The 55,943-nt window shown below is 63.1% G+C and carries 56 protein-coding genes (1 of these 56 running past the window's edge); 17 read left to right on the top strand and 39 right to left on the bottom strand.

The annotated features are described in order from the left end of the window. The 7 genes from B3P22_RS02230 to B3P22_RS02200 form a co-directional block, all read left to right on the top strand. Positions 1-564 carry the final stretch of an L-lactate permease gene (locus B3P22_RS02230; protein WP_197857726.1) on the top strand. It extends 1,137 nt beyond the left edge of the window, so only the last 564 of its 1,701 coding nucleotides appear in the window; the start codon falls outside the window, past its left edge; its stop codon occupies positions 562-564. 134 nt (positions 565-698) lie between these two features. After that, positions 699-866 (top strand): rubredoxin, encoded by a 168-nt coding sequence (locus B3P22_RS02225; RefSeq protein ID WP_003242223.1) that lies wholly within the window; start codon positions 699-701, stop codon positions 864-866. 197 nt (positions 867-1,063) lie between these two features. Beyond that, positions 1,064-1,903, top strand: coding sequence for a lateral flagellin LafA (lafA, locus tag B3P22_RS02220; protein WP_197857725.1), 840 nt, complete (start codon positions 1,064-1,066; stop codon positions 1,901-1,903). Positions 1,904-2,042: 139 nt separating this feature from the next. Beyond that, positions 2,043-2,879: a lateral flagellin LafA gene (lafA, locus tag B3P22_RS02215; RefSeq protein ID WP_197857724.1), complete on the top strand. Its 837-nt coding sequence runs from the start codon at positions 2,043-2,045 to the stop codon at positions 2,877-2,879. A gap of 140 nt (positions 2,880-3,019) precedes the next feature. Then, on the top strand, positions 3,020-3,931 hold the full coding sequence (lafA, locus tag B3P22_RS02210; RefSeq protein WP_197857723.1) for a lateral flagellin LafA: 912 nt from the start codon (positions 3,020-3,022) through the stop codon (positions 3,929-3,931). 340 nt (positions 3,932-4,271) lie between these two features. Then, entirely contained in the window at positions 4,272-5,108 is an 837-nt protein-coding gene (locus B3P22_RS02205) for a winged helix-turn-helix domain-containing protein (protein ID WP_275546586.1), read from the top strand. Then, complete coding sequence (locus tag B3P22_RS02200) at positions 5,105-5,572, top strand: hypothetical protein (RefSeq protein WP_197857721.1); 468 nt, start codon at positions 5,105-5,107, stop codon at positions 5,570-5,572. Before B3P22_RS02205 ends, B3P22_RS02200 begins: the two co-directional genes overlap by 4 nt. A gap of 18 nt (positions 5,573-5,590) precedes the next feature. On the opposite strand, the gene B3P22_RS02195 is transcribed toward B3P22_RS02200, so the two are convergent. The 17 genes from B3P22_RS02195 to B3P22_RS02115 form a co-directional block, all read right to left on the bottom strand. Next, complete coding sequence (locus B3P22_RS02195; protein ID WP_197857720.1) at positions 5,591-6,532, bottom strand: flagellar motor protein MotB; 942 nt, start codon at positions 6,530-6,532, stop codon at positions 5,591-5,593. Then, the gene (motA, locus tag B3P22_RS02190; RefSeq protein WP_197857719.1) at positions 6,529-7,401 is read right to left on the bottom strand and encodes a flagellar motor stator protein MotA; all 873 of its coding nucleotides are present in this window, start codon (positions 7,399-7,401) and stop codon (positions 6,529-6,531) included. Before motA ends, B3P22_RS02195 begins: the two co-directional genes overlap by 4 nt. A gap of 1 nt (position 7,402) precedes the next feature. Further along, the gene (locus B3P22_RS02185; RefSeq protein WP_197857718.1) at positions 7,403-8,137 is read right to left on the bottom strand and encodes a FliA/WhiG family RNA polymerase sigma factor; all 735 of its coding nucleotides are present in this window, start codon (positions 8,135-8,137) and stop codon (positions 7,403-7,405) included. A 40-nt stretch (positions 8,138-8,177) separates the two neighbouring features. Beyond that, positions 8,178-8,654: a flagellar basal body-associated FliL family protein gene (locus B3P22_RS02180; RefSeq protein ID WP_296269683.1), complete on the bottom strand. Its 477-nt coding sequence runs from the start codon at positions 8,652-8,654 to the stop codon at positions 8,178-8,180. 27 nt (positions 8,655-8,681) lie between these two features. Then, a complete protein-coding gene (locus B3P22_RS02175) occupies positions 8,682-9,767 on the bottom strand; it encodes a flagellar hook-length control protein FliK (protein ID WP_296269682.1) in 1,086 nt (361 codons plus the stop codon). A 4-nt stretch (positions 9,768-9,771) separates the two neighbouring features. Further along, positions 9,772-10,089: a hypothetical protein gene (locus B3P22_RS02170; protein ID WP_296269681.1), complete on the bottom strand. Its 318-nt coding sequence runs from the start codon at positions 10,087-10,089 to the stop codon at positions 9,772-9,774. Further along, on the bottom strand, positions 10,073-10,471 hold the full coding sequence (gene fliS, locus B3P22_RS02165) for a flagellar export chaperone FliS (protein ID WP_197857714.1): 399 nt from the start codon (positions 10,469-10,471) through the stop codon (positions 10,073-10,075). Before fliS ends, B3P22_RS02170 begins: the two co-directional genes overlap by 17 nt. Then, on the bottom strand, positions 10,471-11,766 hold the full coding sequence (gene fliD, locus B3P22_RS02160; protein ID WP_296269680.1) for a flagellar filament capping protein FliD: 1,296 nt from the start codon (positions 11,764-11,766) through the stop codon (positions 10,471-10,473). Before fliD ends, fliS begins: the two co-directional genes overlap by 1 nt. A gap of 744 nt (positions 11,767-12,510) precedes the next feature. Beyond that, positions 12,511-13,407: a peptidoglycan DD-metalloendopeptidase family protein gene (locus tag B3P22_RS02155; protein WP_296269679.1), complete on the bottom strand. Its 897-nt coding sequence runs from the start codon at positions 13,405-13,407 to the stop codon at positions 12,511-12,513. A gap of 159 nt (positions 13,408-13,566) precedes the next feature. After that, positions 13,567-14,478 (bottom strand): response regulator, encoded by a 912-nt coding sequence (locus tag B3P22_RS02150; protein ID WP_296269678.1) that lies wholly within the window; start codon positions 14,476-14,478, stop codon positions 13,567-13,569. A 135-nt stretch (positions 14,479-14,613) separates the two neighbouring features. Beyond that, a complete protein-coding gene (gene phoU, locus B3P22_RS02145) occupies positions 14,614-15,342 on the bottom strand; it encodes a phosphate signaling complex protein PhoU (protein ID WP_197857710.1) in 729 nt (242 codons plus the stop codon). 179 nt (positions 15,343-15,521) lie between these two features. Then, positions 15,522-16,355, bottom strand: coding sequence for a phosphate ABC transporter ATP-binding protein PstB (gene pstB / locus B3P22_RS02140; RefSeq protein WP_197857709.1), 834 nt, complete (start codon positions 16,353-16,355; stop codon positions 15,522-15,524). Positions 16,356-16,458: 103 nt separating this feature from the next. Beyond that, entirely contained in the window at positions 16,459-18,135 is a 1,677-nt protein-coding gene (pstA, locus tag B3P22_RS02135) for a phosphate ABC transporter permease PstA (RefSeq protein WP_275546581.1), read from the bottom strand. A 13-nt stretch (positions 18,136-18,148) separates the two neighbouring features. After that, on the bottom strand, positions 18,149-20,434 hold the full coding sequence (locus tag B3P22_RS02130; RefSeq protein WP_296269677.1) for an ABC transporter permease subunit: 2,286 nt from the start codon (positions 20,432-20,434) through the stop codon (positions 18,149-18,151). Positions 20,435-20,601: 167 nt separating this feature from the next. Continuing rightward, positions 20,602-21,570 (bottom strand): PstS family phosphate ABC transporter substrate-binding protein, encoded by a 969-nt coding sequence (locus B3P22_RS02125; RefSeq protein WP_275546579.1) that lies wholly within the window; start codon positions 21,568-21,570, stop codon positions 20,602-20,604. 405 nt (positions 21,571-21,975) lie between these two features. After that, entirely contained in the window at positions 21,976-22,410 is a 435-nt protein-coding gene (locus B3P22_RS02120; RefSeq protein WP_197857705.1) for a ferritin-like domain-containing protein, read from the bottom strand. A 65-nt stretch (positions 22,411-22,475) separates the two neighbouring features. After that, positions 22,476-23,306 (bottom strand): BON domain-containing protein, encoded by an 831-nt coding sequence (locus B3P22_RS02115; protein WP_197857704.1) that lies wholly within the window; start codon positions 23,304-23,306, stop codon positions 22,476-22,478. 211 nt (positions 23,307-23,517) lie between these two features. Between B3P22_RS02115 and algB the strand changes: the two genes are divergently transcribed. Beyond that, positions 23,518-24,870: a sigma-54-dependent response regulator transcription factor AlgB gene (algB, locus tag B3P22_RS02110; protein WP_275546576.1), complete on the top strand. Its 1,353-nt coding sequence runs from the start codon at positions 23,518-23,520 to the stop codon at positions 24,868-24,870. Positions 24,871-24,883: 13 nt separating this feature from the next. After that, complete coding sequence (locus B3P22_RS02105; protein WP_296269676.1) at positions 24,884-26,680, top strand: ATP-binding protein; 1,797 nt, start codon at positions 24,884-24,886, stop codon at positions 26,678-26,680. 91 nt (positions 26,681-26,771) lie between these two features. Here the strand turns inward: B3P22_RS02105 and B3P22_RS02100 are convergent, their stop codons facing one another. The 6 genes from B3P22_RS02100 to B3P22_RS02075 form a co-directional block, all read right to left on the bottom strand. Further along, on the bottom strand, positions 26,772-26,957 hold the full coding sequence (locus B3P22_RS02100) for a PA3371 family protein (protein WP_197857701.1): 186 nt from the start codon (positions 26,955-26,957) through the stop codon (positions 26,772-26,774). Between the two features lie 18 nt (positions 26,958-26,975). Further along, positions 26,976-27,278: a hypothetical protein gene (locus tag B3P22_RS02095; RefSeq protein WP_197857700.1), complete on the bottom strand. Its 303-nt coding sequence runs from the start codon at positions 27,276-27,278 to the stop codon at positions 26,976-26,978. 173 nt (positions 27,279-27,451) lie between these two features. Continuing rightward, on the bottom strand, positions 27,452-28,639 hold the full coding sequence (locus tag B3P22_RS02090) for a hybrid sensor histidine kinase/response regulator (protein ID WP_197857699.1): 1,188 nt from the start codon (positions 28,637-28,639) through the stop codon (positions 27,452-27,454). Beyond that, complete coding sequence (locus B3P22_RS02085; RefSeq protein WP_296269675.1) at positions 28,633-29,244, bottom strand: chemotaxis protein CheB; 612 nt, start codon at positions 29,242-29,244, stop codon at positions 28,633-28,635. The genes B3P22_RS02090 and B3P22_RS02085 overlap by 7 nt, the downstream gene beginning before the upstream one ends. Further along, the gene (locus tag B3P22_RS02080; protein WP_275546569.1) at positions 29,241-30,050 is read right to left on the bottom strand and encodes a CheR family methyltransferase; all 810 of its coding nucleotides are present in this window, start codon (positions 30,048-30,050) and stop codon (positions 29,241-29,243) included. The genes B3P22_RS02085 and B3P22_RS02080 overlap by 4 nt, the downstream gene beginning before the upstream one ends. After that, positions 30,050-33,547: a response regulator gene (locus B3P22_RS02075; RefSeq protein WP_275546568.1), complete on the bottom strand. Its 3,498-nt coding sequence runs from the start codon at positions 33,545-33,547 to the stop codon at positions 30,050-30,052. Before B3P22_RS02075 ends, B3P22_RS02080 begins: the two co-directional genes overlap by 1 nt. Before the next feature lie 131 nt (positions 33,548-33,678). Between B3P22_RS02075 and B3P22_RS02070 the strand changes: the two genes are divergently transcribed. From B3P22_RS02070 to B3P22_RS02060, 3 genes are all read left to right on the top strand, one after another. Further along, the gene (locus B3P22_RS02070) at positions 33,679-34,071 is read left to right on the top strand and encodes a response regulator (protein ID WP_275546567.1); all 393 of its coding nucleotides are present in this window, start codon (positions 33,679-33,681) and stop codon (positions 34,069-34,071) included. 50 nt (positions 34,072-34,121) lie between these two features. Then, complete coding sequence (locus B3P22_RS02065) at positions 34,122-34,790, top strand: DUF3313 domain-containing protein (RefSeq protein ID WP_197857694.1); 669 nt, start codon at positions 34,122-34,124, stop codon at positions 34,788-34,790. Positions 34,791-34,933: 143 nt separating this feature from the next. Beyond that, entirely contained in the window at positions 34,934-35,347 is a 414-nt protein-coding gene (locus tag B3P22_RS02060) for a DUF1330 domain-containing protein (protein WP_197857693.1), read from the top strand. Here B3P22_RS02060 and B3P22_RS02055 read toward each other — a convergent pair. Together B3P22_RS02055 and B3P22_RS02050 are read right to left on the bottom strand one after the other, a co-directional pair. Next, a complete protein-coding gene (locus B3P22_RS02055) occupies positions 35,344-36,126 on the bottom strand; it encodes an N-acetylmuramoyl-L-alanine amidase (protein WP_296269674.1) in 783 nt (260 codons plus the stop codon). The genes B3P22_RS02060 and B3P22_RS02055 overlap by 4 nt on opposite strands. Continuing rightward, the gene (locus B3P22_RS02050; protein ID WP_013713334.1) at positions 36,123-36,713 is read right to left on the bottom strand and encodes a MarC family protein; all 591 of its coding nucleotides are present in this window, start codon (positions 36,711-36,713) and stop codon (positions 36,123-36,125) included. Before B3P22_RS02050 ends, B3P22_RS02055 begins: the two co-directional genes overlap by 4 nt. Positions 36,714-36,940: 227 nt before the next feature. Here B3P22_RS02050 and B3P22_RS02045 point away from each other — a divergent pair, with 227 nt between their 5' ends. Beyond that, the gene (locus B3P22_RS02045; protein WP_296269673.1) at positions 36,941-38,461 is read left to right on the top strand and encodes a nucleobase:cation symporter-2 family protein; all 1,521 of its coding nucleotides are present in this window, start codon (positions 36,941-36,943) and stop codon (positions 38,459-38,461) included. A 54-nt stretch (positions 38,462-38,515) separates the two neighbouring features. Here the strand turns inward: B3P22_RS02045 and B3P22_RS02040 are convergent, their stop codons facing one another. The 5 genes from B3P22_RS02040 to B3P22_RS02020 all read right to left on the bottom strand — a co-directional run bounded on the left by B3P22_RS02040 (position 38,516) and on the right by B3P22_RS02020 (position 43,028). Next, positions 38,516-40,402, bottom strand: coding sequence for a GGDEF domain-containing protein (locus B3P22_RS02040; protein WP_296269672.1), 1,887 nt, complete (start codon positions 40,400-40,402; stop codon positions 38,516-38,518). A gap of 5 nt (positions 40,403-40,407) precedes the next feature. Continuing rightward, complete coding sequence (locus tag B3P22_RS02035; RefSeq protein WP_197857689.1) at positions 40,408-41,280, bottom strand: endonuclease/exonuclease/phosphatase family protein; 873 nt, start codon at positions 41,278-41,280, stop codon at positions 40,408-40,410. Between the two features lie 20 nt (positions 41,281-41,300). Continuing rightward, on the bottom strand, positions 41,301-41,927 hold the full coding sequence (locus tag B3P22_RS02030) for a thiol:disulfide interchange protein DsbA/DsbL (protein WP_275546563.1): 627 nt from the start codon (positions 41,925-41,927) through the stop codon (positions 41,301-41,303). Positions 41,928-42,081: 154 nt separating this feature from the next. Beyond that, complete coding sequence (locus B3P22_RS02025; RefSeq protein WP_197857687.1) at positions 42,082-42,687, bottom strand: c-type cytochrome; 606 nt, start codon at positions 42,685-42,687, stop codon at positions 42,082-42,084. A 50-nt stretch (positions 42,688-42,737) separates the two neighbouring features. After that, complete coding sequence (locus B3P22_RS02020) at positions 42,738-43,028, bottom strand: c-type cytochrome (RefSeq protein WP_296269671.1); 291 nt, start codon at positions 43,026-43,028, stop codon at positions 42,738-42,740. A gap of 383 nt (positions 43,029-43,411) precedes the next feature. On the opposite strand from B3P22_RS02020, the gene yihA reads away from it, so the two are divergent. Then, the gene (gene yihA, locus B3P22_RS02015) at positions 43,412-44,068 is read left to right on the top strand and encodes a ribosome biogenesis GTP-binding protein YihA/YsxC (RefSeq protein ID WP_296269670.1); all 657 of its coding nucleotides are present in this window, start codon (positions 43,412-43,414) and stop codon (positions 44,066-44,068) included. Positions 44,069-44,510: 442 nt separating this feature from the next. On the opposite strand, the gene polA is transcribed toward yihA, so the two are convergent. Further along, positions 44,511-47,306, bottom strand: a complete 2,796-nt coding sequence (polA, locus tag B3P22_RS02010) for a DNA polymerase I (RefSeq protein ID WP_296269669.1) — start codon at positions 47,304-47,306, stop codon at positions 44,511-44,513. A 74-nt stretch (positions 47,307-47,380) separates the two neighbouring features. Here polA and B3P22_RS02005 point away from each other — a divergent pair, with 74 nt between their 5' ends. Together B3P22_RS02005 and B3P22_RS02000 are read left to right on the top strand one after the other, a co-directional pair. Continuing rightward, entirely contained in the window at positions 47,381-47,665 is a 285-nt protein-coding gene (locus B3P22_RS02005) for a DUF2782 domain-containing protein (protein ID WP_296269668.1), read from the top strand. A 16-nt stretch (positions 47,666-47,681) separates the two neighbouring features. Next, a complete protein-coding gene (locus B3P22_RS02000) occupies positions 47,682-48,632 on the top strand; it encodes a homoserine kinase (protein ID WP_296269667.1) in 951 nt (316 codons plus the stop codon). Positions 48,633-48,890: 258 nt separating this feature from the next. Here the strand turns inward: B3P22_RS02000 and B3P22_RS01995 are convergent, their stop codons facing one another. The 5 genes from B3P22_RS01995 to B3P22_RS01975 are packed head-to-tail and all read right to left on the bottom strand — an operon-like array spanning position 48,891 to position 52,850. After that, entirely contained in the window at positions 48,891-49,523 is a 633-nt protein-coding gene (locus tag B3P22_RS01995) for an SCO family protein (protein ID WP_296269666.1), read from the bottom strand. Between the two features lie 8 nt (positions 49,524-49,531). Then, positions 49,532-50,431 (bottom strand): heme o synthase, encoded by a 900-nt coding sequence (gene cyoE, locus B3P22_RS01990; RefSeq protein ID WP_296269665.1) that lies wholly within the window; start codon positions 50,429-50,431, stop codon positions 49,532-49,534. Between the two features lie 23 nt (positions 50,432-50,454). Further along, positions 50,455-51,510 carry a COX15/CtaA family protein gene (locus B3P22_RS01985; RefSeq protein ID WP_296269664.1) on the bottom strand — a complete coding sequence of 352 codons (1,056 nt, stop codon included), beginning with the start codon at positions 51,508-51,510 and terminating at the stop codon, positions 50,455-50,457. Positions 51,511-51,565: 55 nt separating this feature from the next. Further along, positions 51,566-52,144 carry a hypothetical protein gene (locus B3P22_RS01980; RefSeq protein ID WP_296269663.1) on the bottom strand — a complete coding sequence of 193 codons (579 nt, stop codon included), beginning with the start codon at positions 52,142-52,144 and terminating at the stop codon, positions 51,566-51,568. Next, on the bottom strand, positions 52,119-52,850 hold the full coding sequence (locus B3P22_RS01975; RefSeq protein WP_296269662.1) for an SURF1 family protein: 732 nt from the start codon (positions 52,848-52,850) through the stop codon (positions 52,119-52,121). Before B3P22_RS01975 ends, B3P22_RS01980 begins: the two co-directional genes overlap by 26 nt. Before the next feature lie 71 nt (positions 52,851-52,921). Between B3P22_RS01975 and B3P22_RS01970 the strand changes: the two genes are divergently transcribed. Further along, positions 52,922-53,125, top strand: coding sequence for a twin transmembrane helix small protein (locus B3P22_RS01970; RefSeq protein ID WP_013713318.1), 204 nt, complete (start codon positions 52,922-52,924; stop codon positions 53,123-53,125). A 7-nt stretch (positions 53,126-53,132) separates the two neighbouring features. Here B3P22_RS01970 and B3P22_RS01965 read toward each other — a convergent pair whose 3' ends face one another. From B3P22_RS01965 to B3P22_RS01955, 3 genes are all read right to left on the bottom strand, one after another. Next, the gene (locus B3P22_RS01965) at positions 53,133-54,029 is read right to left on the bottom strand and encodes a cytochrome c oxidase subunit 3 (protein WP_275546550.1); all 897 of its coding nucleotides are present in this window, start codon (positions 54,027-54,029) and stop codon (positions 53,133-53,135) included. 11 nt (positions 54,030-54,040) lie between these two features. Further along, positions 54,041-54,607: a cytochrome c oxidase assembly protein gene (locus B3P22_RS01960; protein WP_296269661.1), complete on the bottom strand. Its 567-nt coding sequence runs from the start codon at positions 54,605-54,607 to the stop codon at positions 54,041-54,043. Between the two features lie 10 nt (positions 54,608-54,617). Then, a partial coding sequence (locus B3P22_RS01955; RefSeq protein WP_296269660.1) for a cytochrome c oxidase subunit I occupies positions 54,618-55,943 on the bottom strand: 1,326 nt, incomplete at its 5' end.

Genomic DNA, 55,943 nt, shown 5'->3' with positions numbered 1-55,943 from the left:
GTGGTGCTGGTGACCTTCTTCCTCCATCGCATGCGTTTTTCCGAGCTCAAGGCGGCGGTGGGCGAGTCGAGCAAGACCCTGCTAGGCGCCGGCTTCGTATTGATCTTCACCATCCCCATGGTGCGTATCCTGATCAACTCCGGGGTCAATGGCAGCGACCTGGTGTCGATGCCGGTAGCCATGGCGCAGTTGGTGGCCGATAGCGTCGGCGGCGTGTATCCGTTCTTCGCCCCGGCGGTGGGCGGGCTCGGCGCCTTCATCGCCGGCTCCAATACCGTGTCCAACCTGATGCTGTCGCAGTTCCAGTTCAACGCGGCGCAGCTGCTCGGTGTGTCCGGGGCAATGATGGTGGCACTGCAGTCGGTCGGCGCGGCGGCGGGCAACATGATCGCCATCCATAACGTGGTGGCGGCCTCGGCGACCGTCGGTCTGCTCGGCCGTGAAGGCATCACCCTGCGCAAGACCATTCTGCCGACGCTGTACTACCTCACCATGGCTGGTGTGATCGCGCTGGTGGCGATGTACGGCATGGCGCTGACCGATCCGCTGATGGCCGCGCGCTGACGCCACACGGGTCGTCTATCGCACGACCCGACTGTGCTTGGCCCACCGACTGGCGGCGATTGCCGCCAGCCGGCTTGGCGCATCCCGCCAATTGCGGTAGCTTGCCGGCACCGTGAGATTCACCCGAGGTCGATATGAAGAAGTGGCAATGCGTGGTCTGTGGACTGATTTACGACGAGAGCCAGGGTTGGCCGGATGACGGCATCGCCCCCGGCACCCGCTGGGAAGACGTGCCGGAAGACTGGCTGTGCCCCGACTGCGGCGTCGGCAAGATGGATTTCGAGATGATCGAAATCGGCTGATCGGCCTTGGCAATACGACAACGGCGACCTTCGGGTCGCCGTTTTCATTACAGGCCCAGGCAGGTGCCCGAACCTTTGCGCAGTGCAGGAAAATCTTCGGCGTCATTTAAGCAGCGCCAAAAGCCGGTCGCCCTTCACCTACAGCAGGCAATCACAGCCAGCTTCATTCCGCGCCTACCGCACGAAGGATTACGATCATGGCCTTGTCGATTCACACCAATTACTCCTCGCTGATCACTCAGACCAACCTGGGCAAAACCAACAACGCCCTGGGCACCAACCAGCAGCGCCTGGGCACCGGCCTGCGCATCAACAGCGCCGCCGACGATGCCGCCGGCCTGCAGATCGCCACCCGCCTCAACGCTCAGTCGCGCGGCATGGACGTGGCCATGCGCAACACCGGTGATTCCATCTCCCTGCTGCAGACCGCCGAAGGCGCCTTCAGCGAGATGACCGACATCATGCAACGCATGAAGGACCTTGCCACCCAGGCCGCGAACGACACCAACAGCGACGACGACCGTACCTCGCTGAAGGCCGAGTACGACGAGCTGGGCAACGAGCTGACCAACATCATCAGCAACACCAAGTACGCAGGCGAAGCCCTGTTTGCTGCCGGTGGCAAGCTGACCGCTGCAATGACCTTCCAGATCGGCTCCAGCAGCGCCGAAACCCTGTCGTTCAACGCCAGTGCAAACCTGACCGCCGTTACCGGTGCGATCACCACCATCAAGGCCGAGACCCTCGATGACGCCACCAACGCCGGTAGCGCCATGGACGAGCTGGAAACCGCTCTGGACGCCGTCGGCACTCTGCGTTCGCAGCTTGGCGCCAACATCAACCGCCTGAACCACACCGCCAACAACCTGGCCAACATGAAGGACAACACCGACATGGCCAAGGGTCGCATCATGGACGCCGACTTCGCCAAGGAAAGCGCCAACATGACCAAGAACAGCATGCTGATGCAGTCCGGCATTTCCATGCTCAAGCAGGCCGGCCAGATGCCGGGCATGGTCATGTCCCTGCTGGGCTGATCACGCGCTTAGCCGGCGCAAGGGACTGCGCCACACCCATTTCACCACTGAACGCCAGCGCCCTTAAGGCATTCGAGAAAACGGTCGCCCTGTATCTACAGCACCGCTTCCAGGCGTTCACGCACGAAGGAATACACTCATGGCTCTCTCGATTCATACCAACTACTCCTCGCTGGTTACCCAGACCAACCTGGGCAAGACCAACAACGCCCTGGGCACCAACCAACAGCGCCTGGGCACCGGCCTGCGCATCAACAGCGCCGCCGACGATGCCGCCGGCCTGCAGATCGCCACCCGCCTCAATGCCCAGTCGCGCGGCATGGACGTGGCCATGCGCAACACTGGCGACGCCATCTCCCTGCTGCAAACCGCCGAAGGTGCGTTCAACGAAACCACCGACATCCTGCAGCGTATGAAGGATCTGGCCACCCAAGCGGCGAACGACACCAACTCTGCCGATGACCGCACCTCCCTGCAGTCCGAATTCGACGAGTTGGCCAAAGAGATCACCAACATCTTCAACAACACCAAATACGCGGGCGAAAACCTGTTCACCACCAAGCTCGCCGCCGCCGTCAGCTTCCAGATCGGCTCCAGCTCGGCAGAAACCCTGAGCTTTGACGTCAGCACCGATCTGGGCACCCTGGACACCACGCTCAATACCGACGTGGCCGCCCTGACCCTCGACACTGCGGCCAACGCCGGTGCGGCGATGACCGCGCTGGAAGGCGCGCTGGACGATGTCGGTGCGATGCGTGCCAGTTTCGGTGCCAACATCAACCGCCTGAACCACACCGCCAACAACCTGGCCAACATGAAGGACAACACCGACATGGCCAAGGGTCGCATCATGGATGCCGACTTCGCCAAGGAAAGCGCCAACATGACCAAGAACAGCATGCTGATGCAGTCCGGCATTTCCATGCTCAAGCAAGCCGGCCAGATGCCGGGCATGGTCATGTCCCTGCTGGGCTGATCACGGGCTTTCCAGGCGCAAGGGACTGCGCCACTCCACATGTACGACTAAACGCCGTCCGCCCTTAAGGCATTCGCGAAAACGGTCGCCCTGTTCCTACAGCACCGCTTCCAGGCGTTCACGCACGAAGGAATACTCTTATGGCTCTCTCGATTCATACCAACTACTCCTCGCTGGTCACCCAGACCAACCTGGGCAAGACCAACAACGCCCTGGGCACCAACCAACAGCGCCTGGGCACCGGCCTGCGCATCAACAGCGCCGCCGACGATGCCGCCGGCCTGCAGATCGCCACCCGCCTCAATGCCCAGTCGCGCGGCATGGACGTGGCCATGCGCAACACCGGTGATGCCATCTCCCTGCTGCAGACCGCCGAAGGCGCCTTCAGCGAGATGACCGATATCGTCCAGCGCATGAAGGACCTGGCCACCCAGGCCTCCAACGCCACCAACAGCGGCGCCGACCTGATCGCCCTGCAGAACGAATACGACGAGCTCGGCAAGGAAATGGCCAACATCGTCAAAAACACCAAGTATGCCGGCGAGAACCTGTTCAGCAACGGCACTACCGTCGACGGCTCCAACGGCAAACTGTCCGCTGCAGTCAACTTCCAGATCGGCTCCAGCTCTGCCGAAACCCTGGAGTTGGACGTCAGCACCAAGCTGACCGCTCTGGGCACCTCCCTGGCGGCGATTTCCGATACCTACACCACCGCTGGAACTCCGGGTACCGAACTGGCCACCACCCAGGATCCGGATACTGCGGTCAACACCAACGCCAACGCGATGATCGATACGCTGAGCGACGCACTCGACGACATCGGCGCGCTGCGTGCCCAGTTCGGTGCCAACATCAACCGCCTGAACCACACCGCCAACAACCTGGGCAACATGAAGGACAACACCGACATGGCCAAGGGACGCATCATGGATGCCGACTTCGCCAAGGAAAGCGCCAACATGACCAAGAACAGCATGCTGATGCAGTCCGGCATTTCCATGCTCAAGCAGGCCGGCCAGATGCCGGGCATGGTCATGTCCCTGCTGGGCTGATCCCGCGTCATTTAGGCGCAACGGATTGCGCCACACCCTCCGACGCCCCGCTCTCGCGGGGCGTTCTTCATGGTCCATCGGACCATCGCCATCTGTCGCCGCAATCGATCAACCGTAACAGCATTTCGGAATGATCGAGCCAATTCGCAATTCGCGTTGATCGTGCCCACTTAACTGGCTGCCCGGTCGCTATCAGCCTTGAACGAGTTCAATTGTTGTCCTACAACTGCAATCAAAGCTATGGCACAAGACTTGCCACAGTATTTTCCTGACGCCAGAATGCCGACCCACTTATCGCCCGGACTTTCCAAACGGAAACACCGCTCGCCCCAAGGACCGCATGAATTCCAGCTCCGAAACGCCGCTCGCCGAGCCGGGAAGCAATATCGCCTGTCTGATCATCAGGACCGGACGAAGCGATTGCTATGCACACTTTTACCCGGCGCTGTATCAGCTGACCCTGGTCAAAAGTGGTATCGAGGAGAAGATCGACCTGGGCTACTCCGGTAGCCGCCTGCTCGAACGCCTGTTGCAGGAGCCCGGCGAGGTGGTGTCACGCGACGAGCTGATGAATCATGCCTGGGCCGACCGGGTCGTCGGCCAGGGCAGCCTCAACCAGCAGATCTACACCTTGCGCCAGATATTGGGCGACGAGAAAAGCCGGGAAATCATCCAGACCCTGCCGCGCCGCGGCTATCTGCTCAACCCCAACTATCTGGTCTATCCGCCGAGCATCGATGACATTGGCGAAGTCAGCGAACCACTCGATACCCCGGCCCCATCACCCGCCTTTTTGCGCCGCCATAGCCGGCAGCAAACATCCTGGCTGATTCTGCTGAGTATTTTCGGCCTCATTGGCATCGCCCTGTTCATGGCGCTGTACAACATCAGCCAACCCAAGGATCTGCACAGTAGCGAAATGAACCTGGGCCCGCTGCACGTTCACTACATCGATCAAGACTCGCAGCGTCTGCAACAGTTGATTCTGCAAACCCATGGCCTGACCAGCCGGCTTGCGGTTCTGGCCAGCAAGCCGGCGAGCCTGGTGCTGCGCCTGCATGGAGGCTTCTATGAACTGCTGTGCCTGCAGCCCAACGGTGGCGCGCGCTCGCTGATGCTGCACGAAAGCCAGCTGAATCAGGTGGCCGACGCCCAGTTGAGCAGGTGCCTGCCATGAGCAAGAGCAAGCAGTGCGGCATCAGCGGCGGCTGGTTGCTCACCATGTTCGCCACGGCTCTGACGATGCTGCTGGGCATGCTTGCCCTGTGGCTTAGCTTCACCTCCAGCGCCGAACTCGATGGTCGCTACCTGTCCACCGGCCAGGTGCAGTTGAGCAACGGGCGCGTACTGGACATCAGCCACAGCCTGCAGGTCAACGACGGTCGCTTCTATGCCATGACCCGGCAAGGCGACAGCATTCTGGAAACCTCGGGCGTGGTGGACTATGGCTTCCTCGGCAATTATCGATTGCGTGTCGAGGACGGTCAGGTCACCGGGCTGGCCAGCGAGATCGACGACGAGCTGGTGTTCAACCTGCTCTACGGCCGCCACAAGGGATCGACCATTCGCCTGACCAGCGTCGATGGCTGCCTCTACGCGCTGGAAACCCGGCAGGTCTATTGCCATGGGCGCAATCCCTAGCGCGAGAGGCACCACCGCTCAGGACTCCGGCAGGCTGAGCTGGACGCCTTCGGCGCGTACCTCGGCGCGCACCTGAGCCTCGCCGAACAGCTCGCGATACAGGCCTTCGGCCTGGCTGGTCAGCAACAGCAGCTCGATACGCCTATTGGCGCCGTTCTCCGGATCGTTCGGCAGCAACGGCATGCCGTCTGCCTGGGCCGCGACCTGCAGCACGTTGCCGGTCGGCAGGCCGGCTTCCACCAGCACGTTGCGCGCGCGCAGTGCGCGGTCGCCGGACAGGTTCCAGTTGTTGTAGCCGCCGACCACGCCGCGATAGGGCATGGAGTCGGTGTGGCCGCTGATGATCAGGTGGTTGTCGACTCGCCCGAGGATACCGGCCAGACGCTGCAGCAGGGTTTCGAAATGCGCATTCAGGTGGGAACTGCCGCGATTGAACATGAAACGCTGCTCATCGTCCTTGATCAGAATACGCAGGCCCTGAGGCACCACCTGCACTTCGATGTTGGCCTCGGCGTCGAGCTGCAGGGCCAGCTCCTTCATCAACGTGGCCAGCTCCTGCATCTGCACCGACTCGCTAAAGTGCGGGCGACGCGGCTCGCCGGGCTGGCCCTCGCCAAGGGCCGCACCGGGGTCTTCCTGCGGCGTGCGCGCGCGGTTCTCGGGGTCACGGCGCGGGGCGACCTGCACCGGCACGCCATCGAGTTCCAGCGGTGTGGTGCTGGTGCCGTCGAAAATGCCGGCGCCACCGTCGACCAGCGGATTATTCAGCATGTCGGCGTTGGCGCGGCTGGCGTCCTGGGTCTGCGGCTGGATGATCCACAGCACCATGAACAGCGCCATCATGGCCATGGTGAAGTCGGCGAAGGCCACCTTCCAGGCACCGCCATGCGCGTCGTGGCCGCCCTTCTTGCCACGCCGCTTGACGATGATCTCGTGGCCGTCACCACCGCGCTGTTTCATGCGGCGTCCCTTTCATCTTCATAACGGTTGACCCAGATTTCCAGCTGCTTGAACGCAGGTTTGACGTCCTGCTCGATCAGCTTGCGCCCGGCATCCACTGCCAACAACGTGGGCTTGCCGGCGACATGGGCGACCAGGGTGGTGCGCACGCATTCGAGCGCCGACATCTCGGTCTTGATGCGCTGGCCCATGGCGCTCGACAGCGGGTCCATCACGCAATAGCACATGAAAATGCCGAGGAAGGTGCCGACCAGCGCCGCCGCCACGTGGGCACCGATCTCGGCGACCGAACCGCCGATGTTGCCCATGGTGATGACGATGCCGAGGATCGCCGCGAGGATGCCGAAGCCCGGCATGGCCTCGCCGATCTTGTGCAACGAGCGCGACGGCTGCATCAGCACGTGCTCCATGGCCTCCAGCTCCTGCTCGAGAAAGCCTTCCAGTTCGTGCGCGCTGATCTTGCCCATGGCCATCAGGCGGAAGTTGTCGGCGATGAAGGCCATCAGGTTCTTTTCCTGACGGATCAGCGGGTACTTGCCGAACAGGTCGCTCTGCTCGGGTTCCTCGATATGCGCATCAAGTACCTTGAGGCCGCCGACGTCGACCATCTCCAGCAGCTCGTAGAGCATCATCAGCAACTGGCGCTGGAACTCCTCGCCACGCTTCTTGTAAACGAACACGCCCTTGATCTGGTGCAGCATATCCAGCAGCACGTCCTTGGGGTTGGCCACCACCAGGGCACCAAAACCTGCGCCGACGATGATGATCACCTCGGCCGGCTGCCAGAGCATGGCCAGCTCACCATGAGCCATGACGTAGCCACCCAGCACGCAGGCGACGATGATCAATGCACCTAATAACTTCTGCACCCTAGCCTCTCTCGTTCAGGTAGCGGCTGGCCTTGGCGATCGCCTGCTTGCTCAGCTGGCAGACGCGCGCGTCGCTCAGCTCCAGCACCAGGGCGATTTCCTTGAGGCTCAGCTCGTGTTGGTAGTAAAGGGTCAGCACCAGCCGTTCGCGCTCGCTGAGCTGACTCAGCGCCTGGGTCAGCAGGCGCTCCTTGAGCACCCGTTCCTCGACCGCGCTGCTGCCGCAGGCGAAACCCTCGTGACCGTTCTGCAGCAGTTCATCGAGGCTTTCGATGGCCTCGCAGGCATCGGCCTGGAGAAACTCCTGGTAATCCTTGGCGCTGATCCCGGCCGCCTGGAGGATCTCCTCCTCCTGCGGCACGCGCCCCAGCTGCCGCGCCAGCTGGCGAATGGCATCGCGGATCTTGTGCGTCTGCTGGCGCACCTGACGCGGCCGCCAGTCCTGACGGCGCAGCTCATCGAGAATCGCGCCACGTATGCGCAAGGCGGCGAAACGACCGAACTGCTCGTCCGGCGTGCCGTAGCGGCGCAGGCACTCGAGCAGTCCCATCAGACCGATCTGCTCCATATCCTCGCGGTCGAGCACCTGGTTGGCCTGCAGCGCCAGCTGGCTGACGATGCGCTTGACCAGCGGCAGGTACTGCAACAGCCACTTCTGCTCGGCACCGGGGGCGAACAGCGCGGCACCGCCCTGTTCGGCGGCATAGCGGTAGTCGATGGCGCAGTTGGCATTCATGGATAGTCGGCTCCGTTCCGGCGCAGTCGCTCGCTGCGCCCTACTGGACGATCAGCTTGCTGACCAGCACGCTGGCGAAGGGCTTCGCCAGTTTCTTGCTGGCGAAATCATCGGACAGCACCCGCTCCAGGGTGCCCTGCAGTTCGGGAATGGGCATGCCGCGCAGCTTCTCGAAGCTCATCGAGGACAGATGCGCAACCACAGAATTGCGCACCATGGGATCGATCTGCTCGAGCTTCTTCGGATCGGTTTCCACGTCGGCCTGCAGCACCAGGTCGAGAACGAAATAATGTTCGCGGGTCTCACCCTGCAGGCTGACGATCACTTTCTCGATGGGAAAGAAGCGGTATTCGCTCTTGGCCTCCTCAGCTTCGCTGCCGCCAGCGCCAGCGGAAATGCCGAGCACGGTCTGGCCGGTCTGCATCGACTTGAGCGTGGCGTAGTTGAAGATGCTGCCGCCGATCACCACCAGGGTGTTGAAGATAACCAGCAGCAGGAGGATGCGCGGCATTGTCATGGCTACTCTCGATTCACTAACGGAAAATTAAACGGTGACCAGCACATCGCTGGCCGACTCCGTGGCGCTACGCTCGCCACCGCTCGGCAGCACCGCGGCTGCGGCCACAGCGTCCTCGGCAAGCCAGGCCTGAGCCTGCGCCTGTTGCTGCTGGCGCCCGCCCTGCGCATCGGCGGAAACCTGTACGTTGACCTGCACGAAGTTCTGCCCCACCAGTTCCTGACGCAGACGCTCGCTGGTCTGCTGCAGCAGGCGCGCCACGTCGGCATTGGCCGCGGACAGTTGCACGCTGAGGCGGCCGGACTCGTGGCTGAGGAAGATTTCCAGGCTGCCCAGCTCCGGCGGATCGAGGCGGATGGTGGCGTTCTGAATACGCTGATTGATCTGCAGGTCGACGTGTTCACGCAGGCTGGCCAGCATCTGCTCGCCCCACTGAGCCTGGGGCGCGTGCAGCTTGAGCGGCCGCTCGGTCGCCAGCGGCACGGGAGCGGCCGAGGTAGCGGCAGCGCTGCCTGGTGTCACCTTGTCGCTGTCCGTGCTGCTGCCCGGCAGGCGCTCGATCACCTTCAGCTCGACGACGTCATCCAGCGCCAGCGGCGCGGCAGCCTGGGTCGCGGTCTCGGCCGTCAGCAGCGGCTTGGGCACTGCCACTGGGTCCGCGACTGGCGCTGGCGGCTGGCCGGGTGCGGTAGCGGTAGCAGCGCGCAACGTCTCCGCTGGCAAGCGCTGCTCACGAGACTGCACGTGCGCCTGGTCGAGGAATGCGGCAGGTAACACGGCTGCCGGCTCGGCCTGTTCTTCCTGCACCTGTTCCTGCTCCTCCTGCACCGGCTCCGGCGCCTCGCGCGCCTCGATACGCACGGCCTGCTGCCCCAGCATTCCGGCCAGCCACTGCTCGGCATCCGCTTCGCTGAGATGGATGGCTTCGGGCGTCACGCTCACGCCGGGCACCGCTTGCGCATCGGCAGCAGCGAAGCCCTGCACGGCCATCTGCTGATCGAACGGCCGGGTCGCATCGCCCGCGCTGCCAGCCTGGGCAAAACCCGACGGCAGCGTTTGCTCGGCGGAACCACTCGGGCTGACCCGAGCGTTGGCATTGATCAGTTGCAGCACCCCTTTATCTCCCGGCTTGATACAGATCGACGCGCATGTAAGCACTGCGTCCTTCGGCGTATTCCAGATGCGTCAGCAATTGCCGGCGCACCCGCTCGCATTCCTCCGCGCAGGCGTTGCGCGCCTGCCCGTGTAACTGGCGCAGTTGCTCCCTGGCCTCACGCACCTCGTCGCTCAGGCTCGGCAGAGCGGCCAGCAGTTGCAGACAGGCGCGAATCCGCGAGTCGATCTCGCCGATGCGCGTCCAGTCGCCCTGCTCCAGCGCTTGCGTCAGCTGGGCATGCAACTGCTGCAGCGCGCGCAGTTCACTTGCGCGTTGCATTCACGCTTTCCCAGCCTTCGCGCAGCACGCCGAGCAGGCCGACCACCTCGTCCAGCCCCTCCAGCGACAGGCTGACGCTGACGTCGGAGAGTCGATAGATGCAGTAGTCATAAAGCCGCGCCAGACCCTGCACCAGCTCGCCGCCGTTCTCGTAATCGAGGGCGCCATTGAGGCCATTGAGGATGTTCAGGCACTTCTCCAGGGACTGGCCCTTCTGCTGGTAGCGCTTGGCCTCGATATGGCCACGGGCACGGGCCAACTCGTCGAGCAGGCCGTCGAACAGCACCAGCACCAGTTCGTAAGGCGAGGCGGCGGCAGCGCGCGCCTCGAGATCCACTGTGCGGTAGCTGTCGTAACTTTCGTTGAGGTTGTAGGCACTCATCAGAACATTCCGTAGGTCTGTTCCATCGCCGCCATGGTCTGCATGAGACCGGTGTACTGGCGGAGATAGCGGGCGTAGTAGGAGTCGTACTGCTTCTGGATGGTGTCGAACTGCTGATCGACACGGCGCAGCTGGGTATTGAGGTTGTCCTTGCGGTCGGTCAGTAGGCCGCCGGCGCTGCTGGTGTAAGCCGCCAGGTTCTTGTCCAGGGTGTCGAGCAGGTTGCCCTTGTCGGTGAACAGCTTCTCGAAGCCCTCCGGGTTGGCTGCCACGGCCTTCTCGAAGCGCACGTTGTCGATGGTCAGCTTGCCGTTGCGGTCGGCGGCGATGCCGAACTCGGTGAGGCTCACACCACCGAACGAGGTGCGCACCAACTGATTGAGCATGCCCTCGATGGCACGCACGCTGGCATCACCGGCCAGAACCCCACGACCGCCGCTCTCGCCGCCGCTGGCGGTGAGCGAATCGAAACTGGTCATCAGCGCGTTGAAGGCGTTGACGAAGGTCTGCGCCTTTTCCTTGGTGGCTTTCTGATCCTGGCCGACTTCCATGGTCAGCGGTGCATCACCGCTCTTGTGCGCCTTGCTGAAGGTCAGGCTGACGCCATCGATGAGGTTGTCGAAGGTGTTGCTGGTGCTGGTCAGCTCGATACCCGTCTCACCGCCCAGGCGCACGATGGCGTCCTTGGCCACGGAGAGTTCCTGACGCCCGGCCACGGCCCCTTCGAAAGCAGCATTGCCGCTGGCACTCAGGCTGATAGCCTGGTCGGCACCGGTCTTTTCGCTGGTCAGCACCAGGTTGACCTGGCCGTTGCTGCGCACCAGTGTCGCCTTCACGCCCTCGTTATCGGCGGCGGCGTTGATGGCCTTGGCCAGTTCGTCGAGGGTCGCGACGGTGCCGAGATCGATGTTGAACGAGCCGCTGCCCTGGCCGATGGTCAGGCTGCCGCTGCCGAGGTTGCCGTCCTGCAACCCCTGTAGGGCAACCTGGCTCTTGCTGGCCAGCTGCTGGACGAAGAAATCGTAACTGCCGGCCACCGCCTTGCTGCCTACCGTGGCGCTGGCATAGCCCTCTTGGGTGAAGCTGGCGCTGTTGACCAGCATGCTGCTGCCGGCCAGCTTGAGACCGCTGGCGGCGCTCTTGAAGCTCTTCAGCGCAGTATCCAGCGTGGTCAGAGCATTGAGCTGCGCTTTGTATGACGCCTGGTTGCGATTGGCCTTGGCCAGTTGGCCCTGAACTTCGTACTGGGCCAGCTGGGTCGCCATGCTTTGAACGTAATCTGAATCGATAGCCATAGTCGGACACCCGTTTTCCTGTGAGATAGCAATAGCGGTGCCAACAGCTGAAAGCCTTGATCTAGATGGCTTTCGGCGTTCCGCCAGGTGAAAGATTCTTTCCGCTCGCGCGGCGGCGAGCGACAAGCGGAAGGCTGACTTCCGCCCGCGTCGCGCGGGCCGCGGACGTACCCATTACACAGGCGACCCTGAGGGCATGCCGCTTAAGCGAAAGCGTCATGACACGGATGGTGTGACGGACGTCCTGAAGGGTTTCTGCCCGTCCTGTTCGCGGACAAGTCCGCTCCCACAGAAGAGCCAGTACCTGACAGCGCCCGAACTGTGGGAGCGGTCTTGACCGCGAAGCTTTTCCGGCGTCCCCACTGGGTGGCGCCAGGGGTAGGAATGGATTGCGACGCGGGGCGCGAAGGGTTATTCGCCGCCCATCCTTCTTGTCCGCGGACAAGTCCGCTCCCACAGAAGAAGAAGCAGAACCTGCGGCATCCGAACTGTGGGAGCGGTCTTGACCGCGAAGCTTTTCCGGCATCACCACTGCGTAGCGCCGAGGGCTGGAATGGATTGCGACGCAGGGCGCGAAGGGTTATTCGCCGTCCATCCTCTTGTTCGCGGACAAGTCCGCTCCCACAGAAGAGCCAGTACCTGGCAGCGCCCGAAATGTGGGAGCGGTCTTGACCGCGAAGCTTTTCCGGCGTCCCACAGGGTGGCGCCGGGGCTGGAATGGATTGCGATGCGGGGCGCGAAGGGTTATTCGCCGCCGACGGCGAAATTGGGCAGGCTGTTGACCGGTTGGCGGAAGTTGAAGGGGATGGATTCGACAGCCAGACCGACGTTGCGCTGCACCACGAAGTGCAGGTGCGGGCCGGTGCTGTTGCCGGTGTTGCCGGAGCGCGCCAGCAGGCTGCCGGTCTCCACGCGCTGGCCCTCACGCACGCTGACCGAACCCTTCATCAGGTGCAGGTAAACGCCCATGGTGCCGTCGTCATGCAGGATGCGCACGTAGTTGCCGGCCGGGTTGTTGCCACGACCGCTCTGCTGGTTCTCGGTCTTGACCACCACACCGCCGCGCGCCGCGACGATGGGCGTGCCCTCGGGCATGGCGATGTCCACCGCGTAACGCCCCTTGGGGGTGAAATGGCTGTAGGTGCCGTTGGCGCCCTGGGTCTGGCGGAACGGACCGCCGCGCCAGGGCAGCGGGTAGCGATGAATGCTCGGCTGCAGGCGCGGATCACCGAGGGCGTAGCGCAGCCTGGGCTTGTAGCGCAGCGGTTTGGAGGCGTCCTGCGCAGCGAGAGTGGCCAGGCGGATATTGCTGCGTGGCGGCAGCACCCAGCGAATAGGCTTCTCCGGCGCGCCGATGGCGTTCTGCACCTGCTCGAGCTTCAGCTCGATTTCCACCGGGGCATAGAGGTCGTTGCGCACCAGCAGGGTTTCGCCGGCTTCGTGCTTCTTGGTCTCCAGCTTCACCTGATTGTCCAGGCGCTCGACCATGCGGTCGTTGAACACGAACACCTGCGCGCCAGGCGCGGCCTGATCGCTATAGGTGACTACGCCGTTCTTGTCGACGAACTTGTAAATGGTCAGCGCAGCGGTCTGGCCACAAAAGGCCAGCAGACTGCAGAGAATGATCAGGCGCCCTAGCATAATGACTCGGATCTTATGGCTTTTTGATATCCGGGTTGAAAAGACTAGCAGCGCAGAACAGGGTACGCGAGATACCGACCGTCAGGCTGTGAACCGGCTCACCGCCGCTGGTCGGCATTTGGCATGTTTCTCACAAGATGCACGCAGATAAACCCGTCATCAGGCGCCGGGGCTGAAGTGCTTCTGTGCGGTACCGCGGGCGATCAGCCGCGACAGGTAATCGAGCTTCTGCGGGTCGCGGTCGACGAAACGGAAGGTCAGCTGCAGCCATTCACTTTCAGGCTTGGGCTCGAAGGCCGCCACCGCGTGCAGGTAGCCATTGAGCCGAGCGGTTTCCGCCGCCTCGCCCTGCTCCAGATCGAGCACAGCGCTCTCCAGTACCTGCGGCAGCGGCTCGCCACGCTTGACCACCAGCAGCGCCTCCTTGAGGCTCAGCGCCTTGATCACACAGGCCATGCTGCCGGCCGGCAGGCGCAGCTGGCCCTGGCCACGGCCGGCCGGCGCCTTGCTGGCTGCGGCGGGTGCTGGCGCGGCGCTGGCCGCCGGCGCGGCTGCAGCAGGGGCCGGCGTCGGTGCGCTGGGCTTGACCACGTCAGCCTTGCCGCCGGTGGGTGCGGCCAGCGAGTCATTGGCGAAACCACCGCTACTGAGCATTTTCGGCGGCGCGCTGGCGGCCAGGGCCTGCAGCTTGCCAGCACGGCTCAACGCCTTCTTCACCTTGGTCACCAACTGCTCGTCGGAAAACGGCTTGCCGATGTAATCGGAGACACCGGCCTGGATCGCCTGCACCACGTTCTCCTTGTCGCCACGGCTGGTGACCATGATGAAGGGCGTGGTTTTCAGGTTGTCCTGCTCGCGGCACCAGGTCAGCAGCTCGAGGCCGGACATCTCCGGCATTTCCCAGTCGCAGAGAATCAGGTCGACCACCTGACGGCTCAACATCTGCTGGGCCTTGCGGCCATTGATCGCTTCCTCGATCTGTACGCCGGGGAAGTTATCGCGCAGCCCTTTCTTGACCAGATCACGGATAAAGGTCGCGTCATCCACCACCAGCACACTGACTTTGCTCATCGGTTACTCCTGTACGAATGGCAGTAAGCATAGTCATGGCCAGTGGCCTAAGGCCAACGGAAAACGCCGGACGCACAACAAATCGCGCAAAAGAAACGGCCCGGGAAGTCCCGGGCCGTCGGCATGAAGCGGGCCTCATTCCTTGGGCTTGCCCTCTACCTCTTCGCGCATACGGGTCAGGCCGATGTGGCGAACATCGGTGCCGCGCACCAGGTAGATCACCAGTTCGGCGATGTTGCGCGCATGATCGCCGATGCGCTCCAACGAACGCAGCGCCCAGATCACGTTGAGCACGCGGGAGATCGAACGCGGATCTTCCATCATGAAGGTGACCAACTCGCGCAGCGCGGTCTTGTACTCGCGGTCGACGGTCTTGTCGTACTGCGCCACGGACAGCGCCAGGTCGGCATCGAAACGAGCGAAGGCGTCCAGCGCCTCCTGCACCATCCTGCGCACCTGATCACCGATATGACGCACCTCGACGTAGCCACGCGGCGACTCACCCTCCTCGCACAGCTGGATGGCGCGCTTGGCGATCTTGGTCGACTCGTCGCCGATGCGCTCCAGGTCGATCACCGACTTGGAGATGCTGATGATCAGACGCAGGTCGGAGGCCGCCGGCTGGCGACGGGCGAGGATGCGTACGCACTCCTCGTCGATGTTGCGCTCCATCTGGTTGATCTGGTCATCGATCTCGCGCACCTGCTGGGCCAGGCCGGAGTCGGCCTCGATCAGCGCGGTGACGGCGTCGTTGACCTGCTTTTCCACCAGGCCGCCCATGGCCAGCAGGTGGCTACGCACTTCTTCCAGCTCGGCGTTGAATTGCTGGGAGATGTGCTGGGTAAGGTTGTCTTTATTGATCATTGGGTTCGCTCCGCGAAAGCTGCCGGCTTGGGTGACCATGGTGCGCACGGCGCACCCTACACGTTGAGTTTCAGCACTAAGGCCCTTGGAAAATGCTCTCTGGCGCGAAGGGCGCGCGCTGACAGTACGAGTAGTACGGCAAGCGCGCCCGACAAAGCCAGGGAGTATTTGCCATGGCCTTAGCCGTAACGACCGGTGATGTAGTCTTCTGTCTGCTTCTTGGCCGGGTTGGTGAACAGGGTATCGGTGTCACCGAACTCGATCAGCTTGCCCATGTACATGAATGCCGTGTAGTCGGAAACCCGCGCGGCCTGCTGCATGTTGTGGGTAACGATGACGATGGTGTACTTGCTCTTGAGCTCGTAAATCAGCTCTTCGACCTTCAGCGTGGAGATCGGGTCGAGTGCCGAGCAGGGCTCGTCGAGCAGCAGCACTTCCGGCTGCACCGCCACCGTACGGGCGATCACCAGACGCTGCTGCTGGCCGCCGGACAGGCCCAGCGCCGAGTCGTGCAGACGGTCCTTTACCTCATCCCACAGCGCCGCGCTCTTCAGCGCCCACTCCACCGCTTCGTCGAGCACGCGCTTGCTGTTGATGCCCTGGATACGCAGGCCATACACCACGTTCTCGTAGATGCTCTTGGGGAAGGGGTTGGGCTTCTGGAACACCATGCCGACGCGGCGGCGCAGCTCGGCCACGTCCTCGCCCTTGCGGTAGATGTTGCGCCCGTCGATGTTGATCTCACCTTCCACACGGCAACCGTCGACCAGGTCGTTCATGCGGTTGAAGGTACGCAGCAGGGTCGACTTGCCGCAGCCGGACGGGCCGATGAAGGCGGTCACGCGCTGCTTGGGGATATCCATCTTGACGTCGAACAGCGCCTGCTTCTCACCGTAGTAGAGATTCAGGCCCGGCACCTGGATGGCCACGGTCTCGGATGCCAGGTTGAGGCTTTGCTTGTCTCGGCCCAGGGCCGCGAGGTCGATACCGTGGGTAGCGTTTTCGTGTTGCATAAGTGCTCACTCCGTTCGCAGCGGCAAGCTGCAAGCTACAAGCTGCAAGCCCGGTCGCCGCACTTCTGCTCGAAGCTGGCGGCTTGGGGCTTGCGGCTCGGATTTAGTGGTCCAGGGCCTTGTACTTCTCGCGCAGGCGGTTGCGCAGGTAGATGGCCGTCAGGTTGAGAACCGCGATCACCAGCACCAGCAGCAGCGCGGTGGCATATACCAGCGGCCGCGCGGCCTCGACGTTGGGGCTCTGGAAGCCGACGTCGTAGATGTGGAAGCCCAGGTGCATGATCTTCTGGTCCAGGTGCAGGTAAGGATAGTTGCCGTCGAGCGGCAGGCTCGGCGCCAGCTTGACCACACCCACCAGCATCAGCGGCGCCACTTCGCCGGCGGCGCGGGCCACGGCGAGAATCAGGCCGGTCATCATCGCCGGGCTAGCCATCGGCAGCACCACGCGCCACAGGGTTTCCACCTTGGTCGCGCCCAGGGCCAGGGAGCCTTCACGCAGCGCTCGCGGAATGCGCGACAGGCCTTCCTCGGTGGCGACGATCACCACCGGTACCGCGAGCAGCGCCAGGGTCAGCGAGGCCCACAGCAGGCCTGGCGTACCGAAGGTCGGCGCCGGCGCGGCTTCCGGGAAGAACAGGCGGTCGATCGAGCCACCCAGCACGTAGACGAAGAAACCCAGGCCGAATACGCCATAGACGATCGCCGGGACGCCAGCCAGGTTGTTCACCGCGATGCGGATCACCCGGGTCAGCGGGCCCTGCTTGGCATACTCGCGCAGGTAGATGGCTGCGATCACGCCGAACGGGGTAACGATCACCGCCATGATCAGGGTCATCATGATGGTGCCGAAGATCGCCGGGAAGATGCCGCCTTCGGTGTTGGCTTCACGCGGGTCGTCGCTGACGAACTCCCAGACCTTGCTGCCATAGTGGCTCAGCTTGTCCAGCGTCGACATGGCGTTCGGGCGGAAGGCGCGTACCACCTTGCCGAGGCTGATTTCCTGTTCGCGGCCGTCAGCCGAACGCACGGTCATGCTGTCGCGGTTGAACTGCTCGTAGCGCGCGCTCAGCTCGGCCTCCAGCACCTTGTACTCGGCGTCCCACTGGGCGCGCTCGGCAGCTAGGTCGGCCTGGGCGGCATCGGTGAGCTGGTTGGTGAGCTCCAGCTTGCGGGTCTGCAGGCGCACGCGCTCCAGGCCGGCGTTGATGCGGCCGATGTCGCGCTTCTCCAGTTTGACGATTTCGCCATGCAGGTCTTCGACGCGCTGCAGACGCTTCTGCAGCTCCGCCCAGGCAGCGTCGCCTTCAGCGACCAGTTGGCCATTTTCCTTGACGTTGACCAGGTAGCCGTAGAAGTTGCCCCACTCGCGACGCTCGAAGGCGGTGATGTCCACCGGCTTGCGCTGGTCGCTCAGCCACTCGCCGACAACCCAGGTGAAGTCCGCACCGTACAGGTCGCGGTTACCCACCTTGATCAGCTCGCGGGTCATGAACTCGCCACCCTCGACATCCACCGGCAGGCCGGAGGCGGCCAAGCGGGCACGCGGGATTTCCTCGATCTGCACCACGGCGCCAGCCATCACCCTGGCTTCCTGGCCGGGCACCTGATAGTTGGCTTCGATGATGTCGGCCGGCCAGAAGTGCGCCAGACCGCGCACCGCGATCACCGACAGCAGGCCGATGACCATGATGATGGCGATGGACACCGCGCCGGCGTTCATCCAGATCCAGGGCGAACCGCTCTTGAACCAGGATTTCATGTTGTTCTGTTTCACGGACATAGTCTTGCAGTCCTCAGAGCGATGCGTACTTGACGCGCAGGCGCTGACGCACCAGCTCGGCCAGAGTGTTCATGACGAAGGTGAAGGTCAGCAGCACCAGCGCGGAAAGGAACAGGACGCGGTAATGGGTACCGCCCACTTCCGACTCCGGCATCTCCACCGCCACGTTGGCGGCCAGGGTGCGCAGGCCTTCGAAGATGTTCATGTCCATGATCGGCGTGTTGCCGGTGGCCATCAGCACGATCATGGTTTCGCCGACGGCGCGGCCCATGCCGATCATCAGCGCCGAGAAGATGCCCGGGCTGGCAGTCAGGATCACCACGCGGGTCAGGGTCTGCCACGGCGTGGCACCGAGAGCCAGGGAGCCGAAGGTCAGGCTTTTGGGCACGCTGAACACGGCGTCTTCGGCGATCGAGTAGATGTTCGGAATCACCGCGAAGCCCATGGCCAGACCGACCACCAGGGCGTTGCGCTGGTCGAACGGAATGCCCAGGTCATTGCTCAGCCACTGGCGCATGTTGCCGTCGAACAGCCAGTTTTCCAGGTGACCGCTCATGCTCAGGGAGAAGAACGCGACGGCCAGGATGACCGGGATCAGCAGCGCAGCTTCCCAGCCGTCCGGTACGCGCAGGCGCACGGACTCCGGCAGGCGGCTCCAGATGAAGCCTGCCAGCACGATGCCGATCGGCGTGAAGATCAACAGGCTGAAGATCCCGGGCAGGTGTCCCTCGACATAGGGCGCGAGGAACAGGCCGGCGAAGAAGCCGAGAATCACCGTCGGCAGCGCTTCCATCAGCTCGATCACCGGTTTGACCTTGCCACGCATCGCCGGCGCCATGAAGTAGGCCGTGTAGATCGCCGCGGCGATCGCCAGGGGAGCGGCCAACAGCATGGCGTAGAAAGCCGCCTTGAGGGTACCGAAGGCCAGCGGCGCCAGGCTCAGCTTGGGTTCGGCATCGGTGTTGGCCGAGGTGGACTGCCAGACGTGGGCCGGCTTGTCGTAGTTCTCGTACCAGACCTTGCCCCACAGCGCGCTGAAGGAAATTTCCGGGTGCGGGTTGTCGAGCAGCAGGCGCTCGAGGCTGCCGTCGTGCTCCAGCAGGATGCGGTTGGCGCGTGGCGACATGGCCGCCATGGTGTGGCCATCGGCGACCTGCTCGACCAGCAGGGTACGGTGCGCGGTGCTGTGGAACACGCCCAGGTTACCGGCGCTATCCATGGCGATGAAGCCCTTGCGGCGCTGCTCGGAGATGATCTGGGCAATCGGGCTGCCCGCCATCTTGAAGTCACGCACCAATTTCAGCGAAGAATTGCCGTCTTCGTCACGGACCATGAACCACTGGGCGATACCACCCTTGCTGTCACCGACCAGCAGCGAGATGCCGCCGAGCAGCGAAGTGGCGTAGGTCACTTCGCTGGAGCCGTCGTTGAGCAGCTTGTAACGGCCGTTGAGAGTGTTGCGGCGCAGGTCGAAGACATCGGCGGTGGCGCTGCCATTGATCACGTACAGCCACTGCTGGCGCGGATCGATGATCAGGCTCTTGATCGGATCGGCGATCTGCGGCAGCGCCAGGCGATCTTCGCTGGTACTGACCTCGCCGGTCATCATGTTCTCTTCGCGACTGATGCTGACCGCGTGCAGCTCGCTGCCCACCGAGGCGGCGATGACCAAGGTGCCGCTGCTCAGGCTGATGCCCATGTGCTCGAGCGGGCGGCCTTGCGGGTCGAGGGTCAGCGGTTCCTCACCGAAGGGGTAGGAAACGACCGGCGTGATGGTCTTCACGTCGTTGGGGTAGCTGACCCGATAGTTGTGTTCGAACACCAGCGCCTGGCCATTGGAGAGGCCCAGCACGACGCGGTTGCTGCCCGGCTGATCCTCGCCGACGGAAGTCACTTCGCTGCCCGCCGGCAGCGGCAGCGTGACCGCGTTCAGCGCGGCCATGCTCTTGGCATCGAAGAACTGCACGCTGCCGGAATTGGCAAGGCGCATGCCGACCTGGTTCTGCTCCTCGACAGCCATCAGCAGCGGCTTGCCGGCCTCGGCCAGCCAGGCCGGCTGTACCGGCTCGCGCTGTTGCAGGTCGGCGCCCTGGAACATGGGCAGTACCACATAGGCCAGGTAGAAGAAAATCAGGGTGATGGCGCCGAGCACGGCGAGGCCACCGACGGAAACGCCCCAGCGAGCCAGGCGATCCTTGAGAGCGCGCAGGCGGCGCTTGCGTTGCAGGGCAGGAGTGTTGAAGTCCAGCCCCAAAGAATTGGTGGAGGCGGTCATGGTTTCACTAGCCAGGTCATTCATGATTGAGAGCTTCTCTGCGCGGCCATGAGCGCGCCGTATTTTTCGTCTGTTTCACGAGCCCGGCCAATCTAGCGGTTTCGTATGACAGAAAAGTTACAGCACGGTGACGTAGCAAAGCCCACCTCTACGAATAGAGGCGGGCTTCGGATTGCAGCCTTACGCGGTCGTTACAGACCCAGTTCTTTCATGGTCTTGTCGACGACTTTCTTCGGCAGCGGGATGTAGCCGTCCTTGACGACGACTTCCTGACCCTGCTTGGACAGGACGAGCTTCAGGAACTCGGCATCCAGCGGGCTCAGCGGCTTGTTCGGAGCCTTGTTGACGTAGACGTAGAAGAAGCGAGCCAGCGGGAACTTGCCAGCCAGGGCGTTGGCTTCGTTGGCGTCAAAGGCTTCGCCGCCTTTCTTGGACAGGGGAACGGTCTTCACGCTGGAAGTCTTGTAGCCGATGCCCGAGTAACCGATGGCGTTCAGGGTGCTGGAGATCGACTGCACCACGGAAGCCGAACCCGGCTGCTCGTTGACGTTGGACTTGTAGTCGCCTTTGCACAGGGCTTCTTCCTTGAAGTAGCCGTAGGTGCCGGAGACCGAGTTGCGGCCGAACAGCTGGATCGGCTTGGACGCCCACTCGCCGGTCAGGCCCAGGTCACCCCAGGTCTTGATGTCCTTCTCGCCACCGCACAGGCGGGTGCTGGAGAAGATGGCGTCGACCTGAGCCATGTCCAGGCTCTTGATCGGGTTGTCCTTGTGCACGAACACCGCCAGGGCGTCGATGGCGACCGGTACTTCGACCGGCTTGTAGCCATACTTCTCTTCGAAGGCCTGGATTTCGCTGTCTTTCATCGGACGGCTCATCGGACCGATGTTGGCAGTGCCCTCGGTCAGAGCGGGCGGGGCAGTGGAAGAACCGGCAGCCTGAATCTGAATGTTCACGTTCGGATAGCTCTTCTTGAACTCTTCAGCCCAGAGAGTCATCAGGTTGGCCAGCGAGTCGGAACCAACGCTGGACAGGTTGCCCGACACACCGGAAGTCTTTTCATAGGTCGGCAGAGCCGGGTCGACGGCGGCTACAGCAGATACGGCGCTTACGCCAGTGGCGGCGAAAGTCAGGGCCGCCATCAAACGCTTCAGTTTCATGCCTTGCTCCTAGCAGATTGTGTTGTGTTGGATGGAACGGGCCCAAGTATCTGCAGGCCACGTGAACACTGTATGAAACGAATGTGACAGTTAAATGAACGTCGATGGCGTTTCGCTTGCGGCAGGGAAAGGCAATGGGATGACACTGGACTGGCAAGTTTGTGTGGGGTATTGCTCGCGGGCTTAGGACTATTCATTACCGAGTTCACTGAGCGTTTGGGTTGCGCCCCTTACGGGCGCCACACCTTGATTCGCCCGTAAGGGGCGAAACCCATCAGCCCAGGCGGCGCGCTAATGGATAGTGCCGAGTCATCGACAGCTAACACTTAATTGCCAGTCCGATCTGCCCAACAAAAAAGCCCCCGCACGCCTTGCGTGCAGGGGCTCGTAACAGCGCAGCAGCGATTACTGCATGTTCTGCTTCAACGCACGCATGCGCTCATGGCAGGCACGTACCTTGGGCATTTCCACGGCCAGCAGCACGCGGACGTCCTGATCGGCACTCTCCAGCGCATCCTCGAAGGCATGCAGGATGCGGTCTTCCGCGTCCTCAAGCTGCGCCACGTAGGTGGCGTCTTCATCCTTGGCCAGGGTCGCGCGGGTGTCGGCATAGAACTGGCGCAGCTTGCCCAGCATGGTGCCTCCGGCTGCCGGCTCGCTCTGATTGGCCGCGACCTTGACGCTCAGCGCATCGATCACCTGGGTCTTGGCGCGCACCATGTCACGGAACAGCGCCTGCAGGCGGACATCCTTGACCTCCTCGTGGGCATGCTCGTAGAAGCGCTTGCCGTCACGGGTGATTTCGATCAGTTCATTGAGTTGTGCGGTCTTGCTGCTCATGGATTCTCTCCTTGGCGATGGGACTTTCGGGTTGCCGGTCGCTGCGGCGGCCGACGGGTCGTGAATCAGCTGCTGATGCGCAGGGCGTCGGCATCGACGCCGCGAACACCGCGGATATTGCGGGCAATCTCGACCGCCAGACGTTTCTCGGCGCTGCTCAGCACACTGCCGCGCAGGCTGACCAAGCCGTCGCTGGTGTCCACCGAGATGTTCATCGCATCCAGGTTGCGGCTGTAGAGAAAGCTGGCCTCGACCTTGCTGGTGATCCAGCCGTCGCTGATGTTCTCGCGTGCTTCGTCGAGGGTCGTCTGCACCTCACTGCTACTGCTGTCGGCCGTGCTGATGCTGAGGTGATTGAACACCTCGTTCACGCCATCGGTATTGGCCGCCAACTGGCCGGCCAGTTCCTTGGCCGCCGGGGTCTGCGCATGGCCGCTCAAGGTGATGTTGCCGGTCTCGCTTTTGACCTGGATGTCCAAGCCGCGAGTGTTGCTGTTCCAGAGCAACTTGGACTTCACGGTTGCGGCGAGGCTGGCATCTTCCAGACGTTGAACCATGCCGGGCGGATTGCCCTCGACGGCATCGCTGCCGACCTCGATGCGATTGTCCACCGAGTCGATGCCCTCTATGCTCAGCGCCACCTGCTCGGCGAGCTCTTTCTGCACGCCGTTCTCGACCTTACCGTCGAGCGTGGCTACGCCATCCTCCACGTCGATATCGAGCTTGTACGGATTGAGATGGCGATTGAGTGCAAAGGCTGTCCAGATGGAACCTTCCTGGCGGGCAGCGTCCAACTGGGGAGCCAGCGCGCCCTCGGTGGCCTGGCTGACCAGTGGGGTAAGGCCGAGCAGTAGCGCTGTGCTGGCAGCCAGTATCAAGGGTTTGAACGGGGGCATAAGTTCACTCCTGTTCGTGAGACGATACAAGCAATATCGCAAGCCTCATGCCAGCCCAAAAAGACAGATAAATCCCTTTAAAAACAAATAGTTAACAATAATAAAGGCACCCTGCCTGCATGCAGGGTGCAGTATCGGCGCAGTCAGGCCGTGCAACTTGCACGGTTTTTACCTGACTAAGCTGCATTGACCAGCGAGACGGAGCATATAAATGGCAGTAGCAGAGCAAACTAGCGGGCGCATTTTGCTGGTGGATGACGAAGCGGCAATCCTGCGTACTTTCCGCTACTGCCTCGAAGATGAAGGCTACGATGTCGCGGGTGCCAGTAGCGCAGCGCAGGCCGAAGCCCTGCTGCATCGTCAGGTGTTCGACCTGTGCTTCCTCGACCTGCGCCTGGGCGAAGACAGCGGCCTCGATCTGCTGGCGCAAATGCGCATCCAGGCGCCGTGGATGCGCGTGGTGATCGTCACCGCCCACTCGGCGGTGGATACCGCAGTCGACGCCATCCAGGCCGGCGCTGCCGATTACCTGGTCAAGCCCTGCACCCCCGATCAACTGCGCCTGGCGGCTGCCAAGCAGCTGGAAGTGCGCACCCTGGCCGCGCGCCTGGAGGCACTGGAGGGCGAAGTACGCAAGGTCAAGGACGGACTCGATTCGCACAGCCCGGCGATGATGTCGATCCTGGAAACCGCGCGGCAGGTCGCCACCACCGATGCCAATATCCTCATTCTCGGCGAGTCCGGTACCGGCAAGGGCGAGTTGGCACGCGCCATTCACGGTTGGAGCCGCCGTGCCAAACGCACCTGCGTGACCATCAACTGCCCGTCGCTGACCGCCGAGCTGATGGAAAGCGAACTATTCGGCCACGCCCGCGGCTCATTCACCGGCGCCAGCGAAAGCACCCAGGGCCGGGTCAGCCAGGCCGACGGCGGCACCCTGTTCCTCGATGAGATCGGCGATTTCCCGCTGGCGCTGCAACCCAAGCTGCTGCGCTTCATCCAGGACAAGGAATACGAGCGCGTCGGCGATCCGGTCACGCGCCGCGCCGATGTGCGCATCGTCGCCGCCACCAACCTGGATCTCGACGAAATGGTGCGCGAAGGGCGCTTCCGTGAAGACCTGCTCTACCGCCTCAATGTCATCACCCTCAAGCTGCCGCCGCTGCGTGAGCGACATGAGGATGTGATGTCCCTGGCCGAACGCTTTCTCGCCCGCTTCGTCAGCGACTACGGCCGTCCGGCCTGTGCCTTCACGCCCGAGGCGGCAGCCGCCCTGCAGGCCTATCACTGGCCGGGCAATATTCGCGAACTGCGCAACGTCATCGAACGGGCCAGCATCATCTGCCAGCAGGAAGCGGTGGAGATCGCCCACCTCGGCCTCGGCGGCAGCAGCGAAGCACCAAGCAGCACCGTACGGGTCGGCGCGCCGATGAGCCTCGAGGAGCTGGAAAAGGCCCATATCGCTGCGGTGCTGGCCAGCAGCAGCACCCTCGACCTGGCGGCCAGGACCCTGGGTATCGACACCTCGACCCTCTACCGCAAACGCAAGCAGTACAACCTCTGACCATGGGATCACCATGAAGCTGTCGATGAAGCTTCGCACTCGCCTGTTCCTCAGTATTTCCGCGCTGATCACCGTGGCACTGCTCGGCCTGCTGCTCGGCCTGTTCAGCGTCACTCAGATGGCGCGCAGCCAGAGTGATCTGATCCAGCGCGGTTTCACCGCCGTGCAGGTCGGGCAGAAGCTGCGCCAGCACTTGGGCGACGAACTGATCTTGTTGCTCGACCCCAAGCCGGCGCCGGAAAGACTGGCGCAGGCACGCGAGTCTTTCCGCGCCACCCTTGCCGAAGGCCTGGAGGCGAACCTCGGTACGCGCTACAAACAAGGCCTCGAGCAAGCTGCCGCGCTCTACGAACAGCAGGTAGAGGCCGCCGCCAGCGGTACTCCTGCAGGGCAGACTCCGCACAATCTGGGTGCTCACAAACCCTTCACCGAAGCTTTCCAGCGCCTGCGCAACCACCTGCTCAACGAACAGGATCAGGTCGTCGAGCGGGTCGTCGCCGCCGAGAAAAAGGCCGGCGAGCGCTCTCAGCTGATCGCCGGGCTCCTGGTGCTGACCGGCCTCGCCGTATTGGCGATCGGTGTGCTCACCGCCCATGGCATCGCCCGGCGCTTCGGCGCCCCCATCGACATGTTGGCGCGTGCCGCCGACCAGATCGGCCAGGGCCAATACGATGTGGTGCTGCCGGTGTCGCCGGTGGTGGAGCTGGCGGTACTAAGCCGCCGCTTCGGCCTGATGACCGAGGCGCTGCGCGAATACCACTCGAGCAACCTCAATCAGTTGCTCAGCAGCGAGGGCCGGCTGAAAGCCGTGCTCGACAGCATCGACGATGGTCTGGTCATCCTCGACGAGCAGGGCCGTATCGAACATGCCAACCCGGTAGCGCTGCGCCAGCTGTCCTGGCACGCCGACATTCTCGGCCAACCGATCGGCCCACTGCTGCCGGACCACGCCGTCGACGAGGCGCTGCGTCAGGTGCTGGCCGGCGAACCACTGCACGAGCCACCGGCCGACCTGCACATCGAACGCGACGGTGAAACCCGCCTGCTGGCCTGGGCCCTGACCCCGGTGCAAGTGGGCGCGGGAGGTAGCGTAGGGGCGGTGATGGTGCTGCGTGACGTCACCAAGCAGCGCGCCTTCGAACGTGTGCGCAGCGAATTCATCCTGCGTGCCTCCCATGAGCTGCGTACGCCGATCACCGGCATGCACATGGCCTTCAGCCTGCTACGCGAGCGCCTGTCGCTGCCTGCGAGCGGCCGCGAACAGGAATTGATGCGTACCGTTGACGAGGAAATGCACCGCCTGGTGCAGTTGATCGACGACCTGCTTAACTTCTCGCGCTACCAGAACGGCGTACAAACCCTGCAACGCCGCCCCTGCAACCTGGCCGAGATGCTCCTGCAAACCCCGCAACGCTTTGCCGAAAAAGCCGCGGAGCGCGAGGTGGAACTGGTCTGCGAGGTCCATGAACCGCTGCCGCACCTCAACGTCGATGCCACACAGCTGGAACGGTTGGTCGACAACCTGACCGACAACGCTCTGCGCTACAGTAACCCGGGCGACAAGGTGCGCCTGCAGGTGCGTCGCCATGGTGAGCAGGTGATCGTCAGCGTACAGGATGAAGGCGAAGGCATCCCCTTCGAACAACAGACACGGATCTTCGAACCCTTCGTCCAGGTCGGCAGGCGCAAAGGCGGCGTTGGCCTGGGTCTGGCGCTGGCGCGGGAGATCGTGCAGTTGCACGGTGGCCAGCTCAGCGTTCACTCGCGCCCAGGCGAAGGTTCCAACTTCTACTTCAGCCTGCCGGTCTGAGCTCGATGCCTGGCAACGCCAGGCTGTTCGCCCGCACAAAAAACGCCGCGATCATCGCGGCGTTTTCTTGGGGGACCGGAACCGGTCGGGCTCAGCGCAGGACCGGGTCGAACTTGATGCGGCGCCCCGCCATAAGCGCCACCAGAAATCCCAGGCCGAAAACGACGCTGGCACCCTTCAGCAACAGAGCGAAGCCTTCTTCCAACCCTGGGCTCAGCCACAGCGCGGCCAGGCTCGACAGGGTCATGATCAACAACAGGACGGCACTTCTGGACATGGCAGGACTCCTTGTCGGTCAGAACACCCAGCGCGGGGTGCTGTTGGCAGGGCGTGGCTCGCGATTGGCGGTGCCGGTGTCGCCATCGTCGGAGATGCGCAGCCAATTAGCATCGTCACCGACGCTATGGGCACTTTGCTTGCGCAGCTCGGCAGCAGCGCCCTGCTGCGTACCGACACGAGATTCCCACACGGGCGAGTTGGAGATGGTGAATTCGGCCGTCTTGGCGATCGCGCCAGCCGAGCCGGTGAAATCCTTGGCGTAAGCCCCGTTGACCAGCAATGCAGCGACGCAAAACAGGCTCAGTCGGAAGATGTTCATGGCGCTTCTCCATCAGCAGGTCAGTCGGGACTTACATGACTGATTTTGCAGCGCTCATGCCAATCTAAAAATATAAAAAATTCCTTATAAATCAATGATTTAAACAATCAAAAATGCGTCACCCCAATGCACTTTGCAAGATGTATGAATCGCGACACGTGCAATTTGCACGATCAGTTGCGCCGCGGCAGCACGATGCTGAAGCACGAGCCCTCACCGAGGCGGCTGCAGAGCTCGATGCGGCCACCATGGGCCTGGACGATCTGCTCGCTGATGAACAGGCCGAGGCCAAGCCCCTGAGCAGTACTGGTATCGGATACACGCTCGAACTGCTCGAATACCCGCCGCTGATCCGCCTCGGAGATGCCCACCCCCTGATCACGCACCTCGGCACGAACCTGCTCACCCTCGACCCTGACCCGCACCGATACCGGCTTGCCGCCACCGTATCGCAAGGCGTTGGTCAGCAGGTTGGCCAGGACCTGCTCGATACGGAACTCATCGATCATCACCGGCGCCGGCCCCTCCACCTGCAGTTCGATATGACTGCCGGTACTGGTGAACTGCGCGGCCAGGCTCTCCACCACGCTGCCGGCCAAAACGCCAAGGTCGCCCGGCTCCGGACGCACGGACAGCTTGCCGGTGCGAATGCGCGAAACATCCAGCATGTCGTCGATCAGGCGGCTCAGGCTGCGGATCTGCCGCTCGTCGCGGGTAATCATCTCCTGCAGCTTGTCGGGGGCGAAGGCATCCATGCGCCCCTGCTCCAGGCGTAGCCGGCGCAGTTGCACATCGAGGATCAGGCCATTGAGCGGCGTGCGCAGCTCGTGCGAGGCAATGGACATGAACACGTCGCGCATCTGCACCGCTTTCTGCAGCTCAGCCTGGGTCTCGCGCAGCTCGGTGAGCAGCGCCTCCTGTTCACGGCGCGCCGCCTCGACCACTTCCAGCTGCATGCTCAGCGCTTTGCGGTGACGATACAGCTCGACGAACATGGCCACCTTGCTGCGTACCTCGAAGGGCGACAGCGGCTTGTGCAGGAAATCCACAGCGCCGCTCTCGTAACCGCGGAAGGCGTAGTCCATGTCGCGTCCGACCGCGCTGACGAAGATGATCGGGATGTGCTTGGTCTTCTCCGTGCCGCGCATCAGCTCGGCCAGCTCGAAGCCGTTCATGCCCGGCATCTTCACGTCCAGGATGGCCAGGGCAAATTCGTTTTCGAGCAGTAGTGACAACGCCTCATCGGCGCTGCTGGCCTGGAACACGGTGCGATCTTCGCTCTGGATCAGCGAACGCAGTGCCAGGAGGTTCTCCGGCAGGTCGTCGACGATCAGCACCTTGGCTTCGGTCTTCCTCAGCATGGCAGGGTATCCAGTTCGGCCAGCAGCAGGCGCATGGCGTTGAGAGACAGGAGAAAATCCGGTTTGAGCAGCGCCAGCGCGGCATTCGGCATGGTCGGCACCAGCGCGTCGGCCGGCTCCTGTACCAGCGTAAGACCACCGGCCTGCTGAACGGCCAGCAGGCCGGCGGCGCCGTCCTCGTTGGCGCCAGTGAGCAGCGCGGCAGCCAGCTGCTCGCCGTAGGCATCGGCAGCGGACTCGAAAAGGATGTCGATCGAGGGCCGGGAGAAATGCCGCGGCTCCTCACGGCTGAGGGAAAAGCTGCGCTCGGTTTCGATGGACAGGTGGTAACCCGCGGGAGCCACGTAAACCGTGCCGCCTTGCAGGTATTCCTTGTCCTCGGCTTCCTTGGCCGGCAACTTCAGGCGCCGCGCGAGCAGATCAGCGAGCAGGCTGTCATTGCGATCCGGCTGATGCAGCAGGCACACCACCGGCAGCCGATAGTCCGGCGGCAGGTCTTCGAGCAGACTCAGCAGCGCTTCCACCCCACCGGCCGAAGCGCCGATCAGCAGCGCCTGCAGCGGCGCACGAACCTGGCCGCGGAGGTTGATCCGTTGGCCGCTCATCGCTTGCGGAAAATCCGCTCGGGGCGCGACACCGCTTCGAACTGTCGGGCATAGGCGGAGAAATCCAGGCTTTCCTTGCTACCAAGGCCGAGAAAGCCGCGGTGACAGAGCGAATCGTGGAACAGGCCGAGCGCACGATCCTGCAAGTCGCGGTTGAAGTAGATCAGCACATTGCGGCACGACACCAGGTGGGTTTCGGCGAACACGCTATCGGTGGCCAGGCTGTGGTCGGCGAAGGTCACGTTGGCGCGCAGCGACTTGTCGAACAGCACGCGATCGTAGGCCGCCGAGTAATAGTCGGAAAATGCCCGCTTGCCGCCGGACAGCTGGTAGTTCTGCGTGTAGGTGCGCAGGTTGTCGAGGGCGAAAATGCCCTGTTCGGCCTTTTCCAGCGAATGCGGGTTGATGTCTGTGGCGTAGATCATGGTGCGTTCCAGCAGACCTTCCTCGTGCAGCAGGATGGCCAGCGAATACACCTCCTCCCCGGTGCTGCAGCCGGCCACCCAGACCTTCAGCGACGGATAGGTGTGCAACAGCGGCACCACCTGCTCGCGCAGGGCAAGAAAGTAGTCAGGGTCGCGGAACATCTCGCTGACCGGAATGGTGAGGTACTGCAACAGCTGCATGAAGGCCCGCGGCTCGTGCAGGATGCGCTCCTGCAAGGCCGAAATGGTCGGGCAATCGAGCTGCGCCTGCGCCTGACGTACACGGCGCTTGAGCGAGGCCTTCGAATAATCGCGAAAGTCATAGCTGTAACGCAGATAGATCGCCTCAATCAGCAGGCGCAGCTCGATTTCGTCAGGCATCAGAGACGCTCCAGCTTGGGCATCCACACGCGGATCAGGGAGAACAGGCGATCCAGGTCGATGGGTTTGGCCAGGTAATCGTTGGCGCCGACTTCGCGGCAGCGCTCCTGATCATCCTTCATCGCCTTGGCCGTCACCGCAATGATCGGCAGGTTCTTCCAGCGGTCTTGCAAACGAATCTGCCGGGTGGCTTCGTAGCCGTCCATTTCCGGCATCATAACGTCCATCAGCACCAGGTCGATGTCGTCGTGTTCATGCAGTTTGGCCAACGCCTCGTGGCCGTTGCGGGCGATTTCGACGGTGGCGCCCTTCTGCTCCAGCGCACTGGACAGGGCGAAGATGTTGCGTACGTCGTCGTCCACCAGCAGCAGGCGCCGCCCCTCGAACAGCTTGTCGCGGCTGCGCGCGGTCTTGAGCATGCGCTGGTGCTCGCTGGACAGTTCGGCTTCGACCTTGTGCAGGAACAGGGTGACTTCGTCCAGCAGGCGCTCCGGCGAGCGCGCGCCCTTGATGATGATCGAGCGCGAGTACTTGAGCAGTTCGGCTTCCTCGTCGCGGGTCAGGTTGCGCCCTGTGTAGACGATCACCGGTGGGAAGGAGCAGATGTCCTCTTCAGCCATACGCTGCAGCAGCTCATTGCCGAGCATGTCGGGTAGCTTGAGGTCGATGATCATGCAATCGAAGACCGTGCTGCGCAATTTCTCCAACGCCTCACCGGCCAGGGCGACAGCGGTGATCTCGATGTCTTCGTCGCCGATCAGGCGGGCAACGCTGTCACGCTGCAGGGGGTCGTCCTCCACCAGCAGCACGCGCTTGACCTGCTGGTTGAGCTTGGCCTCCAGCTTGCCGAAAACTTCCTTGAGCTGGTCGCGGCTGGTTGGCTTGAGCGCATAGCCGACTGCTCCCAGGTGCAGGGCCGCCTCGCTTTGGTCTTCGACCGAGACCACATGCACCGGGATGTGACGAGTCTGTGCGTCATCCTTGAGGCGCTGCAGCACGCTGAGGCCGGAGCCATCGGGCAGGCGCATGTCGAGCAGGATGGCATCGGGACGATACCGCCGCGCCAGCTCCAGGCCTTCGTCAGCGCTGGTGGCGACCAGGCAGGCGTAGCCCAGTTCGTGGGCCAGGTCGAAGAGGATGCGGGCGAAGCGCACTTCATCCTCCACCACCAGCACACGGCGGCCGCCGTGCGCGTCGAGCTGCTCGCGATCATCGGCGAACGGCGCCGGGGGACGCGGCATCGCCGCCGCAGCGGCAGGAATAACCGGCGTGGCCGGCATCGCTAGCGGCGCCATTACCAGCGGCGCCGCCGGCTTGCTCTGGGCTGCGCCTTCGACCATCTGCTCGGGCAGCAGCAGGGTGAAGGTGCTGCCCTCGCCGGGCACGCTGCTGACGGAAATGGACCCGCCGAGCAGCCCCGCCAGGTCACGCGAGATGGACAGCCCCAGGCCGGTGCCGCCGTAACGGCGATTGGTGGTGCCATCGGCCTGGCGGAAGGCATCGAAGATCGCCTGCTGTTGGTCGGCCGCGATACCGATGCCGGTGTCATGCACGGCGAAGGCCAGGTAATGACCCTCCTGACGCGAGACGCTGAGGGTCACGCCGCCACGGTCGGTGAACTTGAAGGCGTTGGACAGCAGGTTGCGCAGGATCTGTTCGGCGCGCTGGCGGTCGGTGAACAGCACCTGTGGAAGCTCGCCCTGCTGCTCGATCTGGAAACCCAGGCCACGCTCGCCAGCCAGTGGCGCGAACACATCGCGCAGGCTTTCCAGCATGCTCGCCAGCGGCGTGCGCTCGGGGCGCACCTCGAGCTTGCCGGCCTCGACCTTGGCGATGTCGAGGATGTCGTTGATCAGGTTGAGCAGATCGTTACCGGCCGAATAGATCGACTCGGCGAACTTGACCTGTTCATCGTCGAGGTTGCCGGCGGAGTTCTCCGCCAGCAGCTTGGCCAGGATGAGCGAGCTGTTCAGCGGCGTGCGCAGCTCATGGCTCATGTTGGCGAGGAATTCGGACTTGTAGCGGCTGGCACGCTGCAACTCCTCGGCGCGCTCTTCGAGCTGGGCCTGGATGCGGCCGAGCGTGGTGTTGCGCTGGTCCAGCTCGTCGCGCTGGTCGGCTAGCGTCTGCGCCTGTTCGGAAAGCTTCTCGTTGGTCTGCTCCAGCTCGGCCTGCTGGGTTTCCAGATGGGCCTGGGACTCCTTGAGCACGCGCGCCTGCTGCTCCAGCTCTTCGTTGGCGGCGCGCAGTTCCTCCTGCTGGGTCTGCAACTCCTCGTTGAGCTGCTGGGTCTGACCGAGCACCTCTTGCAAGCGCTGGCGATAGCGCGCGGCCTCCAAAGCCATACCGACGCTGCCGGCAATGGCTTCGAGGAACTCCCGCTCACGCGCCTCGAGCGGGCGCATGAAGGCCAGCTCGATCACGCCGTTGACACTGTCTTCGGACTGCAGCGGTACCAGGGCAACGCTGACTGGCTGCCCCTCGCCGAGACTTGAAGCGACCTTGATGTAATCCGCCGGCAAATCATCCAGGCAAACCAGGCGGCGGCCACGGGCAGCCTGACCAACCAGCCCCTCTCCTTTATAGAACTGCTCCTTGAGGCTGGCATCCTTGCTGAAGCCGTAGCCGGCAACGCGCTTCAGGTCGCCGGTTTTGCCGTCACGCAGATACAGGGCGGCGACCACGCAATTGAGATATTCGGCGAGGAATTCGAGCGAGCGGTCGGCCAGCTCCTGCACCTGCGGCTGACCGAGCAGACGCTCCGACAGCAGCGTCTGGCCACCGCCAAGCCAGGCACGACGCCCCTGCTCATCGGCATAATCGGCCTGCTTGGCCATGGCCTGGGAATAAGTCTGCGAGAGACTCATCAGCTCGCGGCGGCCGAAAAAGGCCAGCAAGGCGCTGAACAGAATGCTCACCACCAGGTAGATGCCGGCGCCCCAGAGCGTGGTACTGCTGACATCGGCATTGCGCTGCTGACGCAGCTCACGCTCACTGTTGATGAAGGTATCGAGCTCGCGGCGCATGCCATCGGTGAGGTTCTTGCCGCGCCCCCGTCCTATTTCGACCAGGTAATTGCCGCCGTCGCGACGGCGGCCGATGACTTCCTGGGCGAACAGATCCCACTGTTCTTGCAGCGCCAGCAGACGCTCGAGCCGCTGCATCTGTGGCGGGTTGTCCGCGACCATGCCGATCAGTTGCTCGGTCAACGGGCGAAACTTGCCGCGCGCCTGTTCATAGGGCGCCAGATAATCTTCCTCGCCACTGAGCAGGAAGCCGCGCATGCCGGTCTCCAGATCCAGGGTCAGCTTGTACACTTCGCTGGCCCGATTGAGGACCTGGTCGGTATGCTCGACCCAGCGGATCACATCGAGCAGAAAGCCGATCAGCAGTGCAAAGAACAGGGCGCCCACCACGCCCAGGCCGAGCGGCAGCCCGACATTACGATTGAGAATGCGGCGAAAACCTCTTTCGTCCATTGCGGATTCATTCGACATAGGGACGTCCATTCGGTGATTGTCTCGCTTCTTCTTATCTATCGGGGGAAGGCGTGTGGCACACTGACCGCGTGCAGACTCCGAAGTTTGCCAAACATTTGCGCATTCTGCGCGCTGAAACAGAGAAGTTCATGACCGAAACCGATTGCGCCCGCGTCAAGACCATTGTCCTGGTCGAGGACGACGATGTCGTGCGCGAACTAACCGCGGAGGTGCTCGGTGAGTTCGGCTACCGCGTACACGCCCTGTGCGACGGCCCCAGCGCGCTCGACCTGTTGCGCAGCGACCAACAGGTCGATTTGCTGATGAGCGATATCGGCTTGCCCGGCATGGACGGGCGCGAGCTGGTGGCAGCCGCTCGCCAGCTGCGGCCGACCCTGCCGGTGCTGTTCGCCAGCGGCTACGACGAGCGTCAACTGCTCGAAGAAGTGCGCGCTCGCGATAGCGGGGCAGCTACCGAAAGTATCGTCAAACCCTACGATTTCAGGCTGCTGGCACAACGGCTGGGCGAACTGGCGGACTGACGGAGCGGCATCTAGTCTGATTCCAGACCAATGGACAGGAGAGTCCGCCGATGCGCTACGCCACTTCGCTTCGCCTGGGTCTTCTCGCTGGCTTGCTGCTCACCGGCTGCGCCAGTCAGACGACCCAACCCACGCAATTCTCCGGCTATCTTGCCGACTATTCCCAACTGCAGCCTGCCACCTCAGCCACCGGAGCACCGGTGCTGCGCTGGATTTCACCGCAGTTCAGCAGCGAGCGCTACACATCGGTCTACGTCGAGAAGCCAAGCTTTTACCCCGCTCCCGCGCCCAGCGACCAGGTCAGCGCGCAGACCTTGGAACAGGTGCGTGACTACCTGCATCAGGCACTGTTACGCGAGCTGACGAACGCACGTCTGAGGCTGGTCGACACCCCGAGCATGGACAGCCTGGTGCTGCGCAGCGCAATCACCGGCGTCAACGTCTCGACCGAAGGGATCAAAGCCTACGAGGTGATCCCCGTGGCCCTGGTGATCGCTGCAGCCAGCACGGCTGCCGGCACGCGTGATCGCGACACGGAGATTTTCATCGAACTGGAAGCGCTCGATGCGCGCACCAGCGAGCCGGTGCTGCGGGTGGTGCGCAAGGGCCACGGCCTGGCACTGGAGAACAGCAGCAGCCAGCTGACCCTGGATGACCTCAAGCCGGTGCTGGATGTCTGGGCACGCGACGCGCGCGACTTCCAACCCGACCTGCGCTGATCAGCCAAGGCCCAGGCCCAGGCAATACCGTGCGTAAGCCGCAGCACGCTGAACAGATGGCTGACTATCAAGCGGATCGATAGCGCTTGCGGTAGTTGATCTCAGGCGAGAGGCTCGGAAAAAACACCAGGCGAGGAACATGCATGCCCAGCATCAACCCAAGTAGCGTGGATTTGCAGGCGTTCGCCGAACGCATGCCAAGCGACACGCCGATTGTGATGCTCAATCTGCTTCGCTTCAGCAGTCAGGCTGCGTATGACGCAGACAGCCCCTTTGCGTCTTGCAGCGGTCGCGAAGCCTATGCCCGCTACAGCCGCACCGCGCTGGCCAAGGTTCAGGGCGTGGGCGGTGAAGTACAGATCATGGCTGACGTTCACCTGGCGTTGATCGCGCCGCAGGAAGAACGCTGGGATCTGCTTCTTCTGGTGCGTTATCCATCGTCCGCAGCCTTTCTGAGCATGCTCGCCGACCCTGAATACCAAGCGGCCACGGTTCATCGCAGTGCAGCGTTGGACGACTCGCGGCTGATCGCCACGACACCTGCCGAGAGGCTCTAGCTTGATGCCTGCAGGTTGAGCACCAGCAGGCGCGCTGCGGTTTCCGCGTCCGGCTGGCCGTCGTAATTGGCTGGGCGGTACTTCATCTGGAACGCGGCGATGACATTGCGCGTCGCCTCGTCCAACTCGCCATGCTGCGGCACCGTGTAACCGTGCTGCGCCAACTGCTCCTGGAACCACTGCACGCTGGGCAGGCTGGTGCTGAACAGCGCCTGCTGGCGCGCCACCGCGTCTTCGTTCGGCCAGGGCACCAGTCCCTCGTCGGCCAGGCGCTTCCAAGGGAACAGCGGGCCCGGATCGACCTTGCGCTGAGGCGCCACATCGCTATGCGCGATGATCGAGCCCAGTGGCAGCTGGTGACGCTTGACGATGTCCTTGAGCAGCACGATCAGCGTGTCGATCTGCTGCGGGGCGAAGGGCTGCCAGTAGCGACCGACCGGCGTCTGATAGTAGCCCTGGTTGACCAGCTCGATGCCGATGGTGGTGCTGTTGAGCCAGGTACGTCCCTTCCACTCGCTGACGCCCACGTGCCAGGCACGACGGTTTTCGTCCACCAGACGGTAGACGGCCGGCGGCGCATCGCCGATCAGGTAATGGCTGCTCACCTCGGTCTGCGTCAGCAGATGCAGCGAGCGCTCAAGATCAGCGGAGGTGTAGTGCAGCACGACGTACTGTACGCGGCTGTTCTGGCCAGTCGCGGTATGGCTGTCGTCGATACGCAGACCGCCAGCACAGCCGGTGAGCAGAACGACAACGAGGGCAAGGCAAAGAGACTTCATGCGTGACCGAATACGCTTTGCAGGTTGTCCAGCAGCATGTCGACGCTGAGCATGATCAACAGCATGCCCATCAAGCGTTCCACCGCCATCAACCCGCGATTACCGAGAAACCGTTGCAGGAACGAAGCCTGCAACAGGATGAATGCCGTCGCCGCCCAGGCCAGAATCAAGGCCAGGTAAAGCTCCCAGAGCGGCCCGGTGTGAGTGTTGCGCAGGGTCATCAGCACTGCGAGTGCCGAAGGCCCGGCCACTGCAGGCGTGGCCAGCGGCACCAGCATCGGCTCACCGTCCGGCACGTCGCCGAGCAGGCCTTGCGGGCTGGGAAAGATCAGGCGCATGGCGATGACGAACAGGATGATACCGCCGGCGATGGCCGTTGCCTCGCGTGACAGCCCGAGGCTGGTGAGGAATTTGTCACCAAAGGTGAGGAACAGCAGCAGCAGACCTAGGGCGAACAGCAGCTCTCGCGCGGCAATCCAGATGCGCCGGCGCGGCTCGACGTTCTTCAGCGCAGCGATGTAGATGGCGATATTGCCGAAAGGGTCGGTGACGAGAAAGATCAGCACGGCGATGCTGAAGATGTCCATGGCTAGCTCCGCTGACAGGTGCGCATAGTCTAGGGCCTGCGGGGTCACCTCGCGAGTCCGCGCGTGCATGGATGCTCGCATTGTCGCCGGGGCGGAGCTTTCGTGACCGAAAACGCAGCGGCGTTCATGGCAGCGACCATTAGTAGAAATGTATACAAAGTAGTAGCCAAGATTGGAACAAAATGTCTACATTGACCGCACAAGAACAACAGCGAGTAGTTTTCCCCATGACCTCCACCGCTCAGCGCCCCGAGGACGAGAACCTCGGTATCGGCTCCAATCTGCTCTACGGCCTGCAACACGTACTGACCATGTATGGCGGCATCGTTGCCGTGCCGCTGATCGTCGGCCAGGCGGCCGGCCTGTCACCCGCCGATATCGGCCTGCTGATCGCGGCCTCGCTGTTCGTCGGCGGCGCCGCCACCCTGCTGCAGACCATCGGCCTGCCGTTCTTCGGCTGTCAGCTGCCCCTGGTGCAGGGCGTTTCGTTCGCCAGCGTCGCCACCATCGTGGCGATAGTTGGCAGCAATGGTGGCGAGGGCGGGCTGCCGGTGGTGTTCGGTGCGGTGATAGGCGCAGCGCTGATCGGCCTGCTGATCACGCCAATCTTCTCCAAGATCACCAAATTCTTTCCGCCGCTGGTGACGGGTATCGTCATTACTACCATCGGCCTCACCCTGATGCCGGTAGCCGCGCGCTGGGCCATGGGCGGTAACAGCCAGGCCGCGGACTTCGGCAGCATGGCCAACATCGGCCTGGCCGCCTTCACCCTGGCCACCGTTCTGCTATTGAGCAAAGTCGGCAGCGCGACCATCTCGCGCTTGTCGATCCTGCTGGCGATGGTAATCGGCACGCTGGTCGCCCTGGCATTCGGCATGGCCGACTTTTCCAGGGTCAGTGAAGGCCCGGTGCTGGCCTTCCCGGCACCGCTTCACTTCGGCATGCCGGTGTTCGAGGTAGCGGCGATCATCTCCATGCTGATCGTGGTGATGGTAATCCTGGTGGAAACCTCGGCCGATATTCTCGCCGTGGGCGACATCATCAACACCAGGATCGATTCCAAACGTCTCGGCAATGGCCTGCGCGCAGACATGATCGCCAGCGTCGTCGCGCCGCTGTTCGGCTCCTTCACCCAGAGCGCATTCGCCCAGAACGTCGGCCTGGTTGCAGTCACCGGGGTCAAGAGCCGCTACGTGGTGGCCACCGGCGGACTGATTCTGGTCACCCTCGGCCTGTTGCCGATCATGGGCCGGGTCATTGCCGCGGTGCCGACCTCGGTACTCGGTGGCGCCGGCATCGTGCTGTTCGGCACGGTCGCGGCCAGCGGCATCCGCACTCTGGCCAAGGTGGACTACCGCAACAACATGAACCTGGTGATCGTCGCCACCTCGATCGGCTTCGGCATGATCCCCATCGCCATGCCCAGCTTCTATCACCATTTCCCGGCCTGGTTCGAAACCATCTTCCACTCCGGCATCAGCTCGGCGGCGATCATGGCGATCCTGCTCAACCTGCTATTCAACCACTTCACGACCGGCAATTCGGATCAGCAGTCGGTGTTCGTTGCCGGTACCGAACGCAGCCTGCGCTACCGCGACATCGCCGCCCTGCACGAGGGCGACCACTTCATCGGCGGCAAGCTGTATGACGCTCAGGGCAATGAAGTGCCCCTGCTGGACGACGATCACGCCCCTGCGCCACGTAAGGACACACCTGCAGAAAAGGAACGGGCAGAGGTGACCACCTAGCCCCGAACAGACCCGCTCTGGTGGCTGCCCCGGCCTGATTGCCCGGGGCAGCAGTCAGGCCTGTTCGACGCGGTTTCGTCCGGAACCCTTGGCGCGGTATAGCGCCTGGTCGGCGCGCTCGAAGGTGGCCTCGGTGGCCTCGTCATTGCGGAATTCGGCGATACCGGCAGAGAAGGTGATGGTCACCGGCTCGCCCTTGAAATGAAATGGGCAGGCCTCGACCGCCGCGCGCAGCGTTTCCAGTAACTGAACGCCGCCTTCCAGCGGAGTCGCCGGGATCAGCAGAACGAACTCTTCGCCACCGAAGCGGGCAATGAAGTCGGTCTTGCGCAGGCGCTTGTGCAGTTCGCCGGCGATGATCTTCAGCACCCGATCCCCGGCCAGATGGCCGTAGCCATCGTTGATCCTCTTGAAGTGATCGATATCCAGCACGGCCATCAGCAGCTGACCGCCGTAGCGCTGGCGACGCGCGACTTCCAGATCGAGGCGCTCGCTCCAGGCAGCGCGGTTGGGCAAGCCGGTCAGGGGGTCGAGCAGGGACTTTTGCCGTTGCTCCTCAATATGCTGGCGGAACTGCTGCGCCTCGAGTTCCATTTCGGCAACACGCTTGACCAGGCCCTGCAGCCGCTCGGCCACGTCCTCCTCACCGCCGTCGCGCTGGCGCTGATGATTGCTGACGCTTTGCAACAGGCCCTCCAGACGTTGCTCCAACGCCTGCTTGAGCGTATCCAGGTCGGCCGCCTCCTGCACGCTGCTCTGCAGGTCATTGACCTGATCGCGCAACTGCTGGTTGAAGTTGCGCGTGCTTTCTACCGACGCGGTGTAGCCCTCGTGCGCTTCACTGAGGGTGCTGATAAAGGCGGCCAGGCGCTCGTTGAGCTGCTTGAGATAACCGGCGAAATCGCGCTGGCCACTGTCGCTGACCGCCAGTACCAGCACGGCCAGATCATCCAGCACCGGCACCAGCTCATACCAGTTGAGGTTGCCTTCCAGGCGCTGGCGCAACGCCTCGCCCTGCGGCAGATGGCGTGCCGGCAGGTGCAGTTCGTCGAGCAGACCGCGCAGGCTGTTGGCGATGTGCGGTGCCACCGCGCTGTATCCCGGCTCGCTGCTGGGCAGGGAGAACGGGCTGTCGCTGGGTTCTTCATGCAGCACCAGGCCAGGTGGCAACGGCAGGCTGTCGAGCACCGGCGCAGCGTCGCTGGCCTGGCGATGCACCGATGATTCGGGAGCGACAGCCACTGGCGTGCTCGCATGCGCGGCGACCAATGGCGCCCGCGCTTCAGGCTCAGAGACAGCGGCAGGCTCAGGCTCAGATACAGGTGCAGGTGCAGGTGCAGGTGCAGGTGCAGGTGCAGGTGCAGGTGCAGGTGCAGGTGCAGGTGCAGGATTAGTATGTGCGGCCTCTTCGCCGCTCTCGCCGCGTGAGCCGAATAGACGCTGCAGCAAGCCCGGCTGCTCCTGCACCGGCGTTTGCAGAACTGTCAGCGCCTGCCCTTGTAGATTGCTCAGCTGGCTGAGCAGCGCGGGCAGCAGATACTGGTGACTGGTGGCATCCTGCAGCTGCTTGCCGAGCGACTTGAGCGCCTTGCGCACCTCACGCGGTGGCTGCAGGCGCTGGAGCTGTTCGATCAGACCTGCCAGTGCCGTGGCGGCCTCGCCGGCACGCTGCTGGCGGCGCTGCTCGGAATCCAGCACGGCCTTTTCCAGACGGGGAATCAGGCCACCCAAGGCGGCATCCATCTCATCACGACGGAGGATGTCACGCATTTCCTGCATGCATTGATCGACCGCCTTGTCCGCGCCCTCGGCAGCCAAGCTGCTGCGCACCAGGCCACGGCGCAACAGATCCAGACGCGACTCCCAGAGTCGCTCGAGCTTTTCCTGCTGCTCCAGGCTGCTCAGGTATTTGTCTTTCCAACGTTGCGCGTCATCGCTCATACGGCTTACTCAGGAGATGGCGTCTTCAGCATAGGCATTTGCGCGCTATTCTGTGCTCCTGGCAGGCGGATTTCCACGGCCACGGGAAGATGATCGGAAATGGGCTGACTAAGTACGTCGACGCGTCCCAGTTCAAGCTCAGAGCTGAGCAGGATATGGTCGAGACAGCGCTGCGGGCGCCAGCTGGGAAAGGTCGCCTCGACCTGCGGGGCAAGCAGACCGAGATCACGCAGCGGGGAGTTCTCCAGCAGATCGACGGCATGAGTGTTCATGTCGCCCATCAGCACCAGATGACGAAACTCGCTGACCCGCTCGCGGATGTAGGCCAGCTGCCGGGTACGGGTGCGGGCACCCAGGGCCAGGTGCATCATCACCACGCACAGCGCGTGCTCGCCTTCACCCAGACGCAGAAAGATCGCCCCCCGCCCAGGTGGTCCAGGCAACGGATGATCCTCCAACAAGGTAGGCCGCAAGCGGCTAAGCACGCCGTTACTGTGCTGGGCGAGACGCCCGAGATTGCGATTGAGCTGTTGATACCAGTAGGGGAAGGCACCCTGCTGGGCCAGGTATTCAACCTGATTGACATAGCCCGAGCGCAGACTGCCGCCATCGACTTCCTGCAGCGCCACCAGGTCGAAATCGGCGAGCAGATCGCCAATGCGCTGCAGGTTGCCGGTGCGCCCGGCATGGGGCAGTAAATGCTGCCAACTGCGCGTCAGGTAGTGGTGATAACGCTGGGTGTTGATGCCGACCTGGACATTGAAACTGAGCAGGCGCAAAAGGCCGTCGGCTGGCCAGTCAGCCTGCGGCGAGCAGTGCGGATTGATCTGTGGATCGCACAGACCAACCGCACGTGTCTTCCGCCAGCGGCGCATCATGTTTAGCGCCTGCGGGGCGCTTAGAGCGCCTCGCGCTCCTTGGCGATCAGGTGGTCAGCCACCTGGAGGGTCTGCTGCGGACCACCGGTCGAACCCAGGTCGAAGCGGTATTTGCCGCCGACGATCATCACCGGTACGCCAGTGATCTGGTACGCCATGGCCAGTTTCTTGGCCTTTTCCATCTGGCCTTTGACGGCGAAGGAATTGAAGGTCTTGAGGAAGGCGTCGCGATCCACGCCCTGAGTCGCGACGAAGTCGGCGAACTCTTCAGCCGAGGCCAGCTTCTTCTTCTCCTGGTGGATGGCATTGAACACGGCGTCATGCACCTTGTGTTCGACCTTCATCATTTCCAGGGTGATGAATGCCTGGCCGTGCACGTTCCAAACGCCGCCGAACAGCGCCGGGACACGGACGAAGTTGACGTCTTCCGGCAGTTTCTCGACCCAGGGATTGAGCGTCGCCTCGAACTGGTAGCAGTGCGGGCAGCCGTACCAGAACAGCTCCACCACCTCGACCTTACCGGGCTTGGACACCGGCACCGGGCTTTTCAACTCGACATACTGCTGGCCTGCGACCGGTTCGGCGTGGGCAGTAAGGCCGAACAGGCTGCTGATCGCCAGAGCGGCGCCGAGAATCAGGTTACGCATGAGGGTACTCCTTGGCTGGATAAGCTTCGCCCTGATGGCGATTCGAGACTATGACTCGCTACCACTGGGCCGGTTCCGCCCATTGTAGCCATGACGCATACGAAAAAGGGTGGCCGAAGCCACCCTTTGTCTTGCCAAAAGCAACGGCGGTCTATCAGTGCAGACCCTGGATGAAGCTGGAAACAGCTTCGATATCCTTGTTGCTGAGCTTGGCGGCGATGGCGCGCATGATCATCGCGTCGCCGTCGTTGGTGCGATTGCCTTCGCGGAAGTCGGTCAGCTGCTTGGCCACGTACTGCGCGTGCTGGCCACCCAGGTGCGGGAAGCCGGCAGCAGCCAGGCCAGCGCCGTCTGGCGAATGGCAGCCGGTGCAGGATGGCATGCCTTCTTCCAGCTTGCCGCCACGGAACAGCGCTTCACCACGTGCGACCAGCTTGGGATCGGCAGCACCGACACTCATCTTCTGGCTGGCGAAGTAAGCGGCGATGTCAGCCATGTCTTGGTCGCTGAGGTTGTCCAGCATGCCTGTCATCTCGACCACCGGACGAGCGCCGGACTTGATGTCGTGTAGCTGCTTGAGCAAGTAACGCTCGCCCTGACCGGCCAGCTTGGGGAAGTTAGGCGCAGGGCTGTTGCCATCGGCGCCATGGCAGGCACCACAGACAGCGACTTTGCCCTGACCGGCTTCGGCATCGCCAGCAGCCTGAGCCACACCGGTGAGGCCCAGGGTCAACAGCAGACTCACGAGTACTTTGTTCATCAGCTAATCCAATTACGGCTAAGAGAGAAAGGGTTATCGGCTGGGCTTACTCATTCGGTCATCAACTTGATGACCGCCTGGTAATCCTCGGCCGTGCAGTCCATGCACAGGCCGCGCGGCGGCATGGCATTCAAACCATTGGTGACGCTCTGCACCAGTGTATCCATGCCCTTGGCCAGGCGTGGTTCCCAAGCGGCCTTGTCGCCCGTCTTGGGCGCCGTGGGGATCTGGCCGTTGTGGCATACGCCACAGGAGCGGTCGTACACCGCTTGCGGATCCTGAGCAGCATAGCCGTTTAACGACAGAGTCATGACGGCGGCTGCGAGCAGCATTTTCTTCATCAGATCAACCTCATCAGGGTTGGAAGCGTCCTGCTTTCTATCGAGCAGAGATGTAATCGCTCCCGTCAATCGGGTTCCTGCGGGTGGGACAAAGCGCACACAAAATCTGCGGCATTATATACTGGCAACGCTGAAACGGAAACGACGCCGCTTGCCACGCCATCTGGCGTGCAGCAGGTGCGCGGAAATGTCGCAAGCCCTCGAGCCGCCAGAGGGGTATCTACAAAGCAGCAAGCGAAAGTCAGGCAAGGCGGAGGCAGCCGAGAAAGCGGAATGTACGAGTGGTACATGAGCATTTTGAGGCTGGTTCCAACGCAGCATGGTCGAGCGCAGCAATTTGTAGGCACCTCTCACGGAATCGAGGCAACCACCGGATACCCTCCATGCTCCCGAAGAACCCCATCATCGGTCTGTGCCAGCAGGCCAGCTTCCTTATCAGTGCCGCCAAGGTCGATCAGTGCCCTGAGGACAGCGGTCTGGAAGTCGCCTTCGCCGGCCGCTCCAACGCAGGCAAGTCGAGCGCGCTCAACACCCTGACCCACGCGAGCCTAGCGCGCACGTCGAAGACGCCAGGGCGCACCCAGCTGCTCAACTTCTTCCGCCTGGATGACGAACGCCGCCTGGTGGACCTGCCCGGCTACGGCTACGCCAAGGTGCCGATCCCGCTCAAGCAGCACTGGCAGAAACACCTGGAAGCGTATCTGGGCAGCCGCGAGAGCCTGTGCGGCCTGGTGCTGATGATGGATATCCGCCACCCGCTGACCGAGTTCGACTGCATGATGCTGGACTGGTCGGTGGCCAGCGGCATGCCGCTGCACATCCTGCTGACGAAAGCAGACAAACTGGCCTTCGGCGCGGCGAAGAACGCGTTGCTCAAGGTGCGTCAGGATATTCGTAAGCAGTGGGGTGAGGGCATCAGTATCCAGCTGTTCTCGGCGCCCAAGCGCATGGGCGTGGAAGAGGCGCAGATGGTACTGGCCGGCTGGCTGGATCTGTTGCCGGAAGAGGATGAGGATGAGGAAGGCGTAGAGGCGGAATAAGAGGCAGGGCGCGCCGGGAACGTAGCAATGTTCGGTGCGCGCGGCGCACCCGACGAAGCTGCAGCAGCCCGTTTTGACGTGAAAGAGCATCACAAGCGCCCTCTCCCGCCCTTCGGGCACCCTCTCCCATAAATGGGAGAGGGTCATCAGAATGCCGCTAGCGGCAGTTTTCTATAGGCAAAAAAAACCCCGAGCTTCGTATGGGGAGGGAGAAGTTCGGGGTCCAAGGTCTGAACCGCTAGGGCGGGGTTCAGATGTCTGCCAACACTTAACACAACAAAGGAGCATGAAGGCCTCAACGGCCATTCATGAACTCTGACCGGACGGGTTTGGGGAAAGTTCATCGGCGCCTTAAAAACCATTTGCCATAAGAAAGCACCTTTTGATTCCTCAAACCCCTAAGCCAGAGCGGCCGCGGCTGCACGCCGCGGCGCTGCCTGGCTTAGTGCGCTTCGTCCCAATTGGTACCAACGCCTACTTCCACCAGTAGCGGCACGTCCAGATCGGAGGCGCCACTCATCAGGCTCTTGAGTGTGGCACCAACCTCATCGACCAGCTCCTCGCGCACCTCCAGTACAAGTTCATCGTGCACCTGCATGATGATGCGCGCATCGATGGTGCTCTCCTGCAACCAGCCATCCACGGCGATCATCGCGCGCTTGATGATGTCCGCTGCAGTGCCCTGCATCGGCGCGTTGATCGCCGCACGTTCGGCGCCCTTGCGCATCGCCTGGTTCTGCGCATGGATTTCCGGCAGGTACAGGCGACGGCCGTAGACCGTCTCCACATAGCCCTGCTCGGCAGCCTGGGCGCGCGTGCGCTCCATATAGGTCAGCACGCCTGGATAACGGGCGAAATAGCGGTCGATATAGGCCTGCGCCTCCTTGCGCTCGACGTCGATCTGCTTGGCCAGACCGAAGGCGCTCATGCCGTAGATCAGGCCGAAGTTGATGGCCTTGGCCTTGCGTCGCTGATCGCTGGTCACCTCCTCCAGCGCCACACCGAATACCTCGGCGGCCGTGGCCTTGTGCACGTCCAGATCGTCGCGGAACGCACTCAATAGCCCTTCGTCCTTGGCCAGGTGGGCCATGATGCGCAACTCGATCTGCGAGTAGTCCGCCGCCATCAGCTTGTAGCCCTGGGGCGCGACGAAGGCCTGGCGGATGCGCCGCCCCTCGGCGGTGCGGATCGGGATGTTCTGCAGGTTCGGGTCGCTCGACGACAGCCGGCCAGTTGCCGCCACCGCCTGATGGTAGCTGGTGTGAATGCGCCCGGTACGCGGGTTGATCTGCTCCGGCAGCTTGTCGGTGTAGGTGCTCTTGAGCTTGCTCAAGGAGCGGTACTGCATCAGCACTTTGGGCAACTCGAAATCCTGCTCGGCGAGTTCGGCGAGCACCGCCTCGGCGGTGGAGGGCTGGCCCTTGGCAGTCTTGCTGATCACGGGGTAGCCGAGTTTCTCGTAAAGGATCACGCCCAGTTGCTTGGGTGAGGACAGATTGAACGGCTCGCCGGCGATCTCGAAGGCCTTGCGCTCCAGCTCCACCAGTTTCTCGCCCAGTTCGACGCTCTGCTCGCCAAGCAGCTTGGCATCGACCAGCGCGCCGTTGCGCTCGATGCGCGCCAGCACCGGCATCAGCGGAATTTCGATTTCGCGCAGCACCTTGGCCAGGGACGGCACGGCTTCGAGGCGGCGCCACAACTCCTGGTGCAGGCGCAGGGTCACGTCGGCGTCTTCGGCGGCATAGGGGCCGGCCTGTTCCAGGGCGATCTGATCGAAGGTCAGCTGCTTGGCGCCCTTGCCGGCGATGTCCTCGAAGCGAATGGTGCTGTGATTCAGGTACTTCAACGCCAGGCTGTCCATGTCGTGACGGGTGGCGGTGGAGTCCAGCACGTAGGATTCGAGCATGGTGTCGAAGGCCACGCCCTGCACCATGATAGGTGTGCTGGCGTTGGCCAGGACGTTGACGTCGTACTTGGCATGCTGGCCGACCTTGGCCTTGGCCGGGTCTTCGAGGATCGGTTTGAGCGCCTTGAGCACCGCATCGCGATCGAGCTGCTGCGGCACGCCCATATAACTGTGCGCCAGCGGCACGTAGGCAGCCTCACCGGCCTTGACCGCGAACGACAGACCGACCAGTTGCGCCTGCTGGGCATCGAGGCTGGTGGTCTCGCTGTCAAAGGCGATCAGCTCGGCCTGCTCCAGTTTCTTCAGCCACTCATCGAACTGCGCCTGCTCCAGCACCAGTTGGTAGTCACCGGCGCTGGCCGGCGCTGGCTCGGCCGCGTCTTCGACGGCCTCGCCGGCCGACTCGGCGAACAGGTCGCCGGCAGGGGTCACTGTCTTGGCCGCCAGCGTCTTGTTCTGGCGCAGCAAGTCGTCGAGCCAGTTCTTGAATTCCAGCTGACCGTACAGTTCGGCCAGGGCGGCAAGGTCCGGCTCGCCGGGATGCAGCGAGTCGATGGCGATGTTCAATGGCACGTCGGTCTTAATGGTCGCCAGCTGATACGACAGATAAGCCATGTCGCGGTGCTCCTCGAGCTTGGCCGGCAGGCTCTTGGCGCCGCGAATCGGCAACTCGGGAATCTTATCCAGGTTGGCGTAGAGCACATCCAGGCCACCGCCGACCCCGACCAGCAGGCCGAGCGCGGTTTTTTCGCCCACGCCCGGTACGCCGGGAATGTTGTCGACCTTGTCGCCCATCAGCGCCAGGTAGTCGATGATCAGTTCAGGGCCGACGCCGAACTTCCCTTTCACGCCATCGATGTCGTACACGCTTCCGGTCATGGTGTTGACCAGCGTAACGTGCGGGCAGACCAACTGCGCCATGTCCTTGTCACCGGTGGAAATCACCACGTCGCAACCTTCGCCGGCGGCCTGGCGGGCCAGGGTGCCGATCACGTCATCGGCTTCCACGCCTTCGACGCACAGCAGCGGCAGGCCAAGGGCACGCACGCTGGCATGCAGCGGCTCGACCTGCACCCGCAGTTCGTCCGGCATGGACGGGCGATTGGCCTTGTATTCTGCGAACAACTCGTCACGGAAAGTGCCGCCCTTGGCGTCGAAGACCACGGCGAACGGGCTGTTCGGGTACTGCTTGCGCAGGCTCTTGAGCATGTTCAGCACGCCCTTTACCGCTCCGGTGGGCATGCCCCTGGAGGTGGTCAGCGGCGGCAGGGCGTGGAAGGCGCGGTACAGGTACGAGGAACCGTCGACCAGAACGAGGGGAGCTTGGCTCATGCGCGGGATCAACCTTTTCGGCGGGTGCAGCGGTAGAATGGCTGCATCGGTGAATATCAAGGAGCAAGGTTATCATGGGTACATTGAATCGCCTTTTGCTGGTCGGGGTGCTGGCCTGTCTTCCGCTTGCCGCACATGCCGATGACCCGGTCTCGGGCGACCCGGACGTGACCATTCGCCAGGTCGGCGACCGCACCATTCAGGAATACCGGGTCAATGGCTTCCTTTATGCCATCAAGGTCATTCCGAAGAACGGCAAACCCTACTTTCTCGTTCGCGCCGATGGCAGCGACGGCAACTTCGTACGTTCGGACGATCCGGACATGCTGATCCCTTCGTGGGAAATCTTTAGCTGGTAAGCGATTAAGGTCTGATATGTCGGTATTCACCCCCCTGGAGCGTCATCAGCTCGAAGTCTTCCTGGCGCCCTACGGGCTTGGGCGGTTGCGTGACTTCCAGGGCATTGCTGCGGGTAGCGAAAACAGCAACTTCTTCGTCAGCCTGGAGCAGGGCGAGTACGTCCTGACCCTGGTCGAACGCGGCCCGGTGGCCGACCTGCCATTTTTCATCGAACTGCTCGACGTGCTCCACGACGCCGGCCTGCCGGTGCCCTACGCCCTGCGCACGCAGGACGGCGCGGCACTGCGCAGCCTGGCGGAGAAGCCGGCACTGCTGCAGCCGCGGCTTTCCGGCAAGCATGTGCGCGAGGCTAACGCCCACCACTGCCAGGAGGTGGGCAGCCTGCTGGCACGGATTCACCTGGCCACGCGTGATACGCCCATCGAACGCCGCAGCGACCGCGGTCTGGACTGGATGCTAGCCGAAGGTCCGAGCCAGGCCCTGAAACTCGACGAGCAGGCGTCGCCGCTGCTGCGTGATGCACTGGCCGAGATCGCCGAGCTGAAACCGCGCATCCTCGCTCTGCCGCGGGCGAACCTGCATGCCGATCTGTTCCGCGACAACGTGCTGTTCGACGGCAACCATCTGGCCGGGGTGATCGACTTCTACAACGCCTGCTCCGGGCCGATGCTCTATGACCTGGCGATCACCCTCAACGACTGGTGCTCGCACGAAGACGGCAGCCTCGACGGCGCTCGCGCCCGCGCTCTGCTCGGCGCCTATGCGGCGCTTCGTCCGTTCAGCGCGGCCGAAGCGGAGCTGTGGCCGGCCATGCTGCGCGTGGCCTGCGTGCGCTTCTGGCTATCACGCCTGATCGCCGCCGAATCCTTCGCCGGGCAGGAAGTGCTGATCCACGACCCAGCCGAATTCCAACGCCGCCTGGCGCAGCGTCAGCAGGTCAACGTGCCGCTGCCATTCGCACTGTAGTGAGATCGACGCGTTTCGTAGGATGAGTTAGCCACCTGTAACGCATTGCTGAATAACTCTCTCTGTTCCTACGGCGGCGTAACCCACCGTCGGCGCAGCGCCATCCATTGCCTGGTGGGTTACGCGGCGCGCCAAGTTCAGTTGCGTTTATGCGACCGGGGCTTTGCGCCGCTAACCCACCCTACGGGTCTGCGTCGGGCCGTAGCCCGGATGAAATCCGGGAAACTGTGCCTTACAGCATTGATGGTGGTAAGCGGATCAGCTACCGGAAACCAGGCCCGGCAGTTGATCGGCCAGCTTGGCATTGTTGATCGGCGCGCGGATGAAGCCGCGCTGGGTGCCATCCGGGCCGATGATCACCAGGTTGCCGCTGTGATCGACGGTGTAGTTTTCCTTGCTGGTGTCGGCCGGGATGTAGGGGATGCTCACCGAGTTGGCGAACTTCTGCAGGGTTTCCTCTTCGCCGGTCAGGCCCTTGAAGCCCGCATTGAAGAAGCCCAGGTACTTGCTCAACTGCTCCGGTGTATCGCGGTGCGGGTCGACGCTGACCATCACTACCTCGAGCCGCGCGCGGGTTTCTTCGGGTAACTGTCCCTGCAACTGGCGCAGCTGGGCCAGGGTGGCCGGGCAGATGTCCGGGCAGAAGGTGTAGCCGAAGAACAGCAGCTTCCAGTCGCCTTTGAGCTGATCGACCGCAACTTCCTTGCCGTCCTGATCGACCAGGCTCAGCGCTGGTAGGCTGCGGTTTTGCGGCAGCAGGACGATCCCGGCATCGAGCAACGCCGCCGGGTCGCCCTGGCTCTTGCTGCTGAGCACCTTATTGACGGTTAGCCCCAGCACCAGGGCCACGATTGCGACAAGAACGAAAACCGTTGTGTGGGTACGCGTCATGAAGAGCCTTAAATGTTCAGCAACAGATAGTGATCCGCCAGCAAAGCGATAAACAGCAGGAACAGATACCAGATACTGTACTTGAAGGTGTTGATCGCGGCGTGCGGTTTGCTGTCACGGTACAGCACCCAGGCCCAGTGCAGGAAGCGGCCGCCCAGCAGCACAGCGCAGGCCAGGTAAAGCGGGCCGCTCATGTGGATGGCGTAAGGCAGCAGCGTCACCGCGAACATCACCAGGGTGTAAAGCAGGATATGCACCTTGGTGTAGTGCTCACCGTGGGTCACCGGCAGCATGGGAATGTCGGCCTTGGCGTATTCTTCCTTGCGGTGGATGGCCAAGGCCCAGAAATGCGGCGGCGTCCAGGCGAAGATGATCAGCACCAGCAGCAGCGGCTCGGCACTCAGGTGACCGGTGACAGCGACCCAGCCCAGCAGCGGCGGCGCAGCGCCCGCCAGGCCGCCGATGACGATATTCTGCGGCGTCGCGCGCTTGAGAAAGCCGGTGTAGATCACTGCATAGCCGAGCAATGAGGCCAGGGTCATCCAGGCGGCGAGCTCGTTGGTGAACACCATCAGCAGGCTCATGCCGGCAACGGCCAGGGCCAGGGCGAAGGTCAGCGCCGCCACCGGCGAGACGCGTCCCGCGGTGACCGGACGCTTGTGCGTACGCGCCATGATCGAGTCGATGCGCCGGTCCACCACATGGTTGACCGCAGCCGCCGCGCCGGCGCACAGGCCGATACCGAGGTTGCCGAACAGCAGCACGGTCCAGGGCACGCCTGCACGAGTGGCGAGGAACATGCCGACCAGCGAGGTGATCAGCATCAGCATCACCACCCGTGGCTTGGTCAGCTCCAGATAATCGCGCCAGGTGGCGCGTTCGGAGTGGGTGCGCAGCATTGTCGCCATGGCATTTCTCCCTGATTCGTTATTTACCGACCTTGAACCAGACCGCTGGAAACGAGCGTCGTGCGCCGTTCCGCCAGATCGGATGTTTTACAAGTCGTCGCAGAAGCGCTCCGCAGGCGATAGTTGATCAGCACCATAGTCAGCAGCAGGGCCGCGCCACCAGCGTTGTGCGCCACCGCCACCAGCAGCGGCAGGTGGAAGATCACGTTGCTGATGCCCAGGCTGACCTGCGCGGCAAGCGCCAGCAGCAGCAGACCGGCCAGGCGCGGCAGCCTGGCCGCTCGCAGCCGCCAGGCCAGCACCAGCAGCGCCAGCGTTACCAGCAGCGCGCCGATGCGATGGCTCATGTGGATGGCGGTGCGCGCATCGCTGTCGAGTTGCCCGCCCAGGTAGTTGGGGCCGATATGCTGGGTCAGATGAAATCCCTTGCCGAAGTCCATCGCCGGCCACCACTCGCCATGGCAGGTGGGCAGGTCGACACAGGCGACCGCGGCATAGTTGGAGCTGACCCAGCCGCCGAGGGCAATCTGCCCGATCACCAGCAGCAGGCAGGCAGCCGCCAGTGCACGCAGGCGCCCCGCCATTTGCAGCGGGGCGTAGCGCCCCGACAGGCGCAAGGTGAGCAAGGTGAGCAGGCTCAAGGTGGCGAAGCCGCCGAGCAGGTGAGCGGTGACCACCTGCGGCCAGAGCTGCAGGGTGACCGTCCACATGCCGAAGGCGCCCTGCAGGATCACCAGCGCCAGGATCGCCAGCGGCAGTTTGACGGGTTGCGTCGACTCCTCACGACGGCGCACGGCCTGGACAGCGATGATCAGGATCACCAGCCCGAGCGCGCCGGCGAAGTAGCGGTGGATCATCTCGTACCAGCCCTTGGCGACCTCCACCGGCGCCTCGGGAAAGCGCGCCTCGGCGATGGCCTGCTTGTGCTCGCTCATCGGCACGCCGAGAAAACCGTAGCAACCCGGCCAGTCCGGGCAACCCAGGCCGGCATGGGTCAGGCGGGTGTAGGCACCTAACAGCACCACCACCACGGTCAGGAGGGTCGCGAACAACGCTAGACGGTAACCGGGTTTGTGCATGTCGACTCCTTGTGCACTTGGCTTGGCGCGCTGTCGATATGGACAGAGCGCAGCGTCAGCCGATCAGGGAAATTTTCAGCAGGTAACGCAGATCATCGAGAATCGCCTTGCCATTGCTGCCGGCGGGATAACGCAGCACCAGATTGCCGTGCGGGTCGACCAGCCACAGCTGCGCACCGGGTACCGCTTCGGCGGCCTTGTCGTAGGCCTGCAGATCCAGCCGGTAGCGTCCCAGCTGCGGGTACTCGCGCTTGAGCGTGGCGTCGTAGTCGGCGGTCAGCGGCTCGGCCAGCGCAAGACCGTGGCTGGCGCGGGACGTCTCGCGGTTGAGGCCGATCTGGATCTGCCGCGCCAGGTAAACCAACTGCTGACAGTCCGCTTCGCACGCGCCCGGTGCCGTCACCAGAATCTGCCAACCGGGCTCGACCTCACCCTGGACGCCGAGGTCGGCCAGGGTGCGGCCGTCACCGATCAGCACCCCGTGGTAACTGCGCGTCTCCGGCACCCAGAAGCGCCACTGGTACATGGCACTGGCGAGAAACATCGGGCCGATGGCAATGGCCAGGATCAGTAGCAACTGCAGGCGACCACGCCCCTTGCGCGGCGCCTCAGGCATGGCGATGGCTGGGTTCATGACGGCTCTCCCGTGCGTTGTGAATTCCGAGATAGATGAACAGGCCAAGCAGCGCGGCGGCCAGGGCGAACCATTGCACCGCGTAGCCCAGATGCTTGCTCGGGCTCATGCTCACCACCGGCCAGTCGACGCGGTAACTGGCTGGCCCCGGTTCAAGGCGCGCCTCGAACGGCAACCCGCCGCGGCCCAGTTGCTGCCAGAGATTTTCCGCCTCGACCTGAGTAATGAGCCGTGGCCAGCCATCGGTCGCCGCGCCGGAGCGCAGATTCAGGCCGCCGGAAGGCGCGACGTAGATCCAGGCCGTGAGCTGCAGCACGCCATCCGGGGTATCGAACTGCGGCGGTGTACGGCGGTCAGGCCAGGGCAACCAGCCGCGGTTTAGCAGCACCCAGAGGCCGCTGGACTGGTCATAGAAGGGTTGCAGCAACTCGACACCAGCGTGGCCATCGCGGACGCGGCTATCGAGCAGAAGACTGTGTTCGTCGTCAAAGTGGCCGCGCAGCTGGACGCGGCGATAGGCCGGGTCAGGCATGGGCTCGAGCCGCTCGAGGCTGGCGGGCTCGGCCTGACGCCGCGCCTCGAAACTGGCCAGCAGCTGGCGCTTCTCATCGCCGCGCTGCAACTGCCAGAAGCCCAGCCAGATCAGGCCCGGCAGCAGCAGGGCAACCAGCAGGCTGGGCAGCCAACCGGGACGGAAGGCGCTCATTGCGCCCTGCCGTGACGGTCGAGGTTGCTGGCTATACTGCATTGCATCAACTTAATCCCCCGGAGTCCCGCATGCTCAAGGCCGCGATCATCCTAATGCTGCTGGCTACGCTCGCCAGCCTGTTCAGCGGCCTGTTCTTCCTGGTCAAGGACGAAGGCCATGGTTCCCGCGTGGTAGGCGCTCTGACTGTCCGTGTCGGCCTCACCGCCATTACCGTTGCCCTGATCGCCTGGGGCTTCTATTCAGGGCAACTGGTCTCTCACGTCACCTGGTGAGGCTGCGCTACAAGACGTAGACGAAGATAAACAGGCCGAGCCAGACCACGTCGACGAAGTGCCAATACCAGGCGGCCGCCTCGAACCCGAAGTGCTGATCGGCATCGAAATGCCCGCGCGTGATGCGCACCAGCATCACGATCAGAATGATGGTGCCCAGCGTCACGTGCGCACCGTGGAAGCCGGTGAGCATGAAGAAGGTCGCGCCATAGATCCCCGAGCCCAGGGTCAGCCCCAGCTCGGTGTAGGCCTCGATGTACTCCTCGACCTGAAAGAACAGGAACGCCAGCGCCAGCACGATGGTCGCAGCCAGCCAGGCCTTGAGCGGGCCGCGGTGGTTCTTCTTCAGGGCATGATGAGCGAAGGTGATGGTGAAACTGGAGGACACCAGCAGGATGGTGTTGACCAGCGGCAGATGCCAGGGGTCGATCACCCCGCTCGGTGGCGGGAACAGTTTGGAGTCGGGGTTCTGCAGCATTGGCCAGCTGTATTCGAAGCCTTCCCAGAGCATGTTGGCAACGCCCTTGTCACCCTCACCGCCGAGCCAGGGGCCGGACCACATGCGGATGTAGAACAGGGCGCCGAAGAAGGCGGCGAAGAACATCACCTCGGAAAAGATGAACCAGCTCATGCCCCAGCGGAAGGAGCGGTCCATCTGCGCGCTGTAGAGGCCGGCACGGCTTTCCTTGATAACGTTGCCGAACCAGCCGAACAGCATCCAGGCCAGAATCAGCCCACCGACGAAGAAGATCATCGGCCCGTTCGAGCTTTCCCGGTTGGCCGAGAGGTCGTTGAACCAGGTTCCTATGCCGTAGAAGCTGACCAGCAGACCGACACTGGCGACGATGGGCCATTTGCTTTGTGCCGGTACGTAATAGTTCTCGTGACTTTCGTGACTCGACATTGTTGTTCTCCTTATGGAGTCGCCCGAGCAAGGGTCGCCTGTGCCACTGGCGGTTTGCGTTCGGTGATATCGAACAGGGTGTAGCCAAGGGTCAGGTGCTTCACGTCTTGCGGCAGGTCGCGGTCGACGATGAAGCGCACCGGCATCTCGATTCGCTCGCCCGGTTGCAGCACCTGCTGGGTGAAGCAGAAGCACTCGGTCTTGTGAAAGAAGGCCGCCGCCTTCGAAGGCGATACGCTGGGAATCGCCTGCGCGCTCATCGGCTTGTCGCTAGGGTTGTAGGCAACGAACAGCATGTCGCGCGCCTCACCCGGATGGACCAGTATCTCGTCAGCCTCTGGTCCGAACTCCCAGACCATGCCGGCAGCGTTGGTGGCGAGAAACTGCACGCGCACCTGGCGCCGCTCATCCACCAACTGCTCGCCCTGGTAGGCCCCGGCCGTCTTGCCGTTGATGCCGAAGACCCGGCACATGGCGTCGTAGAACGGCGGCAGGATGAAGATGCCGAAGCAGAACATCACCACCACCACGACCAGCAGACGGGTAACCAGGCGACGCGTCGCGATGACCTCGCTCACGGCAGACCTCCTATTTCACTTCCGGCGGCGTGCTGAAGGTGTGATAGGGCGCCGGTGACGGCACCGTCCACTCCAGGCCTTCGGCACCGTCCCAGGGCTTGGCCGGCGCCGGCTTGCCGCTGCGGATGCACTTGATGACGATGAACAGGAACAGCAACTGGGTCGCGCCGAACATGAAGGCGCCGATGCTGGAGACCATATTGAAGTTGGCGAACATCATGTTGTAGTCGGGGATACGCCGCGGCATGCCGGCCAGGCCGACGAAGTGCATCGGGAAGAACGCCAGGTTCATGCCGATGAAGCTCATCCAGAAGTGCAGCTTGGCCAGGGTTTCGTCGTACATGTGGCCGGTCCACTTCGGCAGCCAGTAGTAGGCCGAGGCGAAGATGCCGAAGATCGCACCCGGCACCAGCACGTAGTGGAAGTGCGCCACCACGAAGTAGGTGTCGTGGTACTGGAAGTCCGACGGCGCGATGGCCAGCATCAAGCCGGAGAAACCACCGATGGTGAAGAGGATGACGAAGGCCACCGAGAACAGCATCGGCGCCTCGAAGGTCATCGAGCCCTGCCACATGGTGCTCGCCCAGTTGAACACCTTCACCCCGGTGGGCACGGCGATCAGCATCGTGGCGTACATGAAGAACAGCTCGCCGGTCAGCGGAATGCCGACGGTGAACATGTGGTGCGCCCAGACGATGAACGACAGGAAGGCGATCGCCGCGGTGGCGTAGACCATCGAGGTGTAGCCGAACAGCGGCTTGCGCGCGAAGGCCGGGATGATCGAGCTGACCGCACCGAAGGCGGGCAGGATCATGATGTACACCTCGGGGTGGCCGAAGAACCAGAACACGTGCTGGAACAGCACCGGGTCACCACCGCCGGCGGCATTGAAGAAGCTGGTGCCGAAATGGATGTCCATCAGCATCATGGTCACGCAGCCGGCCAGTACCGGCATCACCGCGATCAGCAGGAAGGCGGTGATCAGCCAGGTCCAGACGAACAGCGGCATCTTCATCAGGGTCATGCCCGGGGCACGCAGGTTGAGGATGGTGGCGACCACGTTGATCGCCCCCATGATCGAACTGATGCCCATCAGGTGGATGGCGAAGATGAAGAAGGTGGTGCTCTCCGGCCCGTAGGTGGTCGACAGCGGCGCGTAGAAGGTCCAGCCGAAGTTCGGCCCGCCGCCTTCCATGAACAACGTCGAGACCAGCAGGCCGAAGGCCGCCGGCAGCAGCCAGAAGCTGAAGTTGTTCATCCGCGGCAGCGCCATGTCCGGCGCGCCGATCATCAGCGGGATCATCCAGTTGGCGAGGCCGACGAAGGCCGGCATCAC

Source organism: Pseudomonas sp. UBA6323 (assembly GCF_002439135.1).
In the GTDB taxonomy this organism is placed as follows: domain Bacteria; phylum Pseudomonadota; class Gammaproteobacteria; order Pseudomonadales; family Pseudomonadaceae; genus Aquipseudomonas.
Note: the sequence above shows the minus strand (reverse complement) of the source record. Positions and strands in the feature narration are given on the sequence as shown.

Bases quoted from the DNA above. Each gene is read 5' to 3' on its own strand.
- B3P22_RS02225 (WP_003242223.1), top strand. From the start codon at position 699: ATGAAGAAGTGGCAATGCGTGGTCTGTGGACTGATTTACGACGAGAGC.
- lafA (WP_197857725.1), top strand. From the start codon at position 1,064: ATGGCCTTGTCGATTCACACCAATTACTCCTCGCTGATCACTCAGACC.
- lafA (WP_197857724.1), top strand. From the start codon at position 2,043: ATGGCTCTCTCGATTCATACCAACTACTCCTCGCTGGTTACCCAGACC.
- lafA (WP_197857723.1), top strand. From the start codon at position 3,020: ATGGCTCTCTCGATTCATACCAACTACTCCTCGCTGGTCACCCAGACC.
- B3P22_RS02205 (WP_275546586.1), top strand. From the start codon at position 4,272: ATGAATTCCAGCTCCGAAACGCCGCTCGCCGAGCCGGGAAGCAATATC.
- B3P22_RS02200 (WP_197857721.1), top strand. From the start codon at position 5,105: ATGAGCAAGAGCAAGCAGTGCGGCATCAGCGGCGGCTGGTTGCTCACC.
- B3P22_RS02195 (WP_197857720.1), bottom strand. From the start codon at position 6,532: ATGAAACAGCGCGGTGGTGACGGCCACGAGATCATCGTCAAGCGGCGT.
- B3P22_RS02185 (WP_197857718.1), bottom strand. From the start codon at position 8,137: ATGAATGCCAACTGCGCCATCGACTACCGCTATGCCGCCGAACAGGGC.
- B3P22_RS02180 (WP_296269683.1), bottom strand. From the start codon at position 8,654: ATGACAATGCCGCGCATCCTCCTGCTGCTGGTTATCTTCAACACCCTG.
- B3P22_RS02170 (WP_296269681.1), bottom strand. From the start codon at position 10,089: ATGCAACGCGCAAGTGAACTGCGCGCGCTGCAGCAGTTGCATGCCCAG.
- fliS (WP_197857714.1), bottom strand. From the start codon at position 10,471: ATGAGTGCCTACAACCTCAACGAAAGTTACGACAGCTACCGCACAGTG.
- fliD (WP_296269680.1), bottom strand. From the start codon at position 11,766: ATGGCTATCGATTCAGATTACGTTCAAAGCATGGCGACCCAGCTGGCC.
- B3P22_RS02155 (WP_296269679.1), bottom strand. From the start codon at position 13,407: ATGCTAGGGCGCCTGATCATTCTCTGCAGTCTGCTGGCCTTTTGTGGC.
- B3P22_RS02150 (WP_296269678.1), bottom strand. From the start codon at position 14,478: ATGAGCAAAGTCAGTGTGCTGGTGGTGGATGACGCGACCTTTATCCGT.
- phoU (WP_197857710.1), bottom strand. From the start codon at position 15,342: ATGATCAATAAAGACAACCTTACCCAGCACATCTCCCAGCAATTCAAC.
- pstB (WP_197857709.1), bottom strand. From the start codon at position 16,355: ATGCAACACGAAAACGCTACCCACGGTATCGACCTCGCGGCCCTGGGC.
- pstA (WP_275546581.1), bottom strand. From the start codon at position 18,135: ATGTCCGTGAAACAGAACAACATGAAATCCTGGTTCAAGAGCGGTTCG.
- B3P22_RS02130 (WP_296269677.1), bottom strand. From the start codon at position 20,434: ATGAATGACCTGGCTAGTGAAACCATGACCGCCTCCACCAATTCTTTG.
- B3P22_RS02125 (WP_275546579.1), bottom strand. From the start codon at position 21,570: ATGAAACTGAAGCGTTTGATGGCGGCCCTGACTTTCGCCGCCACTGGC.
- B3P22_RS02120 (WP_197857705.1), bottom strand. From the start codon at position 22,410: ATGAGCAGCAAGACCGCACAACTCAATGAACTGATCGAAATCACCCGT.
- B3P22_RS02115 (WP_197857704.1), bottom strand. From the start codon at position 23,306: ATGCCCCCGTTCAAACCCTTGATACTGGCTGCCAGCACAGCGCTACTG.
- algB (WP_275546576.1), top strand. From the start codon at position 23,518: ATGGCAGTAGCAGAGCAAACTAGCGGGCGCATTTTGCTGGTGGATGAC.
- B3P22_RS02105 (WP_296269676.1), top strand. From the start codon at position 24,884: ATGAAGCTGTCGATGAAGCTTCGCACTCGCCTGTTCCTCAGTATTTCC.
- B3P22_RS02100 (WP_197857701.1), bottom strand. From the start codon at position 26,957: ATGTCCAGAAGTGCCGTCCTGTTGTTGATCATGACCCTGTCGAGCCTG.
- B3P22_RS02095 (WP_197857700.1), bottom strand. From the start codon at position 27,278: ATGAACATCTTCCGACTGAGCCTGTTTTGCGTCGCTGCATTGCTGGTC.
- B3P22_RS02090 (WP_197857699.1), bottom strand. From the start codon at position 28,639: ATGCTGAGGAAGACCGAAGCCAAGGTGCTGATCGTCGACGACCTGCCG.
- B3P22_RS02085 (WP_296269675.1), bottom strand. From the start codon at position 29,244: ATGAGCGGCCAACGGATCAACCTCCGCGGCCAGGTTCGTGCGCCGCTG.
- B3P22_RS02080 (WP_275546569.1), bottom strand. From the start codon at position 30,050: ATGCCTGACGAAATCGAGCTGCGCCTGCTGATTGAGGCGATCTATCTG.
- B3P22_RS02075 (WP_275546568.1), bottom strand. From the start codon at position 33,547: ATGTCGAATGAATCCGCAATGGACGAAAGAGGTTTTCGCCGCATTCTC.
- B3P22_RS02070 (WP_275546567.1), top strand. From the start codon at position 33,679: ATGACCGAAACCGATTGCGCCCGCGTCAAGACCATTGTCCTGGTCGAG.
- B3P22_RS02065 (WP_197857694.1), top strand. From the start codon at position 34,122: ATGCGCTACGCCACTTCGCTTCGCCTGGGTCTTCTCGCTGGCTTGCTG.
- B3P22_RS02060 (WP_197857693.1), top strand. From the start codon at position 34,934: ATGCCCAGCATCAACCCAAGTAGCGTGGATTTGCAGGCGTTCGCCGAA.
- B3P22_RS02055 (WP_296269674.1), bottom strand. From the start codon at position 36,126: ATGAAGTCTCTTTGCCTTGCCCTCGTTGTCGTTCTGCTCACCGGCTGT.
- B3P22_RS02050 (WP_013713334.1), bottom strand. From the start codon at position 36,713: ATGGACATCTTCAGCATCGCCGTGCTGATCTTTCTCGTCACCGACCCT.
- B3P22_RS02045 (WP_296269673.1), top strand. From the start codon at position 36,941: ATGACCTCCACCGCTCAGCGCCCCGAGGACGAGAACCTCGGTATCGGC.
- B3P22_RS02040 (WP_296269672.1), bottom strand. From the start codon at position 40,402: ATGAGCGATGACGCGCAACGTTGGAAAGACAAATACCTGAGCAGCCTG.
- B3P22_RS02035 (WP_197857689.1), bottom strand. From the start codon at position 41,280: ATGATGCGCCGCTGGCGGAAGACACGTGCGGTTGGTCTGTGCGATCCA.
- B3P22_RS02030 (WP_275546563.1), bottom strand. From the start codon at position 41,927: ATGCGTAACCTGATTCTCGGCGCCGCTCTGGCGATCAGCAGCCTGTTC.
- B3P22_RS02025 (WP_197857687.1), bottom strand. From the start codon at position 42,687: ATGAACAAAGTACTCGTGAGTCTGCTGTTGACCCTGGGCCTCACCGGT.
- B3P22_RS02020 (WP_296269671.1), bottom strand. From the start codon at position 43,028: ATGAAGAAAATGCTGCTCGCAGCCGCCGTCATGACTCTGTCGTTAAAC.
- yihA (WP_296269670.1), top strand. From the start codon at position 43,412: ATGCTCCCGAAGAACCCCATCATCGGTCTGTGCCAGCAGGCCAGCTTC.
- polA (WP_296269669.1), bottom strand. From the start codon at position 47,306: ATGAGCCAAGCTCCCCTCGTTCTGGTCGACGGTTCCTCGTACCTGTAC.
- B3P22_RS02005 (WP_296269668.1), top strand. From the start codon at position 47,381: ATGGGTACATTGAATCGCCTTTTGCTGGTCGGGGTGCTGGCCTGTCTT.
- B3P22_RS02000 (WP_296269667.1), top strand. From the start codon at position 47,682: ATGTCGGTATTCACCCCCCTGGAGCGTCATCAGCTCGAAGTCTTCCTG.
- B3P22_RS01995 (WP_296269666.1), bottom strand. From the start codon at position 49,523: ATGACGCGTACCCACACAACGGTTTTCGTTCTTGTCGCAATCGTGGCC.
- cyoE (WP_296269665.1), bottom strand. From the start codon at position 50,431: ATGGCGACAATGCTGCGCACCCACTCCGAACGCGCCACCTGGCGCGAT.
- B3P22_RS01985 (WP_296269664.1), bottom strand. From the start codon at position 51,510: ATGCACAAACCCGGTTACCGTCTAGCGTTGTTCGCGACCCTCCTGACC.
- B3P22_RS01980 (WP_296269663.1), bottom strand. From the start codon at position 52,144: ATGAACCCAGCCATCGCCATGCCTGAGGCGCCGCGCAAGGGGCGTGGT.
- B3P22_RS01975 (WP_296269662.1), bottom strand. From the start codon at position 52,850: ATGAGCGCCTTCCGTCCCGGTTGGCTGCCCAGCCTGCTGGTTGCCCTG.
- B3P22_RS01970 (WP_013713318.1), top strand. From the start codon at position 52,922: ATGCTCAAGGCCGCGATCATCCTAATGCTGCTGGCTACGCTCGCCAGC.
- B3P22_RS01965 (WP_275546550.1), bottom strand. From the start codon at position 54,029: ATGTCGAGTCACGAAAGTCACGAGAACTATTACGTACCGGCACAAAGC.